Source organism: Staphylococcus sp. EG-SA-15 (assembly GCF_017151895.1).
Classification (GTDB): domain Bacteria; phylum Bacillota; class Bacilli; order Staphylococcales; family Staphylococcaceae; genus Staphylococcus; species Staphylococcus aureus.
Genome location: NZ_JACVZN010000020.1, coordinates 1 through 51982 on the forward strand (window position 1 = coordinate 1; position 51982 = coordinate 51982).

40 protein-coding genes and 2 pseudogenes are annotated in these 51982 nt (G+C 33.8%); 13 read left to right on the plus strand and 29 right to left on the minus strand.

Features of this window, described 5'->3' with window-relative positions:
• The 4 genes and pseudogenes from IDG64_RS09300 to IDG64_RS09315 form a co-directional block, all read right to left on the minus strand.
• Nucleotides 1-424, minus strand: a pseudogene (locus IDG64_RS09300) (RES family NAD+ phosphorylase); the annotation flags it as partial.
• Entirely contained in the window at nt 411-1334 is a 924-nt protein-coding gene (locus tag IDG64_RS09305; protein WP_000291765.1) for a sce7725 family protein, read from the minus strand. The gene IDG64_RS09305 and the pseudogene IDG64_RS09300, both read right to left, overlap by 14 nt.
• Nucleotide 1335: 1 nt before the next feature.
• Nucleotides 1336-2178 carry a sce7726 family protein gene (locus IDG64_RS09310; protein ID WP_000370334.1) on the minus strand — a complete coding sequence of 281 codons (843 nt, stop codon included), beginning with the start codon at nt 2176-2178 and terminating at the stop codon, nt 1336-1338.
• Between the two features lie 204 nt (nt 2179-2382).
• Nucleotides 2383-5172, minus strand: a complete 2790-nt coding sequence (locus IDG64_RS09315) for a type I restriction endonuclease subunit R (protein ID WP_000331353.1) — start codon at nt 5170-5172, stop codon at nt 2383-2385.
• Nucleotides 5173-5384: 212 nt separating this feature from the next.
• Between IDG64_RS09315 and IDG64_RS09320 the strand changes: the two genes are divergently transcribed.
• Complete coding sequence (locus IDG64_RS09320) at nt 5385-5666, plus strand: hypothetical protein (RefSeq protein WP_001550030.1); 282 nt, start codon at nt 5385-5387, stop codon at nt 5664-5666.
• Between the two features lie 193 nt (nt 5667-5859).
• Here the strand turns inward: IDG64_RS09320 and rpiRb are convergent, their stop codons facing one another.
• The 4 genes from rpiRb to mupG are packed head-to-tail and all read right to left on the minus strand — an operon-like array spanning nt 5860 to nt 10155.
• Nucleotides 5860-6735, minus strand: coding sequence for a pentose phosphate pathway transcriptional regulator RpiRB (gene rpiRb / locus IDG64_RS09325; RefSeq protein WP_000181832.1), 876 nt, complete (start codon nt 6733-6735; stop codon nt 5860-5862).
• 2 nt (nt 6736-6737) lie between these two features.
• The gene (locus IDG64_RS09330) at nt 6738-8192 is read right to left on the minus strand and encodes a PTS transporter subunit EIIC (RefSeq protein WP_000159759.1); all 1455 of its coding nucleotides are present in this window, start codon (nt 8190-8192) and stop codon (nt 6738-6740) included.
• Between the two features lie 11 nt (nt 8193-8203).
• A complete protein-coding gene (gene murQ, locus IDG64_RS09335) occupies nt 8204-9100 on the minus strand; it encodes an N-acetylmuramic acid 6-phosphate etherase (protein WP_000432019.1) in 897 nt (298 codons plus the stop codon).
• Nucleotides 9100-10155, minus strand: a complete 1056-nt coding sequence (gene mupG, locus IDG64_RS09340; RefSeq protein ID WP_000145570.1) for a 6-phospho-N-acetylmuramidase — start codon at nt 10153-10155, stop codon at nt 9100-9102. The genes murQ and mupG overlap by 1 nt, the downstream gene beginning before the upstream one ends.
• Nucleotides 10156-10740: 585 nt before the next feature.
• On the opposite strand from mupG, the gene ptsG reads away from it, so the two are divergent.
• The gene (gene ptsG, locus IDG64_RS09345) at nt 10741-12786 is read left to right on the plus strand and encodes a glucose-specific PTS transporter subunit IIBC (protein ID WP_206171310.1); all 2046 of its coding nucleotides are present in this window, start codon (nt 10741-10743) and stop codon (nt 12784-12786) included.
• Here ptsG and IDG64_RS09350 read toward each other — a convergent pair.
• Nucleotides 12765-12866, minus strand: a complete 102-nt coding sequence (locus IDG64_RS09350) for a hypothetical protein (protein WP_000979526.1) — start codon at nt 12864-12866, stop codon at nt 12765-12767. The two genes, ptsG and IDG64_RS09350, sit on opposite strands and share 22 nt — an antisense overlap.
• 192 nt (nt 12867-13058) lie before the next feature.
• On the opposite strand from IDG64_RS09350, the gene IDG64_RS09355 reads away from it, so the two are divergent.
• From IDG64_RS09355 to IDG64_RS09390, 8 genes are all read left to right on the plus strand, one after another.
• Nucleotides 13059-14699 (plus strand): alpha-keto acid decarboxylase family protein, encoded by a 1641-nt coding sequence (locus tag IDG64_RS09355; protein ID WP_000813531.1) that lies wholly within the window; start codon nt 13059-13061, stop codon nt 14697-14699.
• A gap of 66 nt (nt 14700-14765) precedes the next feature.
• Complete coding sequence (locus IDG64_RS09360; protein ID WP_001566877.1) at nt 14766-15323, plus strand: isochorismatase family protein; 558 nt, start codon at nt 14766-14768, stop codon at nt 15321-15323.
• A 275-nt stretch (nt 15324-15598) separates the two neighbouring features.
• A complete protein-coding gene (gene brnQ1, locus IDG64_RS09365; protein WP_000728167.1) occupies nt 15599-16954 on the plus strand; it encodes a branched-chain amino acid transport system II carrier protein BrnQ1 in 1356 nt (451 codons plus the stop codon).
• Between the two features lie 252 nt (nt 16955-17206).
• Nucleotides 17207-18391, plus strand: coding sequence for an ornithine--oxo-acid transaminase (gene rocD, locus IDG64_RS09370; protein ID WP_001084432.1), 1185 nt, complete (start codon nt 17207-17209; stop codon nt 18389-18391).
• A gap of 38 nt (nt 18392-18429) precedes the next feature.
• Nucleotides 18430-19461 (plus strand): N-acetyl-gamma-glutamyl-phosphate reductase, encoded by a 1032-nt coding sequence (gene argC, locus IDG64_RS09375; protein ID WP_000598483.1) that lies wholly within the window; start codon nt 18430-18432, stop codon nt 19459-19461.
• A gap of 11 nt (nt 19462-19472) precedes the next feature.
• Nucleotides 19473-20714 (plus strand): bifunctional glutamate N-acetyltransferase/amino-acid acetyltransferase ArgJ, encoded by a 1242-nt coding sequence (gene argJ / locus IDG64_RS09380; protein WP_000682608.1) that lies wholly within the window; start codon nt 19473-19475, stop codon nt 20712-20714.
• Between the two features lie 15 nt (nt 20715-20729).
• Entirely contained in the window at nt 20730-21494 is a 765-nt protein-coding gene (gene argB / locus IDG64_RS09385) for an acetylglutamate kinase (RefSeq protein ID WP_000668881.1), read from the plus strand.
• Nucleotides 21495-21761: 267 nt separating this feature from the next.
• Nucleotides 21762-22241: a YagU family protein gene (locus IDG64_RS09390; RefSeq protein WP_001802886.1), complete on the plus strand. Its 480-nt coding sequence runs from the start codon at nt 21762-21764 to the stop codon at nt 22239-22241.
• Between the two features lie 327 nt (nt 22242-22568).
• Here IDG64_RS09390 and ausB read toward each other — a convergent pair whose 3' ends face one another.
• The 10 genes and pseudogenes from ausB to IDG64_RS09440 all read right to left on the minus strand — a co-directional run bounded on the left by ausB (nt 22569) and on the right by IDG64_RS09440 (nt 38643).
• Nucleotides 22569-23213 carry an aureusimine biosynthesis 4'-phosphopantetheinyl transferase AusB gene (gene ausB / locus IDG64_RS09395; RefSeq protein ID WP_016169028.1) on the minus strand — a complete coding sequence of 215 codons (645 nt, stop codon included), beginning with the start codon at nt 23211-23213 and terminating at the stop codon, nt 22569-22571.
• Nucleotides 23214-23225: 12 nt separating this feature from the next.
• Nucleotides 23226-30401 carry an aureusimine non-ribosomal peptide synthetase AusA gene (gene ausA, locus IDG64_RS09400; protein ID WP_024936840.1) on the minus strand — a complete coding sequence of 2392 codons (7176 nt, stop codon included), beginning with the start codon at nt 30399-30401 and terminating at the stop codon, nt 23226-23228.
• Between the two features lie 446 nt (nt 30402-30847).
• A complete protein-coding gene (locus IDG64_RS09405) occupies nt 30848-32098 on the minus strand; it encodes an MDR family MFS transporter (RefSeq protein ID WP_000826862.1) in 1251 nt (416 codons plus the stop codon).
• Nucleotides 32099-32483: 385 nt separating this feature from the next.
• Nucleotides 32484-33509 carry an NAD-dependent formate dehydrogenase gene (locus tag IDG64_RS09410; protein ID WP_014533149.1) on the minus strand — a complete coding sequence of 342 codons (1026 nt, stop codon included), beginning with the start codon at nt 33507-33509 and terminating at the stop codon, nt 32484-32486.
• Between the two features lie 173 nt (nt 33510-33682).
• Complete coding sequence (locus tag IDG64_RS09415) at nt 33683-34042, minus strand: Na-translocating system protein MpsC family protein (protein WP_001092004.1); 360 nt, start codon at nt 34040-34042, stop codon at nt 33683-33685.
• A gap of 216 nt (nt 34043-34258) precedes the next feature.
• Nucleotides 34259-35290 (minus strand): annotated as a pseudogene (locus IDG64_RS09420) (acyl-CoA dehydrogenase).
• Between the two features lie 12 nt (nt 35291-35302).
• Entirely contained in the window at nt 35303-36064 is a 762-nt protein-coding gene (locus IDG64_RS09425) for an ABC transporter permease (RefSeq protein WP_000197961.1), read from the minus strand.
• A complete protein-coding gene (locus IDG64_RS09430; protein ID WP_000826671.1) occupies nt 36061-37035 on the minus strand; it encodes an ABC transporter substrate-binding protein in 975 nt (324 codons plus the stop codon). Before IDG64_RS09430 ends, IDG64_RS09425 begins: the two co-directional genes overlap by 4 nt.
• Nucleotides 37036-37048: 13 nt before the next feature.
• Nucleotides 37049-37789, minus strand: coding sequence for an ABC transporter ATP-binding protein (locus IDG64_RS09435; protein ID WP_000590838.1), 741 nt, complete (start codon nt 37787-37789; stop codon nt 37049-37051).
• 341 nt (nt 37790-38130) lie between these two features.
• On the minus strand, nt 38131-38643 hold the full coding sequence (locus IDG64_RS09440) for a DUF4242 domain-containing protein (protein ID WP_000171919.1): 513 nt from the start codon (nt 38641-38643) through the stop codon (nt 38131-38133).
• 178 nt (nt 38644-38821) lie between these two features.
• On the opposite strand from IDG64_RS09440, the gene IDG64_RS09445 reads away from it, so the two are divergent.
• Nucleotides 38822-39025, plus strand: a complete 204-nt coding sequence (locus IDG64_RS09445; protein WP_000356963.1) for a hypothetical protein — start codon at nt 38822-38824, stop codon at nt 39023-39025.
• Nucleotides 39026-39375: 350 nt separating this feature from the next.
• On the opposite strand, the gene IDG64_RS09450 is transcribed toward IDG64_RS09445, so the two are convergent.
• Together IDG64_RS09450 and IDG64_RS09455 are read right to left on the minus strand one after the other, a co-directional pair.
• The gene (locus IDG64_RS09450; RefSeq protein ID WP_001013481.1) at nt 39376-40335 is read right to left on the minus strand and encodes a cation diffusion facilitator family transporter; all 960 of its coding nucleotides are present in this window, start codon (nt 40333-40335) and stop codon (nt 39376-39378) included.
• A gap of 646 nt (nt 40336-40981) precedes the next feature.
• Nucleotides 40982-42469, minus strand: a complete 1488-nt coding sequence (locus IDG64_RS09455) for an aldehyde dehydrogenase family protein (protein ID WP_000290402.1) — start codon at nt 42467-42469, stop codon at nt 40982-40984.
• A 426-nt stretch (nt 42470-42895) separates the two neighbouring features.
• On the opposite strand from IDG64_RS09455, the gene IDG64_RS09460 reads away from it, so the two are divergent.
• Nucleotides 42896-43279 (plus strand): YbaN family protein, encoded by a 384-nt coding sequence (locus tag IDG64_RS09460; RefSeq protein WP_001237005.1) that lies wholly within the window; start codon nt 42896-42898, stop codon nt 43277-43279.
• 6 nt (nt 43280-43285) lie between these two features.
• Nucleotides 43286-43612 (plus strand): staphylobilin-forming heme oxygenase IsdI, encoded by a 327-nt coding sequence (gene isdI, locus IDG64_RS09465; RefSeq protein ID WP_000480603.1) that lies wholly within the window; start codon nt 43286-43288, stop codon nt 43610-43612.
• A gap of 64 nt (nt 43613-43676) precedes the next feature.
• Here the strand turns inward: isdI and cap8P are convergent, their stop codons facing one another.
• From cap8P to cap8I, 8 genes are all read right to left on the minus strand, one after another.
• On the minus strand, nt 43677-44822 hold the full coding sequence (gene cap8P / locus IDG64_RS09470; protein ID WP_000723452.1) for a type 8 capsular polysaccharide synthesis protein Cap8P: 1146 nt from the start codon (nt 44820-44822) through the stop codon (nt 43677-43679).
• 76 nt (nt 44823-44898) lie between these two features.
• Nucleotides 44899-46161, minus strand: a complete 1263-nt coding sequence (gene cap8O / locus IDG64_RS09475; protein ID WP_000779491.1) for a type 8 capsular polysaccharide synthesis protein Cap8O — start codon at nt 46159-46161, stop codon at nt 44899-44901.
• A gap of 53 nt (nt 46162-46214) precedes the next feature.
• Complete coding sequence (gene capN / locus IDG64_RS09480; RefSeq protein ID WP_001230669.1) at nt 46215-47102, minus strand: capsular polysaccharide type 5/8 biosynthesis epimerase CapN; 888 nt, start codon at nt 47100-47102, stop codon at nt 46215-46217.
• Nucleotides 47102-47659, minus strand: coding sequence for a type 8 capsular polysaccharide synthesis protein Cap8M (gene cap8M / locus IDG64_RS09485; RefSeq protein WP_000825098.1), 558 nt, complete (start codon nt 47657-47659; stop codon nt 47102-47104). The genes capN and cap8M overlap by 1 nt, the downstream gene beginning before the upstream one ends.
• A 10-nt stretch (nt 47660-47669) precedes the next feature.
• A complete protein-coding gene (gene cap8L, locus IDG64_RS09490; protein ID WP_001291008.1) occupies nt 47670-48875 on the minus strand; it encodes a type 8 capsular polysaccharide synthesis protein Cap8L in 1206 nt (401 codons plus the stop codon).
• Between the two features lie 33 nt (nt 48876-48908).
• Nucleotides 48909-50147 (minus strand): type 8 capsular polysaccharide synthesis protein Cap8K, encoded by a 1239-nt coding sequence (gene cap8K, locus IDG64_RS09495; protein ID WP_001238807.1) that lies wholly within the window; start codon nt 50145-50147, stop codon nt 48909-48911.
• A gap of 8 nt (nt 50148-50155) precedes the next feature.
• Nucleotides 50156-50713, minus strand: a complete 558-nt coding sequence (gene cap8J / locus IDG64_RS09500) for a type 8 capsular polysaccharide synthesis protein Cap8J (protein WP_000636147.1) — start codon at nt 50711-50713, stop codon at nt 50156-50158.
• Nucleotides 50710-51982 (minus strand): type 8 capsular polysaccharide synthesis protein Cap8I (gene cap8I, locus IDG64_RS09505; RefSeq protein ID WP_206171311.1); only part of this gene is annotated, 1273 nt, incomplete at its 5' end. The genes cap8I and cap8J, both read right to left, overlap by 4 nt.

Sequence of the window (51982 nt, forward strand, 5' to 3'; positions counted from 1 at the left end):
CATTATTTGCTACAATTAGATTTTCATTTGTATATTTTTTATCTTTAATGATTTTAGCGCTTACTAAACCTTCCAACACCCGTCTATCTATATTTTCATCATCTTTAAAAAGTTCATTTAAAATACAACTTATTTGAGCTTCTTCAACATTAAATATACTCCAATCATCTTTTAATGCTGTTTCAATTTTTTTACCTTCTTTTTGGCTAAAAGTATCTGGTAAATTTATACTAATATCATATAATTCTAACGCTGGTCTTAAATAATCTCTAATCTGCTCTAATTTATCTATGTGTCGAGTCGTATCAAATATTTTAACACCAAGATGATCGTTATCAATATCACAATTGTCAAATTTGCTATTATCATTTACAATGATTTCTACGATTTCAGTATTATTAAAACATTTTTCACATATTTTCATTTTGAGACTCCAAGTATCTATTCATAATTTCTAGATGATGCATGATAGATAACCTTTTAATTAAACCTAATCCTGGATACTTATTATTTTCATTTAATTCTTCAAATTGTCCGATTGCATAAGATCTATTTTTATTATCTAAGTTTTTAGACCAAGTTACTAATTTATCTACAGCCTCAAAAAACTTTTTAGCTGGATTTAATCTATCGTTATTAGAATCAGAGACAAAATGTTTAACTCTTAACTCATTAGCCTCATCAAAATAGACAATATGTATCGCAATAGCTAATGGCGAAAAGCCACCGTCTACATATTCTCCACCTATAACAGAATAGTCTGAAAATGCTACGTATCCATCTTCCTTATAATAAAGGTGATCGTCGCTATAAAACTCGTCATCATTATCTAAATAATCAACATTACGACTTAGTTTATTAAAAGGATCCATAATGATGCCTTTGTTTGGAATATTACGCAATTTACGTTTAATGTGTCTATCATCTGGTACAAAAACCATTTCAAGTTTATTTTTATCTCCAAACATTTCCCAGTCATCTACACTTGTTAAAATAGCTAAACTATTACTTGAAAATTGCTGTTTCAACCTATCATCGCCTTCATCAGAAGGACCCAAGTAAGCTTTTTGAATAACACTTTTGTTTTTTGTTATTATTTCGCTTAAGTCTTCAACAGTTTCGTTACTAATCTCTTCTTCAGTTAACTTCGAATTTACTACTAAATTTATACGAAATTCTTTTTCACCACAATATTTCAAAACATTTTTAAACGTGGTTGTATACTTAATCGGTTCAATTATAGGTTGAATACAATCACCAATCAAACCTTTCTCTAACAATTCTCTAATTGCAAATAGTTCATTTTGTTTCCCACGCAAATAAGGATAATACATATTAATCCTCCTTAAGAAAATGATATAGTTTATTTTTATCTTTCTTTGTCATTTTTGCGAAATATAACAAGAACTTAATTTCAGCCGGCGCTGCTAAAAATTCATCTTTGTATTCTTTCATGTTGCCTCTTTTTTTCAACTCAGAAATCATATTGTTATGCAGTTTCGTCATTGGTATTTCTTTAAACACGTCAAATAACACATCATACTCTGTGAAATCATTATAAGTTGGCACATCCATATGATTTTGTGCAATAACTCTTTTTCTTTCTTCTTTTCGTAAAAAGTTATACATCGCTTTTGTGTTTAAGAGACTATTGTTTTCTTTAGGTTTTTGAACTTCACTCAGTGTATTTCTAGTTGTTAACACTAAAATTCCAACTGTTGTATCTTTGTATCTAGCCATAACTTTATTCAGATGTTTGTCATTTGTAATAACTACTACATAATTAAACACTTCATAATAATCATTAATTTGATTATCTAATCTATCCAGCTTATCTAATTCTGTTTTAATCTCATAGACAACGCCTTTGCCGTTTAACAATATAAAATCAGCAATACTTTTCCCTATGGGCATCTCAGAAAGTGCAGTAGTTGTATTAATAGAATGTCGTCCTAGAAGGAGTTTATTAAGTATTGTGTTTTTGTAAAAATATTCGTTACGATAAGACTTTTTAAGATAATTATATAAAGATTTCATCTTCTGTATTACATTGATATTTTTAGGTCCCTGTATATAAAAATCATATGCCTCATCAACAACATCACTTTTATTTTTGATTGCAATTTGATGTAATATCTTTTGACTAAAAACACGATTAATCATATTTCTATTATCCATAGCTATGCACCTCCTTCAACATACATTTAATACTTATCCTGTTAATATTATAAACTATTTTAAATGCCTATAGACATTATTTCTATACGCATACGATGATAAAATTGTATTGAAACCAAGTGATGATTGCCAAATACATGATAACTTACAAAAGATAGAAAATAATAATGCCCCCTACACTAATCTAGCGAGGGGGCTGAATCATTACACACCGTATTTTTCAGTTGTTTCTGCCACGAAAGATTCAATGGCTTTTCTTGCTTTACGCTTTTCTTTCAATGGCAAATCACCAATCATTTTTTTAAGGTGATGTGGGTTTACAACACCACTATACTGGTAGTCATTTGAAATTGTTTTTAGGGCTTGTTCATCGATAGATCTCTCTCCAGCAAATCCTTTGAACTCCGCTTCTTTTTTAATACTTTCGAAATTAACATATTCTTGATCGATATCATCATCCTTATTTAAAGAAGGTACAACATTGTCGATGAATTCTCTAATTAGATCTCGTTTTAACCTCAATGTCGGATCATCTGCATGATCTAAAATGCGTCTAATTTGTTCTTGGTTACGACGTTGTTCCGCTTTGTCTTCAAGATCAATTTGTCTCAATATATTCATAATATAATTCACATTAATCGTATCATTACGCATCATTTCTATTTCGAAATCAATATCATTTAAAATGGATACTTTATTTTTCTCAGCCGTCGCTCTTTTTACTTGATCGTACACAGCTAAATATTTACTTTTATAGTCTTCATTCTCTTGTTCATCCATTCCAATTTCATCAATTGTAAACTCAAACTCGTCAAATGCTTTTAAACGTAATATTATTTTAGCTAATAAACGATAAGCTTCAACAAAGCGCTTTAGCTCTTCTTCATCTTGAATGTCATCAACCATGTGTGGTGTCGGCACAATCATTTTAAGCTCACGATAAGCGTCCATAAATTCTTTTTTATACTCTTCATAACTGCGCATTAAAATTGTATCCGTATCATTTGTTTGTGAGAATACTCTCAGTGCATCGTCTGTCTCTTTTTTCAAGTCACGATAGTTTACAATTTTACCAAATGGCTTTGATTCTTTTTCAACCCTATTTGTACGTGAATACGCTTGAATTAAATCATGATACATTAAATTCTTATCAACATATAAAGTGTTCAGTACTTTACTATCAAAACCAGTTAAGAACATATTAACAACGATTAAGATATCAATTTTACTATCTTTAACGCCCTTTTTAACGTTTTTTGAAATATGATTAAAATACTCATTAGTTGTGTCTGTTGAAAAATTCGTCTCGAACTTTTTATTATAATCACTAATCATTATCTCTAATTTTTCACGTGAATGATATGGCACTTCACCATCACGATCATCTTCATTAGGTTTAAACGTAAATATACCAGCTATCGTTAACGGTTGTTCCAACTTTTTGTTAAGTCGCTTAAATGTCTCATAATATTTAATAAGCGCGTGAATACTTTGGACTGTAAATATACTTGAATATTGACGATTACGTGTATATTTATCATGATTATTGATGATATGTCGTGTTACTAATTCCACACGTTTATCCGCTAACCATACTTCTTCCGTATCAATTGCTTCAACCATGCTGTTATCTTCTGCTTTTAAAGCTTTATTTTTAAAAGTATTAATATAGTCAACTGAGAAACCAAGTACATTACCATCATGAATGGCATCTCTAATTAAATACGTATGTAAGCATCTACCGAAAATATCTGCAGTTGTTCTACCATCTTGACTACTATTTTCTGGAAAACGTGGCGTACCAGTGAATCCAAAGTATTGGGCATTTTTGAAATGTTGTTTAACTAGACGATGCATGTCACCAAATTGACTGCGATGACACTCATCAATAATAAATACAACTTTATTCGTTTTATACTGTTCTAATAAATGGGCATTACCTTGAATCGCTTTAGCCATTTTTTGTATCGTCGTTACAATAAGTGGCAAACTTTTATCATTTAGTTGGCGTACCAGTTGCGAGGTATTAAAAGTTTTGTCTACAGCACCCTTAGCAAATTTATTAAATTCCTCTTCTGTTTGACTATCCAAGTCTTTACGGTCAACCAAAAAGATAACTTTCTTAATGTCATCTTGCTGTGATAAAATCTGACTCGCTTTAAAAGAAGTCAATGTCTTACCACTTCCAGTTGTATGCCATACATATCCATTATTCCCTGTCTCAGTCGCTTGTTGAATAAGTGCTTCTACCGCATACACTTGATACGGACGCATTGCCATCAGTATTCTATCTGTTTCATTAATAATCATATAGCGCGATATCATCTTAGCTAATTGACAAGGTCTCATAAACGACTCAGCAAACGATTGTAATGTATTGATTCGGTTATTCTGTTTATCACTCCAATAAAACATGTGACTCTTCAATAGTTCGCTATCATTATTAGAAAAGTATCGCGTTTCAACACCATTACTAATGATAAACATTTGTATGTAGCGGAATAAGCCTGTGTAATTTTGTTTGCGGTAACGTTTTACTTGGTTAAACGCCTCATTAATATCAATACCTCGACGTTTCAATTCAACTTGGACAAGGGGTAGTCCGTTGATTAATATCGTTACATCATAACGTGCTTTATATGTATCCTCGACAGATACTTGATTCGTCACTTGAAACTTATTTTTACACCAACTTTTCGTATCTAAAAACGACAAATAAACCTCAGACTCATCATCACGTCTAAGTGGTAATTTATCACGTAAAATACGGGCACTCTCGAAGATACTTTTCCCATCAATCATCGTTAACAGACGTTGAAATTCTTTATCTGTTAAGGGATTGCCTTCTAATTTGTCCGCATGACGCTCATTTAAAATCGTTCTAAAATTATCAAGCAATTGCTTATTATCACGTATTGTTACTCTTTCGTAACCCAATTGTTCAAGTTGATTCATCATTTCATTTTCTAATGCGTATTCACTTTGGTATGCCATTCATATCCCCTTCCATACACTTTCTATTGCTCTAAATATATCATAAACTTTAATGAAAAATGTTTGTTTTTTATCTTCAAACGTAAATTTATTCTAATTTTATTGTCTTATCTTTTAATATTTGTCTTTGAGGTAAGTCGTATACTAAAATTTGAATACAAATAATCAAATCATTGATAAATTTTTTGTCTACGATTAATGGAGGGACTTGAATGGTGTTAATTACCTATCAAATCATTTTATTTTTTATTATTAGTCTAAGTTACTATTTAACTTTAAATCATTACATGGCAGTCACTGTAGGTAACTTCACTTCAATATTCGGCATGTTCGCAGCCATACTCTTTATGTACTACTACCTACTCTATAAAAGTCCCGAATACAATCAACGCAAACGATTTAAACATTTCATTCATATCACTAATTTGATAATAATTGCTTTTAGCACCTTCGTATTAGTTCATTTAGCATTAAAATTATTCTTCAGCATTTAATTTCCATCTATGAAAAAAGCAAAGCTCAAATCTGAACTTTGCTTTAATTTGTCACGCCTTTATCATTTTCAAAATAGCCTCTATGCCAGTTTTACAAACTTGTAGCAACAATTTTTCATCAAGCAACTGAATCACATCAAAAACTTCAATTGTTTACGTTGCAACTAACTTTATGTTAGAACGCACACAATATCTAATGTTTAAAATCTATCGTCGCAAGATGCTTCCTGTAATTATCAAGTGCCATTTTCGATTGGGTTATACAATCTAGAATCGCATGATAATTTAATGCTACAAATCGATAGTACAATATATCTACCGTGAATAACTGTGCAAATAGTGACGTTGTAGCCGCCATACGCATTTCATTTTCATCAGTTCTGCCATAAATCAATGCATAGTCTGCAATTTGAGCCACTGGATTATTAGCTGTACTAGATATAGTTATGATGGGAATACTGTAATGTGTGGCCACCTGTGCAATTGACTGCAATTCACTATGACTACCTTGATTCGTCACAAAAATCATGCAATCTCTATCATCATGCGTCGCAAATGTTGACACAAGTAAATGCGTTTCATGTAATAACCTGACATTTAAGCCAATACGAGATAACTTTTGAAAAAGATCACCAATAGTCAAACTCGATGCGCCAAATCCAAATAAAAATATTGTCCTGGCATTTTTCAACACATCACAAATTGCATCAATTTGCGCATCCATAATATTAGTAGCTACAAATCGCATCGTATTCGTTGCTCTAGCAATCATTTTATTTTTCAAAGTTTCTACAGATTCATTTTCAATCAATTCTAAATGTGGATTGGTTGCAATATCTTCGGGTAAGTATCGAGATATCGCAATCTTTAGCTCTTGAAAACCTTGATGTGTCATTTTCCGACTAAATCTAACAATTGATGCTGTACTAACATTCGTAACATCTGCCAAATCATTCACAGTCATATCAATGATTTTATGTGGATTCTTTAAAATGTAATCAGCGATTATCTTTTCTGTCTTCGTAAAATCACTCAACTGCTTATCAATGCGATATAAAATATTTGTCATCATTAATCACCCAACAAATCTGTCTGTCGCATCGCCTTTGTCGTTCCAAATAAATATGTACAAACGAATCCACCAGCATACGCAGCAAGTAATCCTGCAATATAACCTAAATACATATTATCTGAGATTAATGGTAATAGTGACACACCACTTGGGCCTATTGCTTTGGCACCAATATGTCCAATTCCACCTATTACAGCGCCACCAATACCACCACCAATACAAGCAGTTAAGAAAGGTCGACCTAACGGCAAAGTCACACCATAGATTAATGGTTCTCCGATACCTAGGAAACCAACTGGCAATGCACCTTTTAAAGTATTACGTAATGTTGTGTTGCGTTTACATCTTACCCAAAGTGCTAATGCGGCACCTACTTGTCCAGCACCAGCCATCGCTGCAATTGGCAATAAGTAAGTAGCACCAGATTGGTTAATCATTTCTATATGAATTGGCGTAAAAATATGATGAAGCCCTAACATAACTAATGGTAGGAAGCTTGCTCCAATGATAAATCCACTAAATACGCCACCAATACTAATAATTCCGTTAACTACTGAAACTAAACTGTCTGAAACAAAACCTGCTAATGGCATAAAGATAAAGATAGTTAATAGTCCTACAATCAACAATGCAATAGTCGGCGTTACAATAATATCAATCGCATTTGGCACAATTTTATGCAATCTCTTTTCGACAATACTTAAAATCCAAACGGCAAAAATAACGCCAATAATCCCACCTTGTCCAGGTTGCAATGGTTCTCCAGTGAAGACATTCATTAAAATATTTTTACCAGCAATACCCGTTAATAACGTTGTACCACCAATCACGCCACCAAGTCCTGGTGTCGCACCAAATTCTTTAGCCGCATTAATACCAGTGAAAATAGCTAAGTATGCTAACATACCGTCTTTAATGACATTAAATACTGTTATAAGTTGCGTAATCCAAGCACCTGAAATATAGCCTGCCACCATTAAGTTACTCAGTACTGCTGCAATACCACCAATTAATCCAGCTCCAATAAATGCAGGAATCAACGGTATAAAGATATTGGCAATTGATTTCAATACTTTATTCAACTTACCATTCTTTTGTTTTGCTTTATGTGCTTCTTTATTCGCCTTTGCTTTATCAGCTGCATATGATTTATAGTCCATTTTTTCACTATCATTGTGATTGTGTGGTATTTGGTCACCTAGTTTAACACCACTTAATTCCGCCATATGATTAGCCACTTTATTGACTGTACCAGGTCCAACCACAACTTGAATGCGTTCATCGTGTATAACACCCATGACACCATCAATATGCCTTAGTTCTTGGTCATCTACTTTATTTTCATCTAATACTTTAATACGCACACGTGTCATACAGTTCATGACACTATCTATATTATCCATACCACCTACTGCAGCAATAATTCGTTCTGCAAGTTGTTGTTCTTTGGTCATTTAAATCCCTCCTAAGGTTGTCTATCTCTGATTGCTCGTTTAACAATGTCACCATTGTTTAATAACCGTCTTGTTGCTTCTTCCTTAGAAATGCCACACATACCCATAACTGTCGCAACTTTCACATCATGCTCAGACACCTGATATAACACCATTGCTTCATCATATGTGATAGCACATATTTCTTGAATAATACGCACTGAACGGTCGATCAGTTTTTGATTGGTTGCTTTAACATCAATCATGAGGTTATCATAAACTTTTCCGACACCAACCATTGTGATGGTTGAAATCATATTTAAAATTAATTTTTGTGCTGTACCAGACTTTAAACGCGTTGAACCAGTTAATACTTCTGGACCAACTTTAACTTCTACTGGATACTGCGCAATTTCACTTATAACTGCATGTTCATTGCATGAAATAGATACTGTTGTAGCACCGATTGTGTTAGCAAATGTTAAACCGCCTATAACATATGGCGTTTTGCCACTCGCGGCAATTCCTATAACGACATCTTTTGATGTTAAATCTATATTTTTCAAATCTTCTTCCGCTAATTTTTTGTGATCTTCCGCACCTTCTACAGCCATCGTCATAGCATGTTGTCCACCAGCAATAATACCTATAATTTCATGAGGGTCAGTATTGAATGTAGGTACACACTCCGCTGCATCTAAGACACCCAATCTTCCACTTGTACCTGCACCGATATAGATCAATCGTCCACCCTTTTTATACTGTGCAATTGTTTTTTTAATTACTTTTGTCAATTGTGGTATTGCCTTTCGAACTGCTAACGGGACTTGCTGATCTTCTTTATTCATCGTAATTAAAGCCTCTTCCACAGTCATTTCATCAAGATGCATCGTCGCTTCATTACGCGCTTCGGTCGTACTATTTTCCATCACTTCTTACACTCCCTAGTTTTTTGAAAATCAAATGTATCATTCGGCTCGATACAACTTAACAGTGGTAAGTCTTCTTTAATAATTTGTGCAACAACATTCACATTGTCATGTGCACTAAGCGTTTGTCTCACAATTTGCATTTCGCCTTGATAACGTCCGTTATTCAAATTATCAACGGTTACTGAACCAATGCGTCGTTGCGTCGTAAACTGTGGTTGAATCGAATGTGGACATATTTGTCTTGACGTTTCCGAACGAATGACATTTTCCGGATTATCCGGGCGTACTTTATGACACATATCGAAAAGGTAAGTCACTGTCGTATCAAACACTTCTTCAATACATAACGTGAAATGCCTATGCTTGCAAAAATCTATAAGTTGTTTTGCCTGCCTCATTTCAATCAATGAGTCTCCAACTAACACTTCAGATACACCAGTTTCTTGTAATAATTTAGCTGCAACGACAGGATGACTATGTCTCGTTGCTTCAATTGTTGGCAAGCCTTTATGCAAAGGACCTCGCAAACCACTCCCTACAATAAAACCATATATTTGTGCCTTTGGATTAAATTGATAAATGAGTTCATTTTTCTTATTGACCAAGTCAACAGATAATCCCGTATCTGGTCTTGGATAATAGTTATGACAAAATGAAAGTAATGTAAAATCATTCAATTGTTGATGTAAGCTTGTTAACAATTCCCGGGAAATAATACTTGCATTCAAACAGCACTTTAAACCCTGTGCCATTATCGCTTCGATTGCCTCAATTGATGTACTATGATCGATACGAATCATAAATTGTGCATCATATTGTCGAAGATGCTCATAAAAAGATGGTGTTAAAATAGATGGATTAGCATCTATGAGGTAAGTCACTTGTTCATGTTTTAATAAATTGAGTAGTTTTGTGAAATAATGATATTTTGTCTCGTCATCTTCTTCTGGTATTTGTACAGATGTAAAAATCATTTGGTAACCTTGTTTAATCATTCGCTTAATATACGCTTCATCTAAAGGTTGTCCTAAATACACTGAAAAGCCTGTCAAAGTAGCCCTCCTTAACAATATAATTATTAGGAAAATATAGTTGAGTTGTGTAATCGCTTACATTTTACTATAAGAGAAAACACATTACAATATTAATCAGTTAAAGCCTGTTCATTGTAATAATCTTACATATTTCTGTCACAAGTTAATTATTACACCATCAAAGATTATCCTTTCTTTTAAGTGCTGATAATAGCTGCTACTGCTGAATTATTACAACAACTTTTATACATTTTATTCAGGATTATCTTATATTATGTTTTAATAATAATCTGTGAACAATTAAGAGATTTGAAATTGAATTTAATAATTGTATTGAAAACGCATACTTCACCATGCTAAAATAGGAGTCGCAAACAAATAAGATTCAATAAGATGTGATGGTAAGCTAGATAAACTAACGTATCAGTTTTATATACTACTTAGTCAATTGCTTCTTTTACATTAATTACATACACCAACGTGTTACTAAGTAAGATTAGGCATGAGTTAAATTAAGCTGTGATGGTTACCAACACAGTCTATTTGCTCGTGTCTTTTTTTATTGAATCTTAAATAATAAATACAACTTTGGAGGTTGGACAAGTGAGGAAGAAACTTTTCGGTCAATTGCAACGTATTGGTAAAGCGCTAATGTTACCTGTTGCGATTTTACCAGCAGCTGGTCTGTTATTAGCTATCGGTACAGCTATGCAAGGTGAATCATTACAACACTACTTGCCGTTTATACAAAATGGTGGCGTACAAACTGTCGCTAAATTAATGACAGGTGCTGGTGGTATCATTTTTGATAACTTGCCTATGATTTTCGCATTAGGTGTCGCAATCGGATTAGCTGGCGGTGATGGCGTAGCAGCTATCGCAGCATTCGTCGGTTACATAATCATGAACAAAACAATGGGCGACTTTTTACAAGTTACACCTAAGAATATTGGTGATCCAGCGAGTGGTTACGCTAGCATTTTAGGTATCCCAACATTACAAACAGGTGTGTTCGGCGGTATTATAATCGGGGCCCTGGCAGCTTGGTGTTATAACAAGTTCTATAACATTAACTTACCATCTTATTTAGGTTTCTTCGCTGGTAAGCGTTTCGTACCTATTATGATGGCTACAACATCATTTATTTTAGCATTCCCAATGGCATTAATTTGGCCAACGATTCAATCAGGATTAAATGCATTCAGTACAGGATTATTAGATTCAAATACTGGTGTTGCCGTATTCTTATTTGGTTTCATCAAGCGTTTATTAATTCCATTCGGTCTACATCACATTTTCCACGCACCGTTCTGGTTCGAGTTTGGTTCATGGAAAAATGCAGCTGGTGAAATTATTCACGGTGACCAACGTATCTTTATCGAACAAATTCGTGAAGGCGCACATTTGACAGCTGGTAAATTCATGCAAGGTGAATTCCCTGTTATGATGTTCGGTTTACCTGCAGCAGCTTTAGCAATTTATCACACAGCTAAACCTGAAAATAAGAAAGTAGTAGCAGGTTTAATGGGTTCTGCTGCTTTAACATCATTCTTAACTGGTATTACAGAACCATTAGAATTCTCATTCTTATTTGTAGCACCATTATTATTCTTTATTCACGCAGTACTTGATGGTTTATCATTCTTAACATTGTACTTATTAGATCTTCATCTAGGTTATACATTCTCAGGTGGTTTCATCGACTACTTCTTACTCGGTATACTACCTAATAAGACACAATGGTGGTTAGTTATTCCTGTAGGTCTTGTATACGCAGTTATTTACTACTTCGTATTCCGATTCTTAATTGTAAAATTAAAATACAAAACACCAGGTCGTGAAGATAAACAATCACAAGCGGCTACTGCTTCAGCAACTGAATTACCATATGCAGTATTAGAAGCTATGGGTGGTAAAGCAAACATTAAACATTTAGACGCTTGTATCACACGTCTACGTGTTGAAGTTAACGACAAATCTAAAGTTGATGTTCCTGGTTTGAAAGATTTAGGTGCATCCGGTGTATTAGAAGTCGGCAATAATATGCAAGCGATTTTTGGTCCAAAATCTGACCAAATCAAACATGAAATGCAACAGATTATGAATGGTCAAGTAGTAGAAAACCCTACTACTATGGAAGACGATAAAGACGAAACTGTTGTTGTTGCAGAAGATAAATCTGCAACTAGCGAATTGAGCCATATCGTGCATGCACCATTAACTGGTGAAGTAACACCATTATCAGAAGTGCCTGATCAAGTGTTCAGCGAAAAAATGATGGGTGACGGTATCGCTATTAAACCTTCACAAGGTGAAGTTCGTGCACCATTCAACGGTAAAGTACAAATGATTTTCCCAACAAAACATGCAATTGGTCTTGTATCAGATAGTGGTTTAGAACTATTAATCCACATCGGTTTAGACACTGTTAAATTAAACGGAGAAGGCTTTACTTTACATGTTGAGGAAGGTCAAGAAGTTAAACAAGGTGATTTATTAATCAACTTTGATTTAGACTACATCCACAATCATGCAAAGAGTGATATTACGCCTATTATCGTGACACAAGGAAACATTACAAACCTTGATTTTAAACAAGGTGAACATGGCAACATTTCATTTGGCGATCAATTATTTGAAGCTAAATAATGCTTACTATAAACAGGTGCGTATACCTTCATAAGGTGACGCGCCTGTTTTTTCTTTGCTATTGTATTTTGCAGCATCATTGATAGTTCGCTCTCCCCTTAAATTTTGAATTTTAAGATCATCAATTAACCCCCCCCTTCATACTCATTTCCTAAAAAATATTAATTGTTCACTATTGTTAGCGTTTTCACAACAAAGTCAACTTCCTTGACCTTACACTATATTCGAGGCTATCATTTTAAGTGTAAATATAGAGAAAAGGTGGTTTTTTTATGAAACAACGCATTGGAGCTTACTTAATTGACGCTATTCATCGAGCAGGCGTCGATAAAATTTTTGGTGTTCCTGGTGATTTTAATCTCGCTTTTCTAGACGATATTATCAGCAATCCCAATGTAGATTGGGTAGGAAATACAAATGAATTAAACGCAAGTTACGCAGCGGACGGTTATGCCCGTCTTAATGGACTCGCTGCATTAGTTACTACATTTGGTGTTGGCGAATTAAGTGCCGTCAACGGTATCGCAGGTTCATATGCTGAACGCATACCTGTCATTGCGATTACAGGTGCGCCGACACGTGCTGTTGAACATGCCGGTAAATATGTACATCACTCACTTGGTGAAGGTACATTTGACGACTACCGAAAAATGTTTGCACATATAACCGTTGCACAAGGTTATATCACACCTGAAAATGCAACAACCGAAATACCACGTTTAATTAATACAGCAATCGCCGAAAGACGCCCAGTTCATTTACATTTACCAATCGATGTCGCAATCTCTGAAATTGAGATACCGACACCATTTGAAGTAACGGCAGCCAAAGATACGGATGCATCAACATATATAGAGTTATTAACATCTAAATTGCATCAATCGAAGCAGCCTATCATCATTACTGGACATGAAATTAACAGTTTTCACCTTCATCAAGAATTAGAAGATTTTGTAAATCAAACACAGATACCAGTAGCACAACTTTCATTAGGAAAAGGTGCTTTTAATGAGGAAAATCCATATTATATGGGTATTTACGATGGGAAAATTGCCGAAGATAAAATACGAGATTATGTGGACAACAGCGATTTAATTTTAAATATTGGAGCCAAATTAACAGATTCAGCAACAGCAGGTTTTTCATACCAATTCAATATCGATGATGTCGTTATGTTAAATCATCACAATATCAAAATTGACGATGTTACAAATGATGAAATATCTCTACCATCATTGTTAAAACAGTTATCCAATATTTCACATACGAATAACGCAACGTTCCCTGCGTATCATCGTCCAACATCACCCGATTATACAGTTGGCACAGAACCATTAACACAACAAACTTATTTTAAAATGATGCAAAATTTCTTAAAACCAAATGATGTCATTATTGCTGATCAAGGTACATCATTCTTTGGTGCTTATGATTTAGCATTATACAAAAACAATACTTTTATAGGGCAACCGTTATGGGGTTCTATCGGCTATACATTACCTGCAACATTAGGTTCACAATTAGCAGACAAAGATCGTCGTAACTTATTATTAATTGGTGATGGCTCATTGCAACTAACTGTTCAAGCTATTTCAACTATGATTAGACAGCATATTAAACCGGTATTATTTGTGATTAATAATGACGGCTATACGGTAGAACGACTTATTCACGGCATGTATGAACCTTATAATGAAATTCACATGTGGGATTATAAAGCTTTACCAGCTGTATTTGGTGGTAAAAATGTTGAAATTCATGACGTTGAATCATCAAAAGATTTACAAGACACGTTTAATGCAATTAATGGTCATCCCGATGTGATGCATTTTGTCGAAGTCAAAATGTCTGTCGAAGACGCACCGAAGAAACTCATCGATATCGCTAAAGCTTTTTCACAACAAAATAAATAATTTCATCGTAAACAGGGTATAAGTTTAAGCGAATACTTTATTAAACGAAAAGGACTCTGATATAAGATGATTAATTTTAATAAAACCGCTTTAGTGTTAATCGACCTGCAAGAAGGTATACTTAAGATGGATTATGCGCCACATACAGCTGAAAATGTCGTTCAAAACGCTAATAAATTAATAGATGTTTTTAGAAAAAACAATGGCTTTATCGCTTTTGTTCGCGTGAATTTCTATGATGGTAAAGATGTATTGCAACCAAATGCAATGATCTCATTACCACCAAAAGAAGGCGACGACTACAGTCGTTTCCATCATTTATTAGACAAGAGAGATGACGATTTTGTCATAGACAAACGACATTTTAGTGCATTTGTAGGAACAGATTTGGACTTACAATTGCGACGTCGAGGAATTGATACGATTGTTCTTGGTGGTGTCGCAACGCATATTGGCGTAGATACGACAGCGCGAGATGCCTATCAATTAAACTACAATCAGTTTTTTGTTACAGATATGATGAGTGCACAAAACGAAACGCTACATCAATTTCCAATAGATAATGTATTCCCATTGATGGGACAAACAATAACTACAAACGACTTTCTAAATGTATTGAACTAAACATATACTTCCCCCCTTCAATCATGTTGAGGGGGATCTTTATTTCACAAAGTATTAATACGTCGGGTTGTCTAACCTTCTATATTTAACATATTCTATATCTGTTAAATCGTTCTTAACTTACGCCCCTACTACATAAAAAACAGTATTTATTCCGGAATTTTCAAAAAATTTAGTATTTATTGCAAAATTATGTATCACTTTATGTTTAATTTTTGATATTATCTTAATTAAGTAGATTTTTATAAGTTCTAAAAAGGAGAACAAATACATATATGAAGAAGAAACTAACATTTAAAGAAAACATGTTTATAGGTTCTATGTTATTTGGTTTATTCTTTGGTGCCGGCAATCTTATCTTCCCAATACACTTGGGTCAAGCTGCTGGTTCTAACGTTTTTATCGCTAACTTAGGATTTTTAATTACAGCAATTGGCTTACCATTTCTAGGTATCATTGCTATTGGCATTTCAAAGACATCTGGTTTATTTGAAATTGCATCGCGTGTTAATAAAACATATGCTTACATTTTCACGATTGCCTTATATCTAGTTATCGGACCATTTTTCGCCTTACCTAGACTGGCAACGACATCATTTGAAATTGCATTTTCGCCATTTTTATCACCAAAGCAAATCACTTTATATTTATTTATTTTTAGCTTCGTCTTCTTTGTGATTGCATGGTTTTTTGCGAGAAAGCCATCAAGAATTTTAGAATATATCGGTAAATTTTTAAATCCGGTATTCTTAGTATTATTAGCAATTATTTTATTATTTGCTTTTATCCATCCATTAGGTGGCATATCTGATGCACCTATTAGTAAACAATATCAATCACATGCCTTATTTAACGGCTTTTTAGATGGATACAATACCTTAGATGCGCTAGCGTCATTGGCATTTGGTATCATCATTGTTGCAACGATTAAAAAGTTAGGTATCGAAAATCCAACTGATATCGCTAAAGAAACAATTAAGTCTGGTACTATCAGTATCATTATGATGGGGATCATTTATACCCTACTAGCAATCATGGGTACATTAAGTATTGGTCATTTCAAACTTAGTGAAAATGGTGGTATTGCCTTAGCGCAAATTACGCAATACTACTTAGGTAACTACGGTATCGTCCTGTTGTCACTTATCGTTATGGTTGCTTGTTTAAAAACAGCCATCGGTTTAATTACGGCATTTTCAGAAACATTTGAGCATTTATTCCCGAAACTGAATTACCTAGCGATTGCAACAGTTGTGAGCTTTATTTCGTTCTTATTCGCGAATGTTGGCTTAACTAAAATTATTATGTACTCAGTCCCAGTGTTAATGTTCTTATATCCATTAGCAATTGCCTTGATTGTACTAACATTATTTAGTAGCAAATTCCATCATTCAAAAATTATTTATCAATGTACCATTTTCTTTACAATGATTGCTGCATTAGTAGATGGATTAAAAGCTAGTCCAGAGTTCATTTCAAGCACATCATTCTCACAAACTTTGATTAATTTCAGCCAAAAATATTTACCATTATCAGACATTGGTATGGGCTGGGTTGTTCTCAGTTTGATTGGTTTCATTATCGGCTTCATTATTTATAAAATTAAGCATCGTAAAATTCCACAAGCATAATACTATGCCACAGTCATATGTTAAACATATGCTTGTGGCATTTTTTATTCATACTACATTAAACTGCAATCGTATACATACATATCAATGATTATCCACAAAAAATATTAGTACTTTCATTTTACAAATCACATTAATACAAACACAACCTTATCTTTATATTATTAAATTTACATTTGACACTTATATTGAACAACTGTAATATATTAATATTAATTCTTTAAATTGTATAAATATAAAGGAGGGAGACCGATGAATTCAATCATTGAATTAACTGATTATTATAGCTCTAATAATTATGCACCACTTAAGCTTGTCATTTCTAAAGGTAAAGGTGTCAAAGTTTGGGATACTGATGGCAAACAATATATAGATTGCATTTCGGGTTTTTCAGTTGCAAACCAAGGCCATTGTCATCCAACAATTGTTAAAGCGATGACAGAACAAGCTTCAAAGTTGTCTATCATTTCACGTGTCCTTTATAGTGACAATCTCGGGAAATGGGAAGAAAAAATTTGTCATCTTGCTAAGAAAGACAAAGTACTCCCCCTTAACTCTGGTACTGAAGCTGTTGAAGCAGCCATTAAAATTGCTAGAAAATGGGGCTCTGAAGTTAAAGGCATTACTGACGGACAAGTTGAAATCATCGCTATGAATAACAATTTTCACGGTCGTACACTTGGCTCATTATCACTATCTAACCACGACGCATATAAAGCAGGATTTCACCCCCTACTTCAAGGCACTACAACTGTAGATTTTGGAGACATTGAACAATTAACACAAGCTATTTCACCAAATACAGCAGCAATTATTTTGGAACCAATTCAAGGTGAAGGTGGCGTTAATATACCACCGAAAGGATATATTCAAGCTGTGCGTCATCTATGTGATAAACATCAAATATTATTGATTGCAGATGAAATTCAAGTTGGTCTTGGTAGAACTGGGAAATGGTTTGCGATGGAATGGGAGCAAGTTGTTCCAGACATTTATATTTTAGGTAAGGCATTGGGTGGCGGCTTATACCCTGTATCTGCTGTACTTGCAAATAATGATGTCATGCGTGTTCTAACACCAGGTACACATGGTTCGACATTTGGTGGTAACCCTTTAGCCATTGCAATATCGACGGCAGCGCTTGATGTACTTAAAGATGAACAACTGGTTGAACGATCAGAACGCTTAGGTTCATTTTTATTAAAAGCGTTGCTACAACTTAAACATCCTAGTATTAAAGAAATTAGAGGTCGTGGTTTATTTATAGGCATAGAGCTTAACACAGATGCTGCACCTTTTGTGGATCAACTGATTCAACGTGGAATCTTATGCAAAGACACGCATCGTACTATCATTCGATTGTCTCCACCTCTAGTCATTGATAAAGAGGAAATCCATCAAATTGTTGCAGCTTTTCAAGACGTTTTTAAAAATTAACAATTAATCATTTATATATGACATAGGAGGGATTCATGATGATTAAAGTAGGTATCGTTGGCGGTAGCGGTTATGGCGCAATTGAATTAATTCGATTGTTACAAACACATCCTCATGTAACGATTGCACACATCTACTCACATTCAAAAGTAGATGAACCGTTGAAATTAACATTTCCACATTTACAACATATTATGCAACATTTCGAAGCACTTACAGTGGACAATAATGACTGTGATGTAATTTTCTTTGCGACACCAGCACCCGTAAGTAAAACATGTATCCCTCCCTTAGTAGAAAAAGGTATTCATGTTATCGATTTATCTGGCGCATTTAGAATTAAGAATCGTGAAATATATGAAGCATATTACAAAGAAACTGCTGCAGCACAAGATGATTTGAATCATGCTATTTACAGCATTTCAGAATGGCAATCGTTTGATAACAATGGAACGAAGCTCATTTCTAATCCTGGCTGTTTCCCTACAGCAACATTATTAGCATTACATCCACTTATTAGCGAAAAAATAGTAGATTTGTCATCTATTATTATTGATGCTAAGACCGGCGTGTCAGGTGCTGGTCGTTCATTATCACAACGTGTTCATTTTTCAGAAATGAATGAAAATCTAAGCGCTTATGCAATCGGAAACCATAAACACAAACCGGAAATCGAGCAATATTTATCTATCATTGCGGGTCAAGATGTATCAGTCATATTTACACCACATCTCGTACCAATGACACGAGGTATTTTATCAACAATATATGTCAAATTATCATCTGAATATACGACTGAATCATTACATAAATTAATGACCTCTTATTATGCTAATCAGCCATTTGTCAGAATTAGAGATATTGGGACTTTTCCAACCACAAAAGAAGTACTCGGTAGTAACTACTGCGATATCGGCATCTATGTAGATGAAACAACGCAAACAGCAATTTTAGTATCAGTGATTGATAACCTTGTCAAAGGCGCAAGTGGGCAAGCCATTCAAAATTTAAATATATTATATGATTTTGAAGTGACGACTGGCCTAAATCAATCACCAGTTTATCCATAAGGGGTGTTAGAATGAAACATCAAGAAACGACATCACAACAATATAACTTTTCAATTATTAAACATGGCGATATCAGTACACCTCAAGGCTTCACGGCTGGTGGTATGCACATCGGTTTACGCGCTAACAAAAAAGACTTTGGGTGGATTTACTCATCGTCTTTGGCAAGTGCAGCTGCCGTATATACTTTAAATCAGTTTAAAGCTGCACCACTTATTGTCACTGAAGACACTTTACAAAAGTCTAAAGGAAAATTACAAGCACTTGTTGTTAATTCAGCTAATGCAAATTCTTGTACCGGTCAACAAGGCATAGATGATGCACGACAAACACAAACATGGGTTGCTCAACAACTTCAAATACCATCTGAGCATGTTGCTGTTGCTTCAACTGGGGTCATTGGTGAATATTTGCCTATGGATAAAATTAAGACTGGGACCGAACATATTAAGGATGCTAATTTTGCAACGCCAGGTGCGTTTAACGAGGCAATTTTAACAACTGATACCTGTACAAAACATATCGCTGTATCACTAAAAATCGATGGTAAAACCGTTACAATTGGTGGTAGCGCCAAAGGTTCAGGTATGATTCACCCAAATATGGCTACCATGCTTGCTTTTATAACAACCGATGCATCGATTGAATCGAATACACTTCATCAATTATTAAAATCTTCGACTGACCATACATTTAATATGATTACTGTTGATGGCGATACAAGTACAAATGACATGGTATTAGTCATGGCAAATCACCAAGTTGAACACCAAATACTTAGTCAAGACCATCCACAATGGGAAACATTTGTTGATGCATTCAATTTTGTCTGTACATTTTTAGCTAAAGCTATAGCCAGAGATGGCGAAGGCGCAACAAAGTTAATCAGCGTCAATGTGTCAGGCGCTAAATCAATATCAGATGCAAGAAAAATCGGTAAAACTATCGTAAGTTCAAATCTAGTAAAATCAGCTATTTTTGGCGAAGATGCCAATTTTGGTCGAATCATTACAGCTATTGGCTACAGCGGATGTGAAATTGATCCTAACTGCACATATGTTCAACTGAACCAAATACCTGTCGTTGATAAAGGTATGGCTGTACTATTTGATGAGCAAGCTATGTCGAATACATTAACTCATGAAAATGTCACAATTGACGTTCAGCTTGGTTTAGGTAACGCTGCAGCGACTGCATACGGTTGTGATTTATCCTATGATTATGTGCGTATCAACGCATCATATCGAACATAAGGTGGTGTTGGTTAGATGAAATTTATTGTCATTAAAATTGGTGGCAGTACACTTAGTGACATGCATCCATCAATTATTAACAATATTAAGCATTTACGATTAAACAACATCTACCCTATTATCGTTCATGGCGGTGGCCCATTTATTAATGATGCATTATCAAACCAGCAAATCGAGCCACACTTTGTTAATGGCCTAAGAGTGACTGATAAAGCAACCATGACCATTACTAAACACACGCTCATTGCAGACGTTAACACTGCATTAGTAGCTCAATTTAACCAGCACCAATGTTCTGCGATAGGCTTATGTGGTTTGGATGCTCAATTATTTGAAATTAAACGTTTTGATCAACAATATGGATATGTCGGTGTCCCGACCGCTTTAAATAAGGATGCTTTACAGTATATATGTACTAAATTTGTACCTATCATCAATTCGATTGGTTTCAATAACCATGATGGAGAATTTTACAATATTAATGCTGACACGCTTGCCTATTTTATTGCATCATCATTAAAAGCGCCTATTTATGTATTAAGTAATATTGCAGGTGTACTCATCAATGATGTGGTTATACCTCAATTGCCATTAGTCGATATTCATCAATATATTGAACATGGTGATATTTATGGAGGTATGATTCCCAAAGTGCTAGATGCCAAAAATGCGATTGAAAATGGCTGTCCTAAAGTTATCATTGCATCAGGAAACAAGCCAAATATCATTGAATCTATTTACAATAATGATTTTGTTGGCACAACAATCCTTAATTCATAACTATGAAATTAAGGCCTAACAAGTTTTGACACGCGATGATTCCAGTTCGATTATCCATTGCGCTAAAACATTTATTTACCGTTCATCTCGTTAACAATTTTGAATACAGTACGATACAATATGAGATGTAAAAAACTAATAACCTTTTACAAATTTGTTTATCAAAATATTTTAAGTTTTGCAAAGCTTTTTATTGTGATTATTTTCACAAAATACTATAATGAGGATAGTAAATAGAGAGGAGTCCTTAAGTTGACGAAACGACAAATGGGTATATTCATTTATGCTGGAATTATCGGTGGCTTGTTATCTGGAATTGTAAAATTAGGTTGGGAGGTCATGTTTCCACCTCGCACACCAGAACGTAATGCAACGAACCCACCTCAAGAGTTATTGCAACAATTAGGATTTAGTAGTGAGTTTACGCATCAAACATATACATTTTCAAATATGGAATTGCCTTGGGTAAGCTTTATTGTCCACTTTAGTTTTTCTATCGTCATTGCAATTATTTACTGCATATTAGTTAAAAAATACGCTTACTTAGCAATGGGACAAGGTGCTGTTTTTGGTATTGCTATTTGGGTATTATTCCACCTTATCATTATGCCAATCATGCATACTGTACCTGCTGTGTGGGATCAACCATTCCAAGAGCATCTGTCAGAATTCTTTGGCCATATCGTCTGGATGATGACAATTGAATTAGTGCGACAACATTTTGTCTATCGCTATAAATTAAATTAATACACTGACTAACATTGACGTGAGTTTTAAATCATCGTTTGAGTATGATGATTGATGCTCACGTTATTTTATTAACTGACATGATATGATTCCAGCCAACTTACGTGAGCATTAAAGTCTCAAATGCGTCGCAACAAACTATTATTTTCGGTAATTTCAATATTGCTCAGTATATTTTCACCTTATCACTTACTTTAATCTCGTCATGATTTTGAATGATGCCATCGTGTATTCACCTTTCGTTTTTCCAATAAAAAAACATCTAACAGTAAACATTTAGGCAGTATAGTTTAAAATCACTGCGCAATGATACTGTCAGACGTCATATTAACTACTCAATAACTGAAATACAGACACTTTTTTATAACCCCAGGGTGCCTGTCCTAAGAAACATACCTGTACCATAAACTGATCAAAAATAAATTGTTTGAACTTCACTTCACGTGATTGATAAAAGTGTGATTGTGTCATATCATAAATATCCAATCCTTTGATTAAACCTTCACCAATCAATTTTGTAAAACTTTCTTTTTGTGTCCATATTTGATAAAAATCATTTAAACTACATATTTGATGTGCTTCGTTTGTAGAGAAACACGTCACTAACGTACGCCAGTCTAAACGTTGTGATATCTTTTCGATATCAATACCAACTGGTTCTTTATCGACAACACACACGATATAAGGATAACTATATGATAAGCTCACATAGATGGGCTGTCCATCACGATTGTGTTGAACAATATCTGCCTTACCTCGTGGCGAAATGTGATAATGCCATTCATGTGGTAATAAACCTGTGTCATGTTGAAGTCCATATTGCACTAAAATATCTCCCAATCTGTGCATGAGTTTATCTTGATTGTATCTATAGTTGACTGTACGCGGTTTTTTATATGACCAACGACTTTGTGATATTAATTCTTCAATACTTTTCAAGTTACTCTGTAATTGCATTACAAATACTGTCATAACTTTCCCTACTTACTTATTGAATATTGTTTTGATATATTGTGCCCAATGATACAGCCAATTGTTAGTTATCGTTGGCCATTTTTCACTGATGTGATTCATTATTTTTAATGTTAATGTTGTATCTATCATTGCTAGTTGTTGTTCACGGTCAACACTAGTTAATCCAATCGTTTCGTACATGTCTTGTTTCTGTAAAATTTCATTAAATGATTCATCGCTGACGAGTTCAATTTCTTTGCGCTTAACGCATTCTAACAAAGATTTCACCGGCATTTTATTAGGTGATAGCACATGGTAAATGATTTGTGGTGTGTTGACCTGTGCTAATGCGACAATTTGTCTTGCAGTCGTATCCACAAAAGAAAAATCTACAGGCATTTCAGCCATGCTAACCCCGATACAATCCAGTTGTAACAAATCATTCATTACCATTGAAAAACGGTTAGTCTTTATATTTCTCATATGCCATCTTCCATTGTAAGGATTCGTCAAATTACCAACACGTACAATCCGACCATCTAAGCCATTATTTACAGCTTCTAATACTTTTAATTCACTATAAAATTTGCTCCGTGTATATGGTGATGTTAGTAGTTGCCCTTTATAGACATCCGCTTCTGAAAATGTCACATCTTCTGTGTCTATATCAAAATAAGTTCCCACACTTATCGTAGACACATATATTAACCTTGCATGATGTTGTTGTGCCAAACGTATGACATCAACAGTACCTTGAACATTTACTTTTTCAAATTCATCATCATCACCAAAGTGATCTGTACGAGCACCTGCATGAATAATCGTATCCATGTTTTCTGGTAAAACAACATCATCCATACACTCGAAATCACCAACAATGACTTCAATGTTTGATAACATTATTTCAACCGTCTCTTCTGAAAAATAATCATTTAAATTCGTCATCAACTTATACCATGCTATTTCCTCATTATCAGCACGTATGAAACAATAAATGCGATGACTGTATCCTTGTAGTGCTTCAATCAGATAAGCACCTAAAAACCCTGTCGCGCCAGTCAATAGTGTATTTCCTATAGGTCGATGACTTAGACTATCCTCTAAAATACCCAAGTTATAACGAGACATAACAATCTTTTGTAATTCCGAAAGATTATCCGGTAATGCAACTAATGATTGTTGATTTTGGTGCATATAATTAACAATCTGTCGCACGGTTTTATATTGGTATAATGTCTGCATTGAAATATGATGGCCAAATCGTTTTAAATGCGAGACAACTAACATCGCCTCTAATGAGTTACCACCAAGTTCAAAGAAATCATCGTCAACACCGACATCATTTTGTTTCAATACCTCTCCAAATACATCAACAAATGTCTGCTCAATTTCATTAGAGGGTTCGCTATACACTTTATTAGACTGTTGTATAGGTGATGGATTTGGCAAACGCGTAGTATCCACCTTGTCATTCGTGGTTAATGGCATACAATCGATATGCGTTATAGTCTTAGGAATCATATACTTAGGCAGCTGATCATTTAAATATTGCTTCAAATCCTGCTCCACTTGTTGCTCTCCGACATAATAAGCATTCAATATATCATGCGTATCAAAGTGACTTACTGTTACAACACAATCAGATATACCACGAATAGCTAATATTACATTTTCAATTTCATCAAGTTCAATACGGTACCCGTTAACTTTCACTTGTTTATCTATTCTTCCTAAAAATTCAATTTGACCATCAGATGTATAACGTGCTAAATCACCACTATGATACAACTTTCCTTTACCAAATGGATTATTTTGCCATTTATCAGCCATTAATTCTGGACGGTTAATATATCCTATCGCTAAACTATCACCTGCAATACACAACTCGCCTGGCATACCAATACCGCATAACAAACCATCTGACATAATATACACTTGGATGTTAGATAAGGGTTTGCCAATTGGAATCGTCTCAGGTATCAAATCACCACAATGATGTGACCAAAACGATGTGATGACTGTTGACTCAGATGGTCCATAGGCATTGAAATACGTGCCACAATGCTTCTCAATATATTTAACAAAGGATGCCGTACTAGTTGCCCCGCCTGTAATCAACTTTTCAATATAAAAGTCTTCCATAATACTACACATCTGTAACGGAATCGACGCAACCGTCACACGATGCTTATTAATGAGTTGTTGTAACTGTTCTGGATTAACACGTTCCTCTCTATCTGGAATCACAAGCGTATGACCATTTAACAAACAACAATAAATCTCCATAACTGATGCATCAAAAACAATATTTGCATGTTGCAAAAATACTTCATTGTCGCCTAATTGCAATTCAGTTGACCATGCATGCACTAAATTCAACAAATTTCGTTGTCGTATGGCAACCCCTTTAGGCATCCCGGTCGTACCAGATGTGTAAATAGCATACATCTCATTATCTAACATCGCTGTGTTTTCAAGTTGATTGCCATGTAAATCATCATATTGTTCATTTTCCTTTGATTCAACAAAGCCTTTAGCATTTTCCAATTGAATGACTGGTAATGTCGTTTCAATTTCAACGCCGTAAGACATGACTGCAGTTACTTTAGCATCCTCCAAAATTGCGCCTTGTCGCTTTTTCGGAAAATCAATATCGATAGGTATATAAGATGCACCTACTTTAACTGTCGCCAACATCGCCGCAATCATTTCAAAACTACGTTCTGTAAACAAGGCAACCCGTTGACCATTGCCCACACCATTTGATAGAAGCATGTGCGCAATGGCATCCACATAGTTGCGTAATGTTTCATACGTCATTGTCAAATCATTCATGACTAGCGCAACATGATTACCTTGTCGTGAGACAGCTTCATTAAAGTAACTTATGATAGATTTATTTCCCGGGACATTAAGCATTCGATCGTTAACATGCGTATTGACCCAATTTAGAAGTTCCTCCGTGCCGTTTGGTATATCACAAATTTGTAGTGTATCTTGATGCTTCAAAATATAATCAATCATAATCATACATTGATTACCCATGTGACGAACTGTTTCTGAGTGATATAAATCGGTATTATACTCGATATTGATTATATAGTCATCGCGATCTTCTTCAATGATGAAAGATAAATCAAATTTCGCCGTCACTGATTTGGGTTGAATGTGTGTTAATTTACTATGCCCAAAATGAGCATGATTCGTTTCATTGTTTTGTAGTACTAACATGACATCAAATAATGGATTCCGTGAGGCATCATGTGATTGATCTAAGTCATTTACTAAACATTCGAATGGGTATTCTTGATGCTCGTATGCCTCCAAACTCATTTCCTTAACCTCTTGTAAAAACTGTGTCCACATTTTATCAGGTGACGGTTGCCCTCTATATACCAACGTATTAGCAAACATGCCTAGCATTTGCTCCGTGCCTTTATGCATACGCGCACTCATCACACTACCGACAACAACATCATCTTTTCGAGCATATCTGCTTAACAACGTCATAACCACACTCATAAAGAACATAAAATCAGTAATTTGATGCTTTTCTACATACTTTTGAAGTAGCTGTCTCATTTGTTGATTCATTGTAAATGTCATCATTGCTCCATTTGTCGTTTTAATATTTGGTCTAACATAGTCTGTCGGTAAGCTTAAAATAGGTACTTCATCTTTGAATTGAGATAACCAATATTGTCTATGTTTCGTCATATCACGATGCGACATCCACTCACTATAGTCTTTATATTGCAATTTAAGTGGTAACAATAATTTATGTTGATAAAGTGCGTTAAGATCATTCATTAATTGTATATTACTCATACCGTCATTAATGATATGATGTGTATCTATAAACAGGTATGCATGTAAGGGACTTCTAATGTATCTCACTCTAATTTGACTTGGCTTTTCCAAATTAAAAGGTGCCACAAATTGGCGCATGATTTCTTGTTCATCCGTAAAATGCGTGTTAACTTCTTCAAAGTCAGCTACAACATCTGCCACAATACGTTGTCGAACCTCATCATCTACAACAATATATTGTGTTCGTAGAATCTCATGTCGCGCTATCAAATGCTGAACTGCTTGTTGCAATTGAGCTACATTAAGTCCTGATGATAACCGCCATAAAAAAGGTACGTTATACACCGTATCTTTATGGTTTGATTTCCATAATAAATACATACGCTTTTGTGCAGAGCTCAGCACATAATCATCTTTAACTATAGCTTCTGGAATCACTTCATAGTTTTGTTCTTGAACCTTAGCAATCGCTTGTGCTAGTTCAAATACAGTTGGCTTTTGTAATAAATCACCAATTTGTAATCGTTTCCCAGTAGATGCCTCTATCCGATTCACCACTAACGTTGCTTTTAATGAATGGCCACCTAATTCAAAGAAATTATCATGAATACCTACTTGATTCACATGTAAAATATCTGCAAAAATTTGGCATAGCAAGTGTTCGGTATCTGTACTCGGTGCTACATAGGCATCCGTATCGACATAGTCCATGATAGGCAATGCCTTCTTATCTAATTTCCCATTAATAGTAATAGGAATTTGCTCAATATGCATAAAATTAACTGGTATCATGTACTCCGGTAAGGTCATACGTAATTGTGATTTAATCTTATTATGTGATAATGTATGCATCGCTTCATAATAAGCAACGATATACTGATCTTGATTATGATTTTGAACAATAACAACAGCTTTATTAATACCTTGTATACGCTCGAGCGCATGCTCAATCTCTGACAATTCAATCCTAAACCCTCGAATCTTAACTTGTTTGTCCTTTCGATATAAATAATCTATGTTGCCATCGGGTAACAGACGAACGATATCACCACTTCTATACATCAGCTGATTTATATTTGAATCTTTGATAAATTTATCTGCTGTTAATTCTGGCTGATTTAAATAACCTGCAGCTAACCCAAAGCCACTTGTACATAATTCTCCAGGAATACCAACACCACATCGACGCTCGCCTTGCATGATATAAACATGAGTACCAAGAATTGGTTTACCAATAGGAATACGATTTGGAACTTTGTTAGGTATATTATACGTCGTTGTAAATGTTGTATTTTCAGTTGGTCCATAACCATTAATAATTTGAGGATGCTTCGATCTTTGATTAAGCAAATCCACCCACTTAGCATTCAATACTTCTCCACCAATTAATAAATACTTTAACGGTACCAATACTTCTATTCGTTCACTAGCAATCTGATTAAATAATGAGGAGGTTAACCACATAGTATTAACGTCATTTTCATTGATCAATTGTTCTAACGCTATTGGATTTAATAATTGTTCTTTTTTAGCAACAATCAGTTTTCCACCATTGAGCAATGCACCATATATTTCAAATGTTGCAGCATCAAAGGCTATAGTTCCTGATAACAAAATCGTCGTCTTTTCATTTAATGGTACATAATGATTTTGATGGACCAAGCGAACAATACCTCGGTGTGGAATTAGTGTCCCTTTAGGGTTACCAGTTGTCCCCGACGTGTAAATAACATACGCATGATCTTCTAACGTGTTACATTTAGAAAGATTATCAATATTTTTCCACGCTATCTTGTTCAAATCAATGTGATTAATATTTTGTTTACCATTTTCACATAAAGCTTGGTACGTTATTACAACTTTAGGCGTTGCATCTTTTAAAATGTACTCCTGACGATCACTTGGATAGTTCGTATCAATTGGCACGTAAGCCCCACCAGCTTTCAACACACCTATCATCGCTATTATCATCTCAATACTTTTTTCAGCAATGACAGCGACACGATCATTAGGTTCAACACCGTACTGGTTTCTCAAACGGTGTGCTAAATCATTCGCGCGTGCATTCAATGTTTGATATGTTATAAACACTCCGTCAAATTGCACAGCGACATGATTCGGCGTTGCTTCAACTTGTTGCTCAAATAAGGTAACAACTGTTTGCGCATCATCTATTTCAGGCAAACTTAAATTGATATCGTCATATAATTGAATATCACGCTCTGTCATCAAATTAAGTTCATCTACAGTTGTTCGTTTATTTCCATTTTCTTCAGTGATTTGCAAATAAATATTACGAACTAAGTCACTTAGCGTCTCGATTGAGAGCAAATCATATGCTGCACTGTTATATATAATTTTGAACCCGTGTTGATGTGGAAAAATTTCAATATCCGCTAAAGATGTATGTGCATCATGTATTTGATGTACATCCTCAATAACATCATTACAACAAGACATCATATGATGATAACAATGAAAAATAGTCTCTAATGAAAGCGAAGACTTCGCGCACTGTAATTGCGACATATTTTGCAACACACATTTGTTAAAATCTGTTGTAAAACGTTGACATACATCTTTTGCATCGATTGTTAACGTTAATGGCACAATATTTCCGTGTAAATCATTTGGTAAATGTGATGGTACATGTATACCTAATGTGACATCATGTTGTTGACTCATTATATGATTAGCTAAATACATACTAACAGCCAACGATGCCATATCTATTGATGTCATATCATCAATCAAATACGTTTGATATAAAGCTTGCTCAAATGGATGCTTAATTGGTAAATAACTATCAATATGGATGTCAGAGTTATTCTCTAACCGAAAATAGTTTGAGTCTAATGCTATATGCGATGCATCTTGATTGTGCTTATCATCATTTCTATTTAAATGTGCATGCTGTCGAGTATTGTTAATAACAGTATTGCCACGATATGCATTGCATAAATCATCAATGAAAATATCAATTTGACTATCATCGAAAATGGACACATGAAAATCTAATATTATATATGCAGCATCAGCGAACTGAAACAATTTAAATTTGAATAAAGGTGAATCATTAAAATGGTAAGTACTTAATTCTTGCTTAAAAAAAGCTTCTAAATCATAGTTTACGGAAGAAGATGGAACTTGTTTTATCTCAATAAAAGGCAGAAATTCATGAAGTATCATTGTTAAATTGTCATCGGTAGTAACATCAAAAAAATGTCTTATAGATGCATGTTGTTGCACAATTGTCGATAATGCATACATCATTTTAGTAGCTTCAACATTTTTAGCGAGTTTAACCCAATACGCATTACGGTGTGTCGTTGATTCTGTATTATTTTTGTATATACGAAAATATTCCTGTTGAAATCTCAAATTACCCATAATCATAAAAAGTCCTTCTTTCATATCATAATACTCATTACTTACTGAAATTGCATGATGAAATGATAACCGACGAAATGTTAATTAACTCGTTATGTAATGATTAATATAAAACACCATTCGCAACATATGAGCGATATATTCTACCCTAAAATACATCTTGTATCATCGTTACAATTGGTATATTTTTCAATGTAAATTACATACATCTTCGATAAATAGCACACTACAACTCGTTAATCACTTTCTCTTGTTCATATCTCATTGCAAATTCAATATTGTTGTTACAAAATATCCATGAAGCAAGTTTATATTAAACAAACAACTCGCATAAAACAATTGTTATCCTTAAATTTTAACAAATTCTTAATAAATTTATCTCTATTTTAATTACGACCAAATTAATAGGTTTTCAATATAAAAAGATGCATAAAATAAATATTTAAATAAATTCAATTTGTATTCACTTGTTTTTGTCCCCCGAATACACCAGCAACAAGCATGCTAGCACCAATTGTTAAAACGATAAACATATACAGTCCCATTTGTAATGACGTTAAGAAAACACCCAACACAATCCCTAACCTAGCTAGTGTTTCTGAAAAATGAATACCTAATGCATTAACTGCACTATATGTTCCTCTTTTAGCTTTAGGAATAATTTTAAAGCGTTGTTCTGAAACTATAGGCGAATAAATAATCTCACCTACAGTCGCAATTATCATAAAAACAACTAATAAGCCAAACTGATTAAGATAGGTTAGACCACTATAGCCAACAATATAAATCAGCAAACCAGTGATTAAAGCTTTTTTAAAATCTATTTTCAATACAACTTTCGAGATTGAATACGTGAGTAAAATGACGACGACCGTATTAATCATTAGCAAGATTGCTAACATCTTAGCACCTGTAATATCATATGAACCTATACTTATTGTTTCAAACTGATCCTTTAGTCTAATAGCAATATATGAGGAGATTGAAAATTCACCCATCATGATGATACTGAACCCCGAAATCAATAACATATAATTACGGTCTTTCAAAACTAATTTATAACTGCGAAATATATTCATTATTTGTAATTTTTGATAACGACTTGCATGCCTCTTGTCATCACTTTGCTTTACTTGATTTCGGTCTTGAGGTAACCAAATATATAAAATAAAGAGTACAATTAAAAATATACAAGCTGCTATTAAGAAAAGTAGTAACATACTGTAGCCATACATCAAGCCACCTAACAATGCCCCAATAGCTACCGATAAGTTCGTCATCCAATAGCTAATCTTGTAAATATAATGTTCCACGTCTTCGGTAATTGCATCCATAATTAATGTGTCCATAACTGGAAATTGTAATCCCCAAACGATTGTAAATATGGCATATGCAACACAAAAACCAATAATTTGCCACAATTGATGTGACCCAAATACGCCCATGAACACAAGCATTATCACCATCGTCGCTTGATAAATAAGTACTAGCAACTTTTTCGGAAAAATCTCAATAAGGTAACCAGATATAATGGACAATGGAAATTTTAGAACCACTAAACCAACAAGATATATACCGACAATTGATTGACTTAACATATCTGTTAAATATAGTGCTATAAACGGTATAAATGCTGTCGTAATAATTAGCTGTAAAAAATTGCTAATCAATCGTACTTTCAAAGTCGTACTTAAGCGTTTCATTAATAACTACACCCCTATCCACATATATACACACTACCATTTATATAAAATCTATTATTAGATTATACGTTGAAACAAAGAATTTTTAGTTATACAAAGTTATTTAACAAACAAATGCATCGATTTTACAATGCATCTTGCATATAATGCCTCAAAAAAATTAGCACTATATGACTATATATTATTCCAAATGAATGAAATTTATCAATAATTGCGTAAGTGAACACATATGTGCGTAAATGTTAAATCATTGTCCTAACATAGCCGTGACTATACTTAGATGTAATCATAAAAAAACTACTGCCATCTTTACAACAGCAGTAGTGCTTATATGATTCATTTATATAAAATTGAAAGCGTTAATCGCTAGCCCAGCATCCTTATTCTATTTAGCTGTATAACTTTTACTAGCAATACGACCACTTGCAACAATAATATCTTTATCTTGGAAAGGTTCATGATTGAAGAAACGCTCTAAAATATCTTTAACTCCATCTTCAATGCGTTTTTGTGCTTCTAAAGTCATACCTGAATAGTGAACCGTCATAGCATTTCTAGGCATTGTTCTCCATGGATGATCAGCAGGTGCAGGTTGTGGATACCAAACATCACCAGCATATCCTTGTAAATGCTCGGATGCTAACGCTTCAACTAACGCATCGCGATTTACAATTTTACCACGTGCAGTATTCACTAAATAACTGTGTTTTTTCATACGACTTAAAACATCTTTATCAAATAAGTTATCAGTTTCTGGTGTTAATGGTGCATGAATTGTAATCGCATCACTTGATGAAACAAGTTCATCAAAGCTTACAAATTTAGACAATTTATGGTCTTGTTGATTGATTGGATCATAGTGTTGTAATGTTACATTAAATGGCGCTAATCTTTCAGCAACAAGTTGTCCAATTCGACCAAATCCAAAAATACCAATTGTTTTGTGTTGTAATTCATGCGCATGATTACCTACTTGAGACAAGTTCCATTCACCTTCTACTGATTGACGATGACCTTCTTCATAGTTTCTAAGAAGTATTAATAAATCCATAACCGCATGTTCTGCCACACTAACTGTATTACTTCCTGTAACTTCAACGACACCAATATTGTGTTCACTTGCTGCCGCTAAATCTACATGGTCAGATCCTACACCTGCTGTAATTGCTAATTTCAAGTTCGGTGCTTTTTCAATACGTTCACGAGTCATATATGCAGGATAAAATGGCGCACTAATAATCACATCCATATCTGGTAAATGTTTATCTAAGTCTTCACCATTATCTGCTAATATAATGAACTCATGTCCTCTTTCCTCTAAAAATGTTTTTAATCCTAATGCTTTTTTAGTATTAAGTAATTGATTTTCTTGACCTTCTACTGCTTCTGGAAATAATGCTACGATTTTCATATCCATCTCTCCTAAATGATAAATTTTGACTTCCTTAAAGTACGTGTTGCATGTTGCTTGTTTTAAAAATATGACAAAAAAAACGGCACCGTTTGACATACCACCCCCTTGAATTATTGTTAAATTCAAAGCGAAGTTAGCAAACAGCACCGTGTACCTTACACCAGCAACACTTATTCTATTGACTTATCGAAAACAAATATTGAAATGACTTCATCATCATTCAAATCAATATCTGTAAATAATTTTACAAACTTAGCGCCTACAAGACTTTCCATCTCATTTACATCTATTTCTTTATACATCTGTTTAATCTTCTCTGTGCGTGTATAATGGAGCATTGATTCATTGCGTTTGTCGTTTAGGTAAAAACTCTCAACTTTACTCAAAACACCTGTCATATGTGCAATCGCCCAATTATCTTTAAACGACACTCGAATACTATTGGGTCCTTTACCCACGTATTCTTTACGATAAGATCTTACTAGATTCGAGAATTGTTGTTCTTTAGTATGCGTATCTATAGTATTCACCTTCTTTAAAATAAGAAGTTCATTAATTGTTCACATTTTTATTATACACCTTATTAACACTTTTTCAATGATAACGATTATTATTATTACGAAATGTATATTTTCCTAGTTAAAAGGATATAACAAATTAACAGAAAATGTTTATAAACTAAGATTTATATTATTTTAAAAAATGTTTCAACAAACGCATCTAAACAAAAAATCAGCTTATCACACTTACCCCTTCAACTCTGCTTCAAGTTTACCTAAATGTCTTAATGTCGGCGTTAATGCTGCGAAGAAGAATCCTTCTTTTAACTTGCGAACTTGTGGCGAATATGGTGTGTACGCTCTTGAACCACCATTGACGACAGAAGCTTGATTTACATCTAACAATAAATAGCCGATGTCCTTCTTCAATGATATTAATTCACTTAAATGTGAAGTTAAGTTACCGTCATCTAATATTGCATAATATTCCTCTCTAAGTTGACGATAACGTTTTTTAAAAGCTTCAACATCATACTCTAAATATTGATTTATTCCGTTTTGCGCATTTGAAAATGCATCAATTAACTCTAAAGAACTTTTAATTGAGCCTAATCCTATTGGAATTTGGTAAGCAATAAATTGCGGGCGAATAGTTGCCGCAAACTGCTTCGCATCATGCGTGATGATTTGTGATTGTGGCACTACGACTTGATTCAATGTGATTTGATACGTTGCTGACCCGTTGACCCCTAAAAAATTTGTTTTTTCAACGAGAGTGATACCATCTTGATTGGCACGTAGAATGAACATGACAAATTCATCTGATGATTCATGTTTCGAAATCGCACCAAAATAATGGTCTTCTTGAATATTACTTACAGCTGGCATACGTCCACTGACAACCAATTGTCCATCAACATAAGTGTGTTCAAGGTTCAACTTTTCTAAATCATTAAATGACTTCATCGGATTAGACAATCCGGTAGCACCTAATATTTCTCCAGATAACAATTGCTGTTGTAAGTCATTATTTAAATGTGGCTGCGTGGCATTTTCTAAATACGTTGAAAAAGCTAATTGTCACCATAAACAAAATCCTGTTGTCAAACAAGACTGCGATACAGCTTCGATTACTTCAGCATTTTTTCTCAATGCCGCCTCACCGAAATAACCATCTACAAATAATTGTTGAATAAATGTTCTCGGATAATACGTCCCTTCATCAACTTCTACTAAATGAGGATCTAATTGTTCTTTGATAAGCGTTTCTAAAGTCATCATCATCTCTCCTTATTCACCAAATCTTCTAAGTATAAACTGCTCAATATAACTAATGAATCGATCAATAATAAAACCAAATAATCCGATAAAGAATATTGCTGCTAAAACATCTTCTAAGTTCAACATATTTCGTGCATCAACGATTAAAAAACCTAATCCCGATTGTGCACCAATCATTTCACCAGAAACTAAAAATATCCAACTTGTTCCTACCGCCATATGTATCCCAGCCATGATTTGTTTAAATGCCCCGGGAAATAATATATTGCGATACAATGACCACCCAGTTAAATTTAAATTTGCCGCTATTTTTAAATATTGAGGTTCAATGTCTCTAACGCCTTTAATAGTATTGAACACAATTGGGAAAAAAGCAGCGATAAAAATAATCGCAATCGCTGGCAAACTACCAATACCAAACCATAGAACAACAAATGGTGCCCATGCTATCGGAGATATCGGTCTAATCAATTGAAATAGCGGTTCGATAGCGTTGTATAGCCAACGATTCCTTCCAAGCAAGAAGCCCAATGGAATAGCAACCAACAATGCGACAACAAAGCCCGCTACAAATCTCCATAAACTAATTGCTAAATGTTGGAAAATTTCTCCAGTAACAATGAAAGTCCATATACTTTTTCCTACAAGAGCAGGACCAGGTAACAATACAGGTTGGTAATGCCCAATAATAATGACCATTTCCCAAATGCCTAAGAAAATAATAAATGTGATAATAGGTAATATAAATTTGTTATTTGTGGGACGTGTCATGAACGCGATGCCTCCTTATACAATGACGGTTCAACAAAGTCATCATATGCAGGTGGATTAAACAAATGATGTTGTTTTACCAATGTCGTAATTTCTTGATAGCCGGATGGCTTAATTGTTAAATCACCATAGGATGTCCATGCCGCTGACTGTGTTAAAACGTCACGACTTTGTTTAAAATGATGCGTCATAATGTCTACACTTTGCTTGCGATCATTCATTTTAAAGCCAGACTTTTTATAATCTTGTACAAATGCTTGCGCTACATCCTTGTGTTGATCAAGCAATTCTCCTCTCAGTACTAGCACACAGCAATACGCATCAGGTATAACGTCATCACCATGTTTCAAAGTCTTACCTTTGCCTAACTTTTCACCCAGTGCACCGAATGGTTCGGCTACAGAATACCCTGTAATTCTGTGTTCACTCAATGCGGCTGGCATTTCTGCTGGCGACATTTCATGATAGCTAAAATGCCCCGGTTTAATCTTTAATTGTTTACGTAATTCCTCAAGTAAAAGATAATGTGTTGAATAACGATGTGGTATACCAAAATGGTAATCATCGCCATTATTATTAAATTCATTTAAGTGCATACCTTTTTGTCCCATAATGACATTGCCTTCATGATGGCCCAATGCCACAGCCTTTATATTTGAGCCCTTCTGTTTTGATTTCATCGCTAGCTCTATTAAAGTTGATGCACCATCAATACGACCACTGTTTAATGCGTCCATTAAATCTGGCCAATTATTGAATTTAACTAATTCTAGTTTATATTTCGGATGATTGTATTGTGATAATAATTTTTTAGTCATCATCAAATTAGCTGAATGTGTAATCGGCAAATATCCAATTTTAATCACTTGCTGATTTTGGGCATTTTTAGACGGTTCTTTAGACGTCCTTTGCCAATCACATCCTGTAATTATAAAGATTCCAATGATGACGATTATGCTTAACCTTTTCATCGTCACTCACTCCTTATAAATAATATTCAGGTTCAACTTGATGATGATTCAATGCAAATGTTTCCATAATTTCATTACGAATCTTAAGTAGGTGGCTATCATTACGACTGCGTGGATGTGATGCTGTAATTTCATATTGAGAAATAATATTGCACCCTTCACCTAACAGAACAATGCGGTCGGAAAGATAAATAGCTTCATCAATGTCATGCGTCACTAAAATAATAGTTGATTGCGTTTTATGTTTTAGTTGCACTAGTTGATCCTGAAGTTTATAACGTGTAAATGCATCTAATGCACCTAATGGCTCATCCATCAATATAACGTTAGGCTTATGCACATGCGCTCGACATAGTGCCACACGTTGTTTCATACCCCCGGACAGTTGCTCGGGAAAATGCTTTCCCCTGTCTTCTAAATCAACTAATTTAAGCTGTGCGTTAATCTCTTCATCACTAATTTTCTGTTGAAATCCAATCCTAATGTTGTCATTAATCGTTTTCCATGGCAGCAAATTATGATGTTGAAATAGCATTAAACAATCTGGAGATGGCTGTTGTTTAATTTCGTTATCAATAATGACACGACCAGACGATGGATGAATAAATCCACCGATAATATTGAGTAAAGTAGACTTTCCGCAACCACTTTTCCCTATGAAAGTGACTATTTCTCCCTTGCTAATGTCCAAATTAAAGTTATGAATTACTTTATGTGATCCAAAGTGATGTTGTAATTGTTGAATTTTAATCATGACAAGCCCCCTTTTAATCCCTACTATTTTAATAGGAATTAAGTGTATATCTAAAGGGCTATGCCAAACACAGCCCTTATATCGTGAATTGTTATATCTATAGATGATTATGGTTTGGTATGAGTGCTCTTATAACATAAGCGTTATTCAATTAACGACGTTATATTAATTTCAGCTCTACTAAATTTCAATAAAATGATTGTTTTAGACAATACTTGCATTTAGTTCATTAGTTTCTTCATATCAACTACTTACATTTATAGCATTGAGCTATTCTAATTAACTGCAATCGAAATCCATGTCAAACCTAAATACATATATCTCATCAACTTGTTGTCTTATTAAAGTTTTTCGATGCCATCAATCGGTGTATCAACTGCTTTGCGCGCGCGACGTACCGCTTCTTCATCAGGTGCGTTGTATAAACAAATACATTTAGACATATCTTCACATACATATGTGCGTTTAAATTCAACTTCTGGCACTTCTTCATAATGAACAGAATTTTTCTTTTTACGTGCTAAATATTGATCCATCGTAATGCCTTCCGGAATGTTCCAAGTTACAAGGTAATCAACATGTGCATCACCATTTTTAACTTCATCTAAATCTTTACCAACTAAGCGTACTTCTTTGACTAATTGAATACTAATATCTGCTTCTGTTAAAAATTGTTTAGCTTCTGCTTCGTCATTTGCTTCCACAATAAAATAACCATGAGTTAAATTTTCAGTAGCTTGTACTTCAATTAATGTTGGAATTGTCTTCGTAGATAGTGATGCTGCCTTTGCTTCTAGTTCTTCTTTCGTTGATGCAAAATCAAGATTGTTAGCTTCTAATAAAAATAATGTCATTAATAAGACCTCCTATAACAATGGTTGAAAAAATATTACTATAATTCTTATCGGATTACAAGGATATTGAGCGATTTTTTTAAATATTTAGATAAAATTCTGTAAAATATATTTTCAAAGAGTATAAAAATCATGTTAGGGTATAAGTAAATAAACATATATATAGGGGGCTATCATTATGGATAAAGAATCTGTCGTAGCAAGTTTAGCTAGAAACAAAAAGATTGCTGTAGAAACAATGGCCGGTCAAAGATACATCATAGAACGCATTTTACATACAAATGATGAAAAACATATTCATATTTTGAAACCTAAAGATGTCGTGTTAGATGTAGATAGCATCAAAGAAATTGACGAAAATCATTTAAATGATGCAACATAATCCAAAACAAACGTGGGAGTGGGACAGAAATGATATTTTCGCAAAATTTATTTCGTTGTCCCACCCCAACTTGCACATTATTGTAAGCTGACTTTCCGCCAGCTTCTATGTTGGGGCCCCGCCAACTTGCATTGTCTGTAGAAATTGGGAATCCAATTTCTCTTTGTTGGGGCCCACACCCCAACTTGCATTACCTGTAGAATTTCTTTTCGAAATTCTCTGTGTTGGGGCCCCTGACTAGAATTGAAAAAAGCTTGTTACAAGCGCATTTTCGTTCAGTCAACTACTGCCAATATAACTTCGTAGAGCATAGAACATTGATTTATGTCCCAGCCTGTACAATGTTTTATTTATGTTAATTTGTCGAAGTATGGCTCGTCTAATGGATTCAATTGCAAGTTTTCAATTTGCAACGTTGAATGTGCAATGCCATATTTTTCTTTCAACAATGATGATACTTGATCAATCGCTTGATAATCATCACCCTCATATTTTTTATCTAACACAACATGGGCACTTAATGAATAATGCTCTGTTGTAATACTCCACAAATGAAATTCATGTACATCTAATATGCCATCTATGTTTTTAATATCTGCCATAATTTGATCAGTATCCAAATGTTGAGGCACACTTTCCATTAAAATTAACCACGCATTACGCGTAATTTTATAACCACCACGTAAAATGATGAGTGAAATTACAATACTAATGATTGGGTCGATGATGCGCCATCCTGTAAAGTAAATCAATACAACTGCAACGATGACACCAATAGAGTTCAATAAGTCTCCCATGAAATGCCATAATGCACTTTGAATATTGATATTGTCTTCTTGTTTTAAAGACCTTACAAGGATAATTGTCAAAATAATATTAACGAGTAAACCAATACTAGCAATCATAAACATAATGCCACTTTCAATTGGTTGCGGATAAATAATACGTACAATAGCTTCATATAAAATCCAGATTGAAATTACAATTAATGCTAAACCATTTAAAAATGCAGCTAATATCTCAAATCTTAAATATCCAAATGTGTATCGTGCAGTCGGCTTTTTACTTGCAAAATAAATGGCCAACATAGATAAACCAAGTGCTAATACATCACTAAGCATATGAAATGAATCTGACAGTAATGCCAATGAATTAGATACTAAACCTCCGACAAATTCAATCACTGTAAATAACAATGTGATGATTAGTGATGCCCACAGCGTCTTTTTAGAACTTTGTTGAATTTTTTGATGATTGACATGATGAAAATATTTGTATCTGTTTATCGTATTCGCCTTTTTCCCATTCATACGTTTGCCACTCCTAAATAAATGCGTCGTATTTAATATTGTCGCTTTTAAAAATAATTCTTTATAGCTTCTCAGATTAATATTAATGCTTCCGTAATTAACCATAATTTATACACCATCGTTCTTCACATGACAACTCATTAATCTTTACCCTTTATACCTTTATGTAATATCACCTTGGAAAAACTTTTACAGCACACTCGCTCTTTACTTTATCCCTATCATATAGAAAATTTTAATAATGTACGAGATTATTGTGTTAGTTACATAAAAATGACAAAAAAGTATCTCAAATTTATTGTTTAGTTTCATTAAGTTCAAAAAATCACAATAACTTTAATGATTGTTCCACATATTAAAACAAACGATGACTTTGCATATTGAACTTCATATTTCTAAATCACCATAATTAATAAACAACTCTGTCCTTATAATAGCCGCATCGCAAATTAGCATAATTAAAAAAAGCAGTAAGATGATTTGCAATTAAAAACCATCCTACTGCTATTATTTTAGTCATTATATCCTAATATCATGATACGTGTTCCTATATATTTTGTTTTGCTTAAAATCTAAACAACGCCGTTAAATGTTAAGACTTACCGCTAGACTGACCTACAAACACGCTTCAGAAACGATATTTATTCTAGTACAAACCTTTTAAAGCATTGCTTGTATCAATATAAATATTTTTAACTTGTTGATAGTTACTTAACGCACCTTTATAAGTTTCTCGACCGATACCTGATTTTTTATAACCACCAAATGGTGCGCCTTCTGGTACTTGGTTGTAAGTGTTAATCCAAATACGTCCTGTACGTACAGCTTTAGCAATATTTAATGCACGTGTGATATTTTGAGAAAATACACCGCCTGCTAAACCATACTCAGAATCATTAGCTATATCAATTGCTTCTTGATCGTCCTTCACTTTAATAACTGTTAACACTGGTCCAAATATTTCTTCTTGTGCTAATTTGTGATGATTGTCTGGCACAGCAATTAATGTCGGCTCAAAGAAGAACCCTTTATCTAATCCATTTTCAGTTAAGCGATGACCGCCTGCTAAAATTTGTGCATCTGATTCTTTTGCTGCATCAATATATGATTGAATTTTATCTAATTGATCCTTACCAGTTTGACTACCCATTTGTGTAGCTTCATCTTGTGGGTCTCCAACTTCAATATTTGAAAATGCCTCTTGTAAACGTGGCACCAATTGATTATAAATTTTTTCATGAACTAATAATCGAGAACCTGCACTACATACTTCACCTTGGTTGAATAAAATACCTAACTGAATACCTTCAACTGCAATGTCTAAATTAGCATCATCTAATATGATATTGGCGCTTTTACCACCAAGCTCTAATGTAGCGGGTACTAGATGTTTTGCTGCAGCTTCGGCAACTTGATAACCTACATCAGTTGAGCCCGTAAATGATAATTTATCTACACCATCATGATTGAAAATTGCATTACCTGATTCTGAACCTTTACCCGTTAGTATATTGACAACACCTTTAGGTAATACCTCTTGGAAAATTTTAGCAACTTCCAATAAACTTAATGGTGTTGAAGACGAAGGTTGAACCACAATTGTATTACCTGCAGCAATGGCTGGCGCAATCTTCCATGCAGCTAATAGCATTGGGAAGTTCCAAGCAACAACAGCACCTACGACGCCAATCGGCTCATGTCGTACGATACTCATTGTGTCTTTATCGATATCATTCACTGTACCTTCTTCTGTTTCAATAACACTTGCGAAATAATGGAAATGTCTTGCAGCAAATGGAATATCAATTGCTGTTGTCTCACGAATCGGTTTACCATTATTTAATGTTTCAATCATTGCAATTTTATCTTTTTGTGCCATTAATTTATCACCAATATCACGCAACATTTGTGCACGTTCTGATTTAGAAGTTAATGACCATGATTCAAATGCCTCTTGCGCCACTTTGACTGCATGATCGACATCTTTATCTTTTGCTCTTGTAATATGTGATAGTGTTTCTCCAGTTGCTGGATTAGTCACTTCGATTGTTTCGTCACTGCTACCTTTAACAAATTCCCCATTGATAAATAAACCATAATTCTCTGCAATATAATCTCGAACGTTTACTGCCATATTATCTCTCCTTTGTTTATTGGCTATAATATAAATCTCTTAGCATCATATTTAATAATGCTTTTAAACGATATGATTCACATTATATAGTAAGCGTTTACATTTTATAAAATAATCAGCTCACAGAAGTCTCATTTTTAAAACTTTTGCGTCGTTTTTGCACATAAAAATAATCTTATTTTCGAAAACATATTGCACTTTTCAAAAATAAAACACATAATATAACTATAATACTTGAGAACAATTCTCATTAAATAGTTTGGTTGTTATGAAAGTTATGCTTAAAATGCGTTAATAGGACAAGGATAATTCAACAACGTTTCATTTTACTGAGTCATTGCACTTATCATACACATTATATTTAGCATGATTTATATTACTAAAACAATATTACATGCGCATTAGTACTAGAATGGAGTTTTTTCAATGCGACTTATTTTAATCGTTATTGGCTTAATATTTACAGCGCTTGGTATTGCAGGTGCCGTATTACCTTTACTGCCAACGACCCCTTTTTTACTCGTAGCAGTTTTTTGTTTTGCTCGAAGTTCAGATCGCTTTTACAATTGGCTTATTAATCAAAAAATTTATAAAGAATATGTAGAAAACTTTTATTTACATCGAGGCTACACGCTACAACAGAAAATTAAAATTTTAATTAGCTTATACATTGTAATAGGTTTTTCAATTTATATGGTGGATGTTCTTGCAGTCCGTGTAGGATTAATCATAATGGTTATCATACAAACCGCTGTACTCTTTACATTTGTAAAAACATTACCCAAATCAAATAATAAAATAGAGGAGTGATTGCCCATGTTTATGGCAGAAAATAGATTACAATTACAAAAAGGCAGTGCGGAAGAAACGATTGAACGTTTTTACAATAGACAAGGTATTGAAACTATTGAAGGCTTCCAACAAATGTTTGTCACTAAAACATTAAATACCGAGGATACAGACGAAGTTAAAATCTTAACTATTTGGGAATCTGAAGATAGCTTTAATAATTGGTTGAATTCCGATGTATTTAAAGAAGCTCATAAAAATGTACGTTTAAAAAGTGATGACGATGGACAGCAAAGTCCAATATTATCAAATAAAGTATTCAAATATGATATTGGCTACCACTATCAAAAATAAATATATTAAAAACCCCTAGTCACCGCTGGTTGTCTAAACCAACTTCATGATTAGGGGTTTTTTATTATTTGTGACGTAAAGGTACGAATTCATCCGGCTTGTCTGTGCGCAATCCAAAATAATATTCTATTGCTTCACAAATACGTCGTGATGCTTGTCCATCACCATATGGATTATTCGCTTGACTCATACGTTGATACGCTTCATCATCCTCAATCAATTGTTTCACATTTCGAACAATATTGTCATAATCTGTGCCAATTACTCTCGATGTTCCCGCCTCAACGCCTTCGGGACGCTCTGTATGATTCCTTAATACCAACACAGGTTTTCCAAATGTAGGAGCCTCCTCTTGAATACCACCAGAATCTGTCAGCACGAGGTACGATTGATTTGTAAAATTATGGAACTCAATCGCATCTAATGGCTCAATTAATTCAATCCGATTTCTCCCAGATAAATATTTTTCGGCAATCGCTCTTACCTTTGGATTACGATGCATTGGATAAATGAAGACAACATCTTTATATTCATCTGCCAAATCTCTTACTGCTTTAAAAATCTGATGCATCGGTTCCCCAATATTTTCACGACGATGCGCTGTTAGTAAAATAACTTTCTTGCCTTTATGTTTATTAATAATCGTTGAAACAAAATCATTTTGAACTGTTGTTGACAATGCGTCAATAACTGTATTTCCAGTAATAAAGATACGCTCTTTGTCTTTGTTTTCAAAAAGTAAATTTTTAGCTGCAATTACTGTTGGCGCAAAATTCAATTCAGCAATATTACTTACCATGACTCGATTTAACTCTTCAGGAAATGGTGAGTATTTCTGATGTGTTCGAAGTCCAGCTTCTACATGTCCGACCGGAATTTGATGATAAAATGCTGCCAAACTTCCTACAAAAGTCGTTGTAGTATCACCATGTACTAAAATCATATCCGGCTGTTCCTCATTAATGATGCTATCAAGTTTAGCAAGCGCATTCGCCGTAAGGCCTGCTAATGTTTGTTGATCTTGCATAATATTTAAATCATGATCAGCTTGAATATCAAATATACTTAACACACTATCTAACATATCTCTATGTTGTGCTGTAATCACAATGTTCGCTTCAAAGTTCCCATTATGATCAATTTCTTTTACTAATGGTGCCATTTTTATTGCTTCGGGTCTCGTACCGAAAATAACCATAATTTTTTTCATAACATTATCCTCTCTGAAGTTCAAACACATGACAGCTTATCTTTCCTTAATCATGTATGCCCTAGTTTGACACATTTTATTTGTCGATAAAATTAAATATATTGCCATAATTATAATACGATACATCTTCAAATGATGATTTCACAACATTTTTTGTATCAAAAATCACTTTATGCTTCATTTTATCAAAATGACTGTCCGATAAATTTTTAAATTCTGAGTGATCACTTAAAATCAATACTAGCGATGCGTCTTTGACAGCATGTGACATATCATGTTCCACAAAATCTAATTCAACATGTGGATCATAAGCACATACTTCTATGTCTGGTTCTTGATTTAATAGCTCATAAATATCAAATGCTGGTGATTCTCTTATATCATCAACATCACCTTTATAAGTTAAACCAAAGACTGTGACTTTATTCCCGCTCAACGCTTTGATGATTTGCTTCGTTGTATCAACAACATAGGCCGGCATTGAATTATTAATTTCACGTCCAGTTTGAATTAACTTTGCATTTTCAGGGTCTTTAGCAATAATAAAGTACGGATCAACAGCTAAACAATGACCGCCTACACCTGGACCAGGTTGATGGATATTAACACGCGGATGTTTGTTTGCCATTTCAATCACATCTAATACATTAATATTTAAGTTGTTGCAAATTTTTGTTAATTCATTAGCTAAAGCAATGTTCACGTCTCTATATGTGTTTTCCATTAGCTTACTCATTTCAGCAGTACGTGCATCTGTTTCAATCATTTCTCCCTGAACAAATGTGCGATAGACACGTTTACCCGCTTCAATACAAGCTTTAGTCACACCGCCAATGATGCGATTGTTATGAACTAATTCTTCTAAAATTTTTCCTGGCAGTACACGTTCTGGACAATGCACTAAATAAATATCTTCACCTATTGTAAACCCTAAATTTTCAATGACTGGTTTTACAAAATCATCCATCGTTTTAGGCGCAATTGTCGACTCTACAATAATAGTATTCCCTTTTTTTAAAAATAGTAAAATACTATCTAATGCACGCATAACTAGCGAAATGTCACATGACCGGTACTGATCATCATTATTCGGCGTCGGAACGGCAATGATAAAAACATCAGATGCTTCTGGCGTTGTAGATACCTTCAATTTTCCCGATGACAGAACCTCTTCATAAATCTCTTGTAATCCAGGTTCTTCAATACTAATTTGACCACTTTGTAACTTATCAATCGTTTGCTGATTAATATCAACACCAAGCACATCGACGCCATGCTTTGCAAACATAATTGATGTTGGTAAACCAATATAACCTAAGCCAACTACTGTTAACTTCATACTATAACCTCCAAATAAAACGATTTGTATGTTGATTTTATTTAATAGATGACTTATGCCTTATCTTTGGTTGTCGTTTCATCCATGATGTCCGCAATAACAAGTGACATTTTTCCAGGAATAACTTCAAGTGCATTATTATTTTCATATAACGTATTGCTGTATATTAAATTGCCGAATAATTTTCTAAAGACCGACAACTTATTAAAATACTTATTTAGCATTGAAGGCATGTTGATCAATACCGTTTTACGATGTGATTGGCGACGTATTTCATACATTACTGACGATGTATCAAAGTAAAAACTATCTTGAGGATGATACACGCCTGTCACTTCTAATGATATTAATTGATCAATAAATGCTGTCAGATGTTTAATATATAATGCACTGCGCTGATTGTTAATATTGGGAATGATTGGCAGTCGCTTTGACAATTGCATTAACCGTTGGAAATTTCCTGGGCAATGTGCACCATAAATCATTGGTGGTCTCACAATTGCTACTTTAAACGAATCACTAATCAACTCTTGTAATGCTTGTTCAGCGAACTTTTTGGAAATACCATAGTTGGTCGTAGGATTCATTGGTGTTTGTGTATCAATTTGATCTGATTTACCAACATGACCTTCTTTTCCATAAACTGCCATAGTACTCATAAAAATAAATTGTTTAACGTCTTCAGCTTTAGCCTTTTGTGCCAATTGTTTCGTCAGCAACATATTCACTTGCATATAATCAGATAGCCTTGCTTGAGGTGAATTGTTGTGAACCAAAGCTGCTGTATGAATTAAAACATCATAATCTTTGAACGAGGTCGACTTCCATAATTGATTCCTAACATTAATTTGATCTACTTGATGTCCTTGTTCAATAAGCTTATCTTTTAAAGCATTACCGATATATCCATGTACGCCTGTAATTAAAATATTTTTTCTCATTAGTGATGCACACCTTCTGAAGTAACGATATTTTTAATTGTTTTATATATGATATACATATCAAGCATCATAGATTGATGTGTTAAGTAATAATGATCATACGCTACTTTTTGATCATCAGTGATATCATCTCTCCCCATCACTTGAGCTAGTCCTGTCACACCTGGTCTAATCGTATGCACGTTCGCTTTTGTACGTTTTTCGATTAATTCGTATTGATTATAAAGCGCTGGTCTAGGACCTACAATTGACATTTCTCCTTTTAAAACATTCAATAATTGTGGCAATTCATCAATAGAGGTCTTACGAATGACCTTCCCTGTCTTTGTTATATACGATGTTGAATCCATTAAATCAGTTGCAACATTAGGTGTGTCTATTTTCATTGATCTAAACTTATAAATATTAAACAATTCATTATTAATCGTCGGTCTTTTTTGTTTGAAAATGGCTGGTCCAGGTGATTCCATTTTAATTAGTAATGCTGTAATTAACAGAATCGGACTTAAAACTACTAAACCATATATTGAACTCACTACATCGAATAATCGCTTCATAATTATCTCCTCACTTCAACAGATTGTAATACTTCATAGTATTAATTTCTCTCGTATATTTATCTTTAAACAGTTGATGTGCGCGCTCACCCATCTCGTGCAATTCCTTACTCGAGTGAGTGTTGATGAAGTTATAAATGGCATGTGCATCGCCATTATCAATTTGGATACCCGCATCATATTGTTCAACATGTTGAACGATATCAGATTGCTTATCCATGATGAGTACCAACGCTTTCTTAGCTGCAAGATAGCCATAATTCTTGCTCGGCACGCCTAAACCGACGCCTTCTTTAATCAGCGATGCAATACATACATCCGCAATTTTTAATACGTCAGCATAGTCTGTACCTGTTAAAAACTCAAACATTTTAACATTTTCAATACGATGGTCTTCTATTGCCGTTTTGACATCTGCAAATTTCTTACCATGACCACAAAGTATTGTTAACGTTTGAGGCTGATCCTTATTTAATTTTAAAAATGAGATAAGTGTCTCCATATCCTGTAACTGCCCCATATTACCGCTATACAATAAAATTTTGTCGTATTGCTCACGGCAAGCTTTAAATGTGTCATTATAGATACGATTGTCTTGTAACTGACGCATGTCATACCAGTTAGGAATCACATGAATATTGTCAGCATTTTTAGAAATTTGATGATTTAGTAAGTAGTTTTTCATTTCCGTACCAAGGACAATGACATTTTCAGCATTCTTGTAGACATGTCTATTAATGTAACGCATCAGTTTATCAATCATGCTACCTGGACGAGTTGCACCTGTCTTAATCGCATTATCAGGTGCTATATCATACACCACAAAAGAATATTTTTTCTTAAGCAGTCTGTGTAAAATGTCTGGTATTAATGGCAAGATTGGTGGATTAGAGTAAACAAGAATCTGATCATATTTCAACATTTTAGGTATATTAATCACGAATTTTGAAAATAAACTAAAGAAATTGATGATCCTTCCAACCTTACTTTTGTTATTAAACCTCGAATACTTGAGACGTCGAATGCGAATTCCACGATGCATCTCGGTTTTAGCAACCTGTTTATGATTACTATATTCATATGGCCATCCACACATGACATCGACATTAATGTGATTCGCAATTAAATCTTCCGCCAATTGAGTTGGTAACGTCGCAGAAGATACATATTCCGGATAAAAATACTGACATAAAATCAAAATCTTTTTTTCACTCATCTAATCGACGTCCTTTTTATTAATGAATTTAGACTAAGAATTTTTGAACTGTTTATTTTTAGCAAAATAATAGAGTGCTATGAAAAATATCATGTACGATACGATTAAAACAATTGTATTAATAGATACAAAGTTTAAAAAAGTTAAATTAAGCATTTTTGATATAACAAATGTTGCAGTAGTACCTATTAAAAATAACGCTTGTAGTATTAATTCTAACTGTTGTTTTTGTAATACAATCACAGAAAGTGATACCGTTGATACAATCAGCCTTATAACAAATAATGGGATAACAATTTTTATAACTGTAATTGCGTCAACCCAGCTGTGTCCTAATAATATATTGACTAATTCTTCACTGAACAAATAAAGTGGCACATAAAGAATTATAGAAACTATAACCAGTATGGAACTAAATTTAAGTAATAAATTTCGGAAGTTACCATGTTCAATATAATAGTCATTGGCTTGTTGCATAAATATTTTTGATAACCCTAATGAAATAATTGTCACTGGTATGCCTAGTACTCTTATGGCCATACCATAAATACCCACTTCTGTATTGGTATACAAAATACCTATAAAGAACACAACAACCGAGAAAGACAAACTATTTAATAATATTGATGGTGTTGAATAAACTAACTGATTTTTATTTTCTAAAAATAATGCTTTAGTTTCTTCTTTATCTCTCACAATATTAAAGTGCTTTTTAAACGTTTTATATCCTAGTGTAATGCCTGCGATATAGGATAATGAAAAACCAATAATTAATCCTAAACTTCCTAATGCTAAAAGTCCGAAAATGATTTGAAGTAAAGCCATTGATCCAGCTCTAAACACATTAATCAAACTTAACACTTTATACTTTCTTTCCTTATTTAGATAATTTGTAAAAATGTTTGTTAAACTTACCAAAAACAACATAATAATAATGAAAATAAAATCTAATATAAAGTTTGGGTATAAACATGCACTAATCGCAAATATTGGTATCAGTATTAATAAAATAAGCAATGATATCAAAAAACTGATTTGTGAAAGTATATTAGCACTACGGTCATTTTTGGTATTCACAATCAACAAATCGTATCTTGCATTTATTATTGGTATTAAAATCATTGCGATATTTGAAAAAATTGTAAACTCACCAAATTCTGTAGGTGAATATAGTCTTGTAATAATTGGGGTAGTGATGATTAATATGACTTGAGCGATGCCACTGCTTAAAATCATTAAAAACGAATCGCCAATAAATTTATTTAATCTCATAATTAACCTCAGATTTTCTTGATGATTTTCGCTGGATTGCCACCTATAACAACGTTACCTTCTGGAAAACTTTTTGTTACAACCGACCCAGCCCCTACAATTGTATGTTCCCCCAATTCTACTCCTGGTAATATAACTGAGTTCATTCCAATCCAACTATAATTCCCTATTTTGACATCTTCACCTGGTGCATGTGACTTCAAATTTTTAATATTATGATTAGCTGTAATAATACCTACGTTAGGCGCTATATAAACACCTCTACCTATATATATAACTGCTGAAAAATTATTAAAATACGTCCCGGGCGATTGAAAAATATGAATATCATTTTTATCAAAAACAATGTTATTAGGGTTATGCATTCTAACAGTTATATCTGCAGGAAATGGCAAACTCATATTTATTCCTAACAACTTGAACGGAACAGCTTTCCACGCCCATAACCATCCAGCCACTTTATTTTCAAAATAATATCCAGTTAAATATTCTTTCTTATAAAATAATAATAGTGGTGTATTCATTAATCTAAATATTTTCGATTTCATAAATGTTTTTACAATCATTCTATCCCTACTTTTTTAGTAAATTTTTTTATTATAATGCCTGGGATAATAGCTATAACATATACAACTAAAATCATAGAAATCAATGTGATTAATGGTGTCGGGTGACTAAAAATACTCGTAATAAGTCTCATATAAATATATGTACCAATAAATATCACTTCTAACGAATGACTCTTCCGAATAATATACTCACTCAGAAATGCAAAAAAGATATTTGCAATTAAATTCAAATAGAAGAATAAGGGTCCAAAATAAATAATTCCATATCCAGCACTCGAAATTAGATGACCAGTCAATTGTTTACTACCATATATCAATTGGTTAAAAAGTTGGCTAGTAATCAACTGCTTTTTATCTAAAAAGAAATTAAACCCAAAAACAGCTCTGGTATTATCGAATAAATATTGTTTGAACGAACCATTATAGTAATTCAAATAGTCTATAGAAGCTGCAATATTGCTAGGTCCATAAAAATATGACTGCAACGTGTCAACTATTTTAAGATTACTTACACTTGTACTATTTAACGCCTCGCTATACGAACTATAATTAAACACATACAATTCTTTATATAGTGTCATCAATGCTAATACGAAAATACCTACAGATATAATAATGATATTGATACGTCTTTTATGCTTAGAAAACAAGATTGACACCACTGTTAAAACAGCAACCATTGTATAAAGTTGATAACTTCTTCTTTCACCAACAATTAAACTAATATTTAAAATTCCTATAGCTAGCGGTAATACAACATAAATAATTTTAGGATTCTCTTTATACTTTTTATATGAAGCATATGCGATTATTAAGAATAATAACGCTAAGGCAAGTTGAAATAGCATTACAAAAAGAACATTTAAACCACTTGTTGCTTCGGTTCCTCTTCCCATTGCATCTGTTTTAATAATTAAAAATGATATGTTTTTGCGCACTTCGGGAAAAGCTACAAAAATCCCACAAATAACAAGACCAAACACAATGTAATAAATTGATGATCCAGAAAGTGTAAAGCTATTTCTTGATACCTCTTCATGTTTGAATAATTTAGATAGTATCAATATAAATAGCGAGCCTATGATAAACTCCACACTCATATAAATAACCGCTTGATTAAAATAAGCTTGTCCTAATGGCAAATTATCTATAGTTGAATCCTGGAAAAACACTATCATAGCAGGTATAAATACTAATCTAAGAAAACCTAAAACATCGTATACAATTTTCGAAAATTTAAAATTCGGATTATTCGAGAAGCTTATA

Coding starts and splice junctions, on each gene's coding strand:
- IDG64_RS09305 (WP_000291765.1), bottom strand. CDS start 1,334: ATGTATTATCCTTATTTGCGTGGGAAACAAAATGAACTATTTGCAATT.
- IDG64_RS09310 (WP_000370334.1), bottom strand. CDS start 2,178: ATGGATAATAGAAATATGATTAATCGTGTTTTTAGTCAAAAGATATTA.
- IDG64_RS09315 (WP_000331353.1), bottom strand. CDS start 5,172: ATGGCATACCAAAGTGAATACGCATTAGAAAATGAAATGATGAATCAA.
- IDG64_RS09320 (WP_001550030.1), top strand. CDS start 5,385: ATGGTGTTAATTACCTATCAAATCATTTTATTTTTTATTATTAGTCTA.
- rpiRb (WP_000181832.1), bottom strand. CDS start 6,735: ATGACAAATATTTTATATCGCATTGATAAGCAGTTGAGTGATTTTACG.
- IDG64_RS09330 (WP_000159759.1), bottom strand. CDS start 8,192: ATGACCAAAGAACAACAACTTGCAGAACGAATTATTGCTGCAGTAGGT.
- murQ (WP_000432019.1), bottom strand. CDS start 9,100: ATGGAAAATAGTACGACCGAAGCGCGTAATGAAGCGACGATGCATCTT.
- IDG64_RS09350 (WP_000979526.1), bottom strand. CDS start 12,866: ATGATGCTGCAAAATACAATAGCAAAGAAAAAACAGGCGCGTCACCTT.
- IDG64_RS09355 (WP_000813531.1), top strand. CDS start 13,059: ATGAAACAACGCATTGGAGCTTACTTAATTGACGCTATTCATCGAGCA.
- IDG64_RS09360 (WP_001566877.1), top strand. CDS start 14,766: ATGATTAATTTTAATAAAACCGCTTTAGTGTTAATCGACCTGCAAGAA.
- brnQ1 (WP_000728167.1), top strand. CDS start 15,599: ATGAAGAAGAAACTAACATTTAAAGAAAACATGTTTATAGGTTCTATG.
- rocD (WP_001084432.1), top strand. CDS start 17,207: ATGAATTCAATCATTGAATTAACTGATTATTATAGCTCTAATAATTAT.
- argC (WP_000598483.1), top strand. CDS start 18,430: ATGATTAAAGTAGGTATCGTTGGCGGTAGCGGTTATGGCGCAATTGAA.
- argJ (WP_000682608.1), top strand. CDS start 19,473: ATGAAACATCAAGAAACGACATCACAACAATATAACTTTTCAATTATT.
- argB (WP_000668881.1), top strand. CDS start 20,730: ATGAAATTTATTGTCATTAAAATTGGTGGCAGTACACTTAGTGACATG.
- IDG64_RS09390 (WP_001802886.1), top strand. CDS start 21,762: ATGGGTATATTCATTTATGCTGGAATTATCGGTGGCTTGTTATCTGGA.
- ausB (WP_016169028.1), bottom strand. CDS start 23,213: ATGACAGTATTTGTAATGCAATTACAGAGTAACTTGAAAAGTATTGAA.
- ausA (WP_024936840.1), bottom strand. CDS start 30,401: ATGATTATGGGTAATTTGAGATTTCAACAGGAATATTTTCGTATATAC.
- IDG64_RS09405 (WP_000826862.1), bottom strand. CDS start 32,098: ATGAAACGCTTAAGTACGACTTTGAAAGTACGATTGATTAGCAATTTT.
- IDG64_RS09410 (WP_014533149.1), bottom strand. CDS start 33,509: ATGAAAATCGTAGCATTATTTCCAGAAGCAGTAGAAGGTCAAGAAAAT.
- IDG64_RS09425 (WP_000197961.1), bottom strand. CDS start 36,064: ATGACACGTCCCACAAATAACAAATTTATATTACCTATTATCACATTT.
- IDG64_RS09430 (WP_000826671.1), bottom strand. CDS start 37,035: ATGAAAAGGTTAAGCATAATCGTCATCATTGGAATCTTTATAATTACA.
- IDG64_RS09435 (WP_000590838.1), bottom strand. CDS start 37,789: ATGATTAAAATTCAACAATTACAACATCACTTTGGATCACATAAAGTA.
- IDG64_RS09440 (WP_000171919.1), bottom strand. CDS start 38,643: ATGACATTATTTTTATTAGAAGCTAACAATCTTGATTTTGCATCAACG.
- IDG64_RS09445 (WP_000356963.1), top strand. CDS start 38,822: ATGGATAAAGAATCTGTCGTAGCAAGTTTAGCTAGAAACAAAAAGATT.
- IDG64_RS09450 (WP_001013481.1), bottom strand. CDS start 40,335: ATGAATGGGAAAAAGGCGAATACGATAAACAGATACAAATATTTTCAT.
- IDG64_RS09455 (WP_000290402.1), bottom strand. CDS start 42,469: ATGGCAGTAAACGTTCGAGATTATATTGCAGAGAATTATGGTTTATTT.
- IDG64_RS09460 (WP_001237005.1), top strand. CDS start 42,896: ATGCGACTTATTTTAATCGTTATTGGCTTAATATTTACAGCGCTTGGT.
- isdI (WP_000480603.1), top strand. CDS start 43,286: ATGTTTATGGCAGAAAATAGATTACAATTACAAAAAGGCAGTGCGGAA.
- cap8P (WP_000723452.1), bottom strand. CDS start 44,822: ATGAAAAAAATTATGGTTATTTTCGGTACGAGACCCGAAGCAATAAAA.
- cap8O (WP_000779491.1), bottom strand. CDS start 46,161: ATGAAGTTAACAGTAGTTGGCTTAGGTTATATTGGTTTACCAACATCA.
- capN (WP_001230669.1), bottom strand. CDS start 47,102: ATGAGAAAAAATATTTTAATTACAGGCGTACATGGATATATCGGTAAT.
- cap8M (WP_000825098.1), bottom strand. CDS start 47,659: ATGAAGCGATTATTCGATGTAGTGAGTTCAATATATGGTTTAGTAGTT.
- cap8L (WP_001291008.1), bottom strand. CDS start 48,875: ATGAGTGAAAAAAAGATTTTGATTTTATGTCAGTATTTTTATCCGGAA.
- cap8K (WP_001238807.1), bottom strand. CDS start 50,147: ATGAGATTAAATAAATTTATTGGCGATTCGTTTTTAATGATTTTAAGC.
- cap8J (WP_000636147.1), bottom strand. CDS start 50,713: ATGATTGTAAAAACATTTATGAAATCGAAAATATTTAGATTAATGAAT.